Below are 57671 nucleotides of genomic sequence, written 5' to 3' on the forward strand. Positions count from 1 at the left end.
GAATCGACAGAGTCGAGTAAGAGGCTCTACCATGCCAATGAGAATCGACAGAGTCGAGCAAGAGGCTCTACCATCCCAATGAGAATCGACAGAGTTACGATAACCCCGAGCCACCCCTAGAACCCCACAAAAACCCTGCCACAAAAACCCGACCACAAAAAACTACTCCCAAAAATACAAACAAAAAAAAGCAGATCCGAAGATCCGCCCACCACTCCAAAAATTTAAAATTCTATCTAATCTCAATCCCATCCACGTGCACCAACGCTGTTTCTACGCGATCTGCATCAATAAACAACAAATCAAACATGCCATCTTCGTGCAGGCGCTTGCCTTCTTTACAGAAGTAGGCGAAGAGGTTCGCACGCGTAGCATATGGAATCTCAACCGAATCACCCGTCAGGCTATCTGTGAACACAATCACTGCGTCTTCACCAGCATTCGGTTCTGTGTATTCTAAAAACGGTGCCAAAGGAATCGCGAATGTGCCGGTTGTTAATGCTTCTTTCTTACTTTTATATTGTTTTTCAGTTTTTAAAGTGGGTGGTTTTGATGCACCTTCAATGATGGAACGATTCCATTCGCGCGCGTCATCAAATGTGATGTCTTCTGCAGATAGGTTTTCACCTGATATATCTATTTTACGATCATCAAAAATCCATGTTGATGGATCTAATGTAATTTTAAACGCTACATTTCCCTGAACTTGTATAATCATTGTTCCTTACTCCTTTGTGTCAATATGCTTTAATTGTAACAGACGGAACACTTCCATCAAATAACAATGCACCAAACTAAAGGTATGCGTCAAATCACACTTTCTTACAATTCCATTGCCCCTGAAGGCATGTCATTACTTGCATTTTAATATGGTGTAATATAAAATTTAAGAGAGTTTAGGGAGGGGTGAGGCGATGTTGAAGAGTGAATCGTTAAAAGTCCAAGCGGTTGAACAGCTAGAGAAAGATGCGAATGCCATCATCCAATTAATTAAAGTCCAAATGGACAATTTGACAGCACCCCAATGTCCGGTTTTTGAGGAAGTGTTGGATACTCAAATGTTCGGGCTTTCAAAGGAGATTTCTTTTGCAGTCAAACTTGGCCTTATCGATAAAGACCACGGACGTGCAATATTGGATGAACTCGAACAAAAGGTTTCAGAAGTTCACGAAGCATACATGGCAACGGATAGAAAACAACCCAACTATAATGTGTCACGGTTGTTGAAAAAATAAATAGTGTGAGTAGTCTGGAGTCTAAAGCGGTGAGTCTTTGGACTTTTTTAAATGGAGGTGATAGTTTGGGACGAATCAATCAGTGGTTTACACGATTTAAAACACATATAAAACAGCTCGATTTATTATTAGTATTAGTATACATAGTACTCAGTTTGATTGGTTTGGTTGTGATTTATAGTGCGAGTATGGTCCCTTCACAACGTCTGCTTGACGCAACGCCAGACCATTATTTAATACGTCAACTGATATTTGTGACGCTTGGTTTAATTATTATTGCAATCATATACAACTTCATTCGACCGAGCTTGCTACAAAGCAGTAACTTTCAAATGGTGATGGTACTCTTCAGTATATTCATTATTTTATACACGTTCTTTTTTGGTACAGAAGTGAACGGTGAAAAGAACTGGATATATTTCGGCAGTATGGGAATACAGCCATCTGAATTTGTTAAAATCGTTGTGATTTTATATTTAGCACAGGTGTTCCATTCGCGGCGAAATAATCTCAGCTCGATAGATCAATTTTACGGACCAGCAGTCGTCATCGTTATTTTAACAGCTTCGGTCGTATTCCAAGATTTCGGTACTGGGGCAATTATTATTGCGATCGTCGGAGCAATCATCATGTTCTCAGGCATACCATTTAAATATATTGCATCGATTATCGGTGCCGGTGCAGCAGCGATAGCAGCAATACTTGGTGTCAATTATTTACGGACGGGTCAACTGCTTGATACATATCAAATGGGACGAATCCAAACATTTTTAAACCCGTTTGAAGATCCACTTTTCCAAGGCTATCAAATTACGAATTCATTGATTGCGATTTCTAGAGGTGGATTTACGGGTAGTGGCATTGGTGATGGTATTATGAAACTCGGTTACTTACCAGAAGCGCATACGGACTTTATCTTTGCAGTGCTCGCTGAGGAGTTTGGACTAATCGGCGTGCTAACAGTTATCGGACTATTCATGATACTCGTCTTCAAGTTATTGTTTTACGCGCTGCGTACACAAGTCATGTTTTACCGTATCGTACTCGCAGGTGTCGCTATTTACTTTGCTGCTCAAATTTTCTTAAACCTCGGTGGTATTTCTAAAGTGATCCCATTGACAGGTGTTCCATTGCCGCTCATCAGTGCAGGTGGTTCGTCATACTTAAGTTTTTCAATCGCATTTGGAATCGCCTTGGTCATCATTAAAGAAATCCGAAAACATGAACTAAAATAAAATCCCGCATGCTAGAAAATTAGCATACGGGATTTTTATCATCTTGCTCGAGTGATTAACATGATGTAGTAACATAGCACTGCGAAAGTCAACGTGATAAAGAGCGCGTGTAACAACGCGATGATTAAGTTCACTTGAGTGAAAATCATCAGTGCACCAGTCAAGGCTTGCAGTAAAATCATTATGCCAATCGCACCCCAACCATAAATGAGTACGCGATATTGGCTGTAGTGTCGGAACACATGGATAACGATAAAAATTAACCAGATAATTAATATTCCAGCGAACAATCTGTGACTCATCTGCACCCATTCAAAGAAATTAATCGGTATAATGCGGCCGGGCTGACAATGTGGCCATACCGTACAAGCGAGTTCTGAACCAGTGTGACGCACAAGTGCGCCGGTATATATGACGAAATAGATGTAAATCGTCACGTAAAAGATCTGATTGCGTAAAAAGCTATGTATACGTAAGCGACGTGCATCGAATTTTTGGTCGATTTCGAAAACGAGCAACGTCAATAGAAATACTGACGAGAAACTGATTAATGAAATACCAAAGTGTGCAGCAAGTGCAAAGTCGTTTTGACCCCATACAACTGCAGCAGCACCGATTAATGCTTGAGCTAAAATAAATCCGATACTCATGTAAATAAGAAAACGTGTTTCTTTTTTATGCGACATTTGTTTCCAAGCCATATAACAGAAAATTAAAACCAAAATGATAGCGATGCCGCTGACACCACGATGGGCGATTTCTATTATCGTATCGATTGGCCATTCACTTGGAATGAGCTGTCCGTGACAGAGCGGCCACGAAGTTCCACAGCCTTCACCTGACTCTGTTTTTGTGACGAGTGCGCCACCAATCTGTACAAAGATCATCATGACCGTTGTAATTACTGCAATTATTTTTAAACGTTTATACAATGGGGACACCTCAATTAATGATATGAAAGATACTTTCATGTATAGGAATGTTCCTTCTACACGGATATATGGTACTATTTAGTATGTATCTATTCTAGTGTAATTATAATAGAAGATTGTTACACAAAAGAGTGAAAGTTTGAATATATTATAACATTTATTCAATGATTAACACGTCTTTACAGAATATTGTCATTGTTTTGTATCTTTTTTACTATTTTCTATACAAATAAAAATAAAAACTTTGAGAAAGAGTAGAAAAAGTTTGCTAGATACATTAGAATTAAGATAAATGACCAAATTGAAAGGGGGCGTATAGATGCGAGAGGATGTATATGAAGCAAATGTACATCATGGTAAAAAAAATATTGATATTGCCAGTATACGGGCGTTGCTCAAGGACGGTATAATCAAAGCGAATTTGATCCCTGCTTTTGCTGCTGGATTTTTAGCAGTCATGATTCACGGTCTTTCATTTTTTGAAAATATTATTACATTACTTGTCATGGTTGTCGGAACGATGCTAGTTATCGGTGGTGTGTGTGCAATCAACAATTACTACGACCGAGACATCGACAGCGTTATGAAGTCGAAGCAGAACAGACCGAGTATTGATGGCACGTTTACAGGGCAGCAGATTTTAGCAATCGGATTTAGTCTGACGATTATTGGACTTGTGTTACTGTTCTTTATCAATATTACGACAGGTATTCTTGGTTTACTTGCAGCGTTTGGCTACGTTGTGTTGTATTCCATTTATACGAAGCGTCACTATGTCAGCAATACTGTGATTGGAGCACTTCCCGGTTCGATGCCACCGCTAATCGGATGGGCAGCGATTGATCCAAGTATTCACATATTGCCAATAGCAATGTTTCTGATGATGTTTGCATGGCAGCCACCTCATTTCTATGCCTTAGCTATCAAGCGTAGCGATGAGTATAGTCTAGCAGGTGTGCCGATGTTACCATCGGTTAAAGGAAATGCTCGAACACAGAAATCAATAGTGATGTGGATTGTGATCCTTGCACTAACTCCACTTTTGATGTTTAAACTGGGCATATGGTTTGTCGTCCTAACGACAATTCTCAATATTGTTTGGTTATACATTGCACTCAATGGATTCAAAACTGTTGAGAATTATAATAAATACGCAATGAAGGTATTTATTTTTTCATTAAATTACATTATCATTTTCTTTGTAATGATGATTGTAGCGGCACTGTTAATTTAATAATAGGGCAACAAACGAAAGGTAGGTTATTAAGAGATGAGAAATAGATTTAAAAATACCAAACTGGTCGGCTTGATGACTTTTATGTTAGTTTTTCTAGCCGCATGTGGACAGCCTGAGCTGAGTACATTAATTCCAGCAGGTGAAGTTGGTCAAGAACAGTTTGACCTCATGATGTTATCAGTTGCAATCATGACTCTAGTAGTCGTAGTCGTTGTAATTATGTTTACGATTGCAGTTGTTAAAAGTCGTAGAAGTAAACTCGGAGAGGACTTCAAACCGAAGCAAGTTGCAGGAAACCATACGTTAGAAGTTATCTGGACAACGATTCCGATTATCCTCATTATTATTCTTGCGATTCCGACAGTATACTTAGTTTTTAAACAAGCAGACGTTTCATCGGCGATCAGTCAAGACGGGCAAATTGCTGAAGATGAAATCGTCATCAATGTACGTGCATATCAATATTGGTGGGAGTTTGAATATCCGAACGAAGGTGTTGTAACATCACAAGACCTAGTTGTTCCAACAGATACACAAGTGTATTTCACACTACAGGGTACAGATGTTAAACACTCATTCTGGATTCCAGCAGCTGGTGGTAAACTTGATACGAACATCGATGGTATCAACCACTTCTATCTCGTATTCGATGACGATAAAGCTCAGGAAGCTGACCGTTTATTCTACGGTAAGTGTGCGGAGTTATGTGGACCATCTCACGCGCTTATGGACTTCAAAGTTAACGCATTACCAATGGATGAATACAACCAATGGTTAGCAGATATGAAAACGATGGAAGAGCCGCTTGAAGCAAGTGCTGATGATGCAATTGAAGGTCAAGAAATCTTCAATAACTCTTGTATTGCATGTCACGCAGTATCTCAAGGTGGCAACGCTGGTGCGCCAGGACCAAACTTGACGAACTTTGGTGACAGACATCTTATTGCTGGTTATTTAGAACATAACGAAGAAAACTTAAAAGCTTGGATTAGTGATCCAGAAAGCTTAAAGCCTGGTAACTTAATGTCAGGCACATATGATCTAACAGAAGAAGAAATTGAGAAAGTTGCCGCATATTTAATGGAACTTTCTGTTAAAGAAGGTTCTGGCGATGTTTCAGAAATTGAAGCGTTGAGAGAATCTGGTTCAGAAGATGAAGACACTGAGGAAGGAGGAGAAGAATAATGGCAGCAACTGCTCAAAAAAGAAGTGCTTGGTCAGTGATTTGGGATTATTTAACGACGGTTGACCATAAGAAAATTGCGATTTTATACCTAATGGGTGGTGGATTCTTCTTCCTACTCGGTGGTTTAGAAGCAATGCTTATCCGTATTCAGTTAGCTGTACCGAACAATGATTTCCTTAGCGCTGGTATGTTTAACCAAGTCATCACGATGCACGGTACAACGATGATCTTCCTGGCGGCAATGCCACTCTTAATCGCATTTATGAACGCGGTCGTACCATTACAAATTGGTGCGCGAGATGTTGCATTCCCGTTCTTGAACGCTTTAGGTTTCTGGGTATTCTTCTTTGGTGGTGTCTTCCTTAACCTTTCTTGGTTCTTAGGTGGCGCACCAGATGCAGGTTGGACATCTTACGCTTCACTTGCAATTGATTCACCAGGACACGGTGTAGACTTCTACGCCCTCGGTTTACAGATAACAGGTGCCGGTACGTTGATGACGGGTATTAACTTCGTTACAACAATTATTACAATGCGTGCACCAGGTATGACATTTATGAGAATGCCGCTGATGACATGGACAACTTTAGTTGCTGCTGTGTTGATCGTATTCGCATTCCCACCATTAACAATTGCTTTATTCTTACTGATTTTTGACCGCATGTTCGGTTCAAACTTCTTTATAGTCGAAGCGGGTGGTAACACAATAATTTGGGAACACTTCTTCTGGATCTTCGGACACCCTGAAGTGTATATCTTGATTTTACCGGCATTCGGTATTTTCTCAGAGATCTTCTCAATATTTGCGAGAAAACGACTATTCGGTTATTCATCAATGGTATTCGCAACAGTGCTCATCGGTTTCTTCGGTTTCATGGTTTGGGCACACCACATGTTTACAACTGGTTTAGGTGCAACTGCGAACGCAATCTTCGGTGTTGCAACGATGGCGATCGCTATACCAACCGGTATTAAAATATTCAACTGGATTCTAACTATTTGGGGCGGTAGTATTAAATTCACAACCCCGATGCTTTACGCACTTGCGTTCATACCATCATTTACGATGGGTGGGGTAACGGGTATCATGCTTGCAACAGTGCCGGCTGACTACCAGTTCCACGACACATATTTCGTCGTTGCACACTTCCACTACGTTATTGTTGGTGGTACGGTATTCGCAATATTAGCCGGGTTACACCTATACTGGCCATTAATGTTTAATACAATGCTAAATGAAAGATTAGGTAAATGGACATTCTGGTTATTCTTCACTGGTTTCCATTTAACATTCTTAATCCAACACTGGTTAGGTCTATGGGGTATGCCACGTCGTGTATTCACTTACTTAGACGGTCAGGGTTACAACTTAGCCAACATGGTTTCAACCATTGGGGCAGTGCTCATGGCAGTTGCAACACTTATACTTGCGTATAACATCGTGATGACAATTGTCCGTAACGAAAGAGTTGGTAAGGATCCATGGGGTGACGGCCGTACGTTAGAATGGTCATTGCCACTACCAGTACCTTATTACAACTTTGCACAAATACCACTTATTCGTGGTCTAGACGCATACCAAATTGAGAAAGAAGAAAACAACGGTGAAATGATTCCATCTGAACCATTAGATGATTTCCATATGCCGAATAATTCATTCATTCCATTTGTTATGTCATTCGGTTTATTTGTTACAGGATTCGGTGCATTGTACTTTGCATCTGGTAAAGATTGGGCAATTAACGCAGTAAGTAACATGCCAGTTCATGATTGGGCACTTTACGTATTAATTGCTGGATTAGCAATCACATTCATTTCTATGGGTGTACGTTCATGGAAAGATGATTTAGGGTATTACGTGAAGAAAGAGGAGCTTGAACGTGACTTAGCGGCTCTAGAAGAAGAAAGGGGTGCGAACTAATGGCTGAAATGAGATATAATGTTCCAGATAATCAATGGCCGGACCATCCCGAACGCGCGACGCTAGAAGGTAAAAACAAACAGCTTGGTTTCTGGGTGTTCCTTGGCGGTGAGACAGTTTTATTCGCATCACTCTTTGCAACATACTTGGCGTTAGAAAACTCTGTGCCAAGTGATGATCACTTGTTAACATATGATTTGTTCCAACTAGAACTTGCTTTCGTTATGACGATGTTCTTATTAACATCATCACTAACGAGTGTGTACGCTGTTTATCATATGAGAAACAATAACTTTGCGAAAATGCAAATTTGGTTAATCGTTACTGTGCTACTTGGTGCTGGATTCCTTGCGTTAGAGATATATGAGTTTAGTCACTTTGTGGAGCTCGGACATACCTTTAGATCAAGCGCATTTGCAAGTGCATTCTACTTCTTACTTGGTACGCACGGTTTCCACGTTGCAGTTGGTTTAGTATGGATTACATTGTTAATCTTAAGAAATGCGCGACGCGGTCTGAGTGTTTACACAGCTGCTAAAGTTAACACAGCTGCACTTTATTGGCACTTTATCGACGTTGTTTGGGTATTTATCTTCTCAATCGTTTACTTATTGGGGGTAATTTAATATGGCAGAGTTAAATCAAAAACCATTAACAGACGTCCAGTTAAAACAACGTAAACTAGAGCGTAAAATTGAAATGAGACACCATGTAACATCGTTCTCATTAATGATTTTCTTAACATTCGCAGCATTTGCTATGGTTGCATTAGAACTTGATCCGTTGATAATTACAGCGGCAGTCATTGTCATGGCATTGGTACAGGTCATCTTGCAGTTCTACTACTTCATGCACATGAAGGATAAAGGACATGGATTCATCCGATTATTCATGCTTGTCGGTATGTACTTCGCAATTGCATTCGTACTGTGCTACGTGCTTATTGTTTGGATCGGTCTACCAATCGGTTCAGTATAAGATGTTAGAGAATTATTAAATTTAGAGTATTTAGAGGCCAGTGCTTACTGGCCTCTTTTTTGATGATTCACAAGATTGTCATGAAGAAAGATTGTATATATACCAAAAAATTCATATAATAGTATTATCTGAATTAAAGGAAGTTTTATTAATGGAAAATTTATCATCAATCCGAATTTTCGGTTTTGTTGCAAACTGGAGTCCTTTTTTACTCGCATTAATTGTATTTTTTATCGTTGTTTATTTTCTATTAACTAAATTGTGGTATAAAGATATCGAAGGCGGACGCCCGTTAAAAGTATCGGAAGGCGTGTTCTTCGTCGCAGCAATGATTATTTTATATGCGATGAAAGGATCACCAGTCAACATTTTAGCGCACATATCATTTAGTTTTCACATGGTACAGATGGCGTTTGTTTATTTGTTGATGGCACCGATGATGTATTTTGCGATACCTGACTATTTACAGAAAGCATTTGTGAAATTACCGATTGCAAAGCAAGTGTTTAAAATTGGTAAAAAACCATTGCTAGCTTTAATTTTATTTGTCGGCGTATTTTCGGTATACCATATTCCCGTTGTACTTGATTTCTTAAAGACAGAGCCAACGATGCATACAAGCTTTGAAGTTCTATTATTTATTTTAGCGTTGCTCATGTGGTACCCAATGTTTAATAAAGTTGAACCACAAGAAGTACATATGGGTGGATTGTGGAAAATACTATATATTTTCGGAATCGGAATGTTGCTCACACCAGCATGTGGACTTATCATTTTTGCAACGACTCCAATGTATGCATCATATACAGATGGCGATGCTTGGTTAAAAGCGATGGAATTATGTGTACCGGTCGGTGTCTTGAATGGACTAGAAGGGTCTAGTGCATTAAGTGGACCACAATATTTCTTAAACTCAACAACGCTCGCTGACCAACAAACAGGTGGCGTCATCATGAAGATCTTACAAGAAGTATTCTTCAGTGCAATGTTAGTTTATATCTTTGTCAGATGGTTTAGAGAAGAGCGTAGCAATCCGGAAGAAACAACACGTAAAGATTTAGAACGTGTACAAAAACAAAGAGAACTCGAGAAGTTATATCGTTAAGATTATTTTAAAATTTAGGAGAAATGATCATGCCAATTATTCCAACGATTTGTACGTCATTAATTGTACTCAGTGCAATTTTTATGACAATCGGGATTAATCATATTAGAAAAAATGATATTCCAAATCACGAAAGATTTATGAAGTACGCAGCATGGTCAGCAATTGGATTTTTTATCCTCTATGTTTCACGTACAGCACTTGCAGGAAATACTTCATTTGGTGGACCAGAAGAACTCGTACCGTATTATACGACATTTTTAATCTTCCATATTGTTTTGGCGACGACAAGTGCATTTGTCGGTGGTTACCAAATCTACTTAGGAATGAACAAGAAAGATCCAAAGAAAATCGCACGTCACCGAAAATTGGGACGCATCGTTTACATTATGTGGATGTTCACAGCATTGACAGGCGTCATTGTCTACGTACTCCTCTATGTACTTTACACAGGCGAAACCGTATCGATGTGGGATGCAATATTTAATAACTAGATTTTGATTAGAACCACCGCCGGAGCTCTGAGCCTTCGGGGTGGTTTTTTGTTGGTTTGATTATGTAGTCTGGGATGGACCTGTTTTTTCTAGTGTTTTTGGGTGAGCCTGAGGATTATGTGGGTGCTATGCTTACTCAGGCTGTAATAGTAGGGTGAGTTAGCATGGATTTTAGTTTCGTGCTTACTCAGGCTGTAATAGTAGGGTGAGTTAGCATGGATTTTAGTTTCGTGCTTACTCAGGCTGTAATAGTAGGGTGAGTTAGCATGGATTTTAGTTTCGTGCTTACTCAGGCTGTAAAATCGTTGTGAGTGAGCACGAATGGGTTCTCGAGTGCCAATTCAAACTTAAAAAGTGACTTGAATTGGCAGCATTCTTTCATTCTTGCCAATTCAGACAGAAAATATAGCGTGAATTGGCAGATGTTTCATTTTCGTGTCAGTGAGCAAGTTTCATTGAAACGCAGATCAATCTGCGCGTCAGTGAGCAAGTTTCATTGGAACGCAAATCAATCTGCGTGTCAGTGAGCAAGTTTCATTGGAACGCAGATCAATCTGCGTGTCAGTGAGCGAGTTTCATTGGAACGCAGATCAATCTGCGTGTCAGTGAGGAAGTTTCATTGGAACGCAAACCAATCTGCGAGTCAGTGAGCCAGTTCCATTGGAACGCAGATCAATCTGCGCGTCAGTGAGCTACTCTCATTGGAACGCAAATCAATCTCAAATCAACAACCCCAGGTTAACCCAGCTCTTTATCCTCAAAACAAACAAAAAACCACAACGCAACTCAATGCGTTGTGGTAGAGCCAACCTCAAATTAAATTATACACGTAGTGTAGATAGATCCGCATGGATGTCGCGGATTTTTTGTACGGCATGATCGACAATGCGGTCTGGGAAGTGCTCGTCTTCACCGTATTCAATACCTGTTGGATAGTAGTGTTTACCCATGTATGGTTCCATCAATTGTAATGTTGCAGCGCGTGCGCCAACATCACCTTCGATTGAATATGCAGGGAATCTTAAATAGTAAATACCTTCTGGCACTTCGTATTTAAAGTCGAATGTCATGCGTTCGTAGTCCCAATGACCACCAAGTACAAGGCCATGTTTGTTCATGGTGTTGTGTAAAACTGCTTGTGGTACAACAAGCAATTCAATACCTGATTTTTCAAAAATCATGTGTCTTCCTCCTTAATCAATATCAATATAATTTTATGACAAATTCGTTGCCGTTGCAATCATCATTACAACTTTGAATTGGTTTACTATACACTTCAATATTATGATACCATATTATTAAGAGGTGAATGCGATGAATACGACAGAAACTATAGAAATACTTGATCAAATTGATGTCATTATCGACAAAATCAAACAGTCAGAGCCTTACGTTAATTTTGTAAAGCAGTCCATCATTCTCGAACAAGATAAAAATGCGCAAGCACTTATAATAGCATTCAATCGTTTAAAGGAAGACTTTGAAGAGGTTTCACGTTTCGGTAAGTATCACCCAGATTTTTCTGAGAAGCGTCGCGCATTAAACAAAGCGAAAAAGACTTTAGATATGAACGAATCAGTCATAGAGTTTAGACGTGCGGAATTCCAACTTCAAACCATGCTGGATACTGTATTGTATGAAGCTGGTATTGGGATTAGTCAACACGTCAATATAGTCAGTTCAAATCCATTGTTTGCAGTTGGAACTGGCGGCGGGTGTAGCACCGGTGGAAGTTGTGGGTGTTCGACAGCAAGCTAAAATAAAAACATTTGACCAAAAATCTCTGGTCAAATGTTTTTTAGTTCTAATACTAATTAATTGTTTTTTTTACATGTTCCGCCAAGCCTGGGAAGTCGGTGACGATTGTATGTGCACCATTATTGATCAAGCGTTCTATCTCATCTAAATCATTAATTGTCCAATAACCGACAACAACATTTAAGTTCGTTAAATACTGAATGAAATGTGCGTTATCGAGTCTAAGTGGACCAAAGTTTACTGGAATTTGATATGTCGTTGTATTTGGGTGATACAAGTGACCAAGACCGAATAGATACAAGAAGTAGCCTCTTCGAACTTCTTCTACTCCAGCACCTGTCGCGACTTTATTGCGGGCATGTAATTTAAATCGCTGGATTTGATTACCATAGAAGCTCGTGACGAGGATGCGTTCTTCGGCACCAAATTCTTTAATTAAGTCACTCAATATTTTCGGAACCAATTTACCCGCAATCGTGTCAGGATCATCTTTTATGTCGATGTTTATGAGCTGATTCGGGAACGTCTCAATCAGTTCTCGCAATGTTACGATTTTAGCAGTGTCGACATCACGGAAAATATAATTCCCATTCGCATCTTTAAAGTGGTAGCCAAAGTCGAGTTCTCGTAGTTCTTCTAGCGTCAAGTCACTCACTTTTCCACTTCCATTCGATGTACGGTCTACATATAGATCATGCATCACAACGATTTCTAAATCTTTCGTTAAGCGGATGTCGATCTCGAATCCACTTACACCTGCAGCGTCCGCATTGTTAAATGCGGCCATTGTATGTTCTGGTGCTTCTCCAGCTCCACCTCGGTGTGCAAAAATATACGGTCCTCGATGTTTGAAGTAGGGACGCAGTGGCTTGATTCGCACATCACTTCTCAAGCGAGTGAATACGTTAAAAGCGGTATAAACAATTGTTAGAAACACGATAAAATTACGCAATGCTTTCATGCTGTACCTCCTATTTAATATGTTCAATCAACGCTTTAAGTGTTATCATAAATTTAATATGAATATGTAAGGTGATTGAAATGATTCAAAAAAGAATCGGGATATACATTTATTATAAACATAATAAATTCATACGGCAGTTAAAACGATTTGGTCATTTGATATACGTCAACAAAAACCAACGTTATTTACTGACGTATATCAATGAAGAGGACCTAGACCATACATTAAATCAGTTAAATCAACTGAAATATGTGACAAAAGTGCTGACGAGCGAGTACAAAAATATTGCACGTACATATGAGAAAGAGGATTACGAAGCGAAGGATTACCGCGTCATTTAATTACAGCATATTTGGAATTAAATGATTGAGTCGCAAAATCCCAGTGATATATTGATAATATTGTTCAGGTTCGTAAAATTCATCTGGATGCTTCGTATCAAATGTCACGAGCTGTATGTCAGCATCTTTGAGCCATGATTTTATAAGGCTCAATTTTTTCTGTGGTTCACTCATTGAGATACCTTTGTAAATCGTATAGACCGCTTGAAAATGGTCGCGTGCAGGTTGCATGATGAGTAAAAATGTTGCGGGTGTTTCACCATGTGTGAGTAGAATGGCTTTATCGATGCGTGGTTTATTGTATTGAATGAGTTGTTCCAATTCGAAAATCTCGGCATATCCACGGCCGATCTCGATGTACTTTGGCATGTTATCATCTCCCAGCATCCATTTTAACAAATTTTGTCGTAGGTGATGACATGAGAATCATAAGTGGTAAATATAAATCTAAAAAAATTGAAACACTAAAAAGTAATGATACACGCCCTACAACCGATAAAGTGCGCGAGAACATCTTTAACATTCTCGGAACGATTGATGGCAGTGTCCTCGATTTATTTGCGGGGAGTGGCGCGCTTGGTATCGAGGCACTCTCTCGTGGTGCAACTGAGGCGGTATTTATTGATGGTGCGAAAGATGCAGTCAAAATGCTGTACGCCAACACTGAAGAAATGGATGAGGATATTCAAATTTTCAGAAATGATTACTTGCGTGCGCTAAAAGCACTCAAGAAACGCGAGCGTCAGTTTGATTATATTTTTGTTGATCCACCATATAACAAAGGATTGATCGATAAAGTGCTCGTTGCAATTTTATCGTGTGATGTATTAAAAAATGATGGGACAGTCATTGTGGAATCATCGAAAGATGAAGATTACAATGTCGGACCTCTGGTTAGTGTGAAAGATGTTGATTATGGCACGGTGCGTGTCAATATTTTAAGGGTAGGTGAGTGATGTGAAGAGGATTGCAGTTGTACCAGGCAGTTTTGATCCGATTACATATGGCCATTTAGATATTATCGAACGCTCGAGTAAAGTGTTCGATACGCTCTATGTTTCAGTATTAAAAAACTCTTCGAAACAAGGGTTGTTTGATGTCGAAGAGCGATTGGAATTGATACGAGAAACAACGAAGAATTTAGATAATGTTGAAGTCGTCAGTTTTAATGGATTGCTGATTGATTTTTGTCAGTCCGTCAACGCGCGTGCCATCATTCGTGGTCTGCGTGCCGTCAGTGACTTTGAGTACGAGATGCAGCTCACATCGATGAACCGCAAGCTCGATAGCTCAATAGAAACGATCTATATGATGACGAATAATAATTATTCATTCATCTCATCGTCTATTGTTAAAGAAGTGGCCAAATACAACGGTAAAGTCGAAGATGTCGTACCACCAGTCGTTGAAGCCGCACTTGCTAAAAAGTTTAATCACGAATGATGACCGGTGTGTTGAAGTCATTCTTGTCAACGCCCGTTACAGTATTGTAAATATCAGTCGCCATAATTTCTGGGGCAAAATAGTGTGCGTTCTGACGATTGACATTCGTTGCAATCGTCACGTCATTTTTAATCTTTTGTAAATAGTTTTGGCCGACTTTATTCATAGCGAGCGCACGCACGGCATGCGGAATCTCATAAGCTGCGAACTTGTCTTTAGTAATATTGAACAAGATGTACATCATCAGACGATTCAACCGCGTGCGCGTGTAGCGCTTTGTCTTCACAGCGTGCAAAAATTCATCATATGATGTCGCAACGCGAATGTGAGAAAGCAGGCGATGTTCGAGTCCTCCTTCCATCGTGTAAATCTTACGGAGAGAGTCCGCGTCATGCGTGAGAATAATTATTTTCAATATCGCAAACAACGCATTGTTGTCGGTTGGGCGCGCGATGTTGTCGAGCAGCTCACCCGGCATAAACTTGCGCGCCCGCTCCGCATCTCCAGAGAGAATGGCGTTGCGAATCGAAGTCGCGCTCGAGAATTTTTTGTCGCTGAGTGCGGGATCGTTGAACGCATTCCCAGACCGCTTGATCGTGAGTGGCGTGATGTGCGGTGCATATTGCTTGATCGCCTTCATATAGGAAAGGCCCAATATATTGTTGGCAGATAAAACATCTTCGCCGAGCGCTTCACTGACTGCGCGCGCATACGTATATCCGTCTTGCATGTAACTTTTAATGCGCGCGTCCGTCTCATCTTCGTCGAGCATGTTTAAAGCGTGCGAAAGCGTAGCGATACTACCAGACTCACTGCCAAAAATAATGTGTGACGCTTGCAGTTTATCAGCAATTTGAACTGCGCCAGCCCCAAAGTCATCCGCAAAGCTGATGGCATGATATAATGGGAGTTCGACGACGAGGTCCACATGCTTGATGACTTCAGCAGCTCGGGTGAACTTATCAGTAATCGCAATTTCACCACGCTGCGTAAATTGTCCGCTCATGATTGCAATCGTGACGTCGGGATTCGTCAGTTCATTTGATGATTCAATGTGGTAAATATGGCCGTTGTGGAACGGATTGTACTCTGTGATGAGAGCGTTGATAATCATCAGCAATGCCTCCTTAATAAGGGTACTATACCAAGATTTAGAAAATAAATCATGTTAAGAAAAAAACTTGACAGTTCAATCTATTTTGAGTAGAATATTCTTTGTGCTCCTAAGAGGTGAATGTAAATGAAATGGTCTTTATCACAGCTTAAAAAGTATACAAATCATTCTTTAGAGCTTGATGAGAAAGTTCAATTTAATGAAATTTCAAATCGTAGAGATGTTGTTTCCATTGGAGTCACGTCTGTTGGCGGAACGATGCATGTCGGTTCGACACGCGTCACGTTCAATCTGGACATCGAAACTTCGATTGTCATGCTGGATAGCAGAACGACAGAAGAGATAACTGTTCCAATATCCGTGCAGTCAACCGAAATCTTTGATGAATTACAGGACCCAGACGAAGAGTCAGATGACAACATTCATTTCGTTGATCATACAATTGACCTAACAGCAATTGTGAGAGAACTAATTGTGATCAGTATTCCGACGCAGTATACAAAGAGTGAAACTCTTGTAGAAAGTAGCGGGGAAAATTGGTCAGTAATTTCTGAAGAAGATCTTGAAAAAAGTTCTGAATCTGAAGAAAAAGCGATAGACCCAAGATTATCTAAATTACAATCACTATTCGGTGATGTAGAGAAGGAAAGTAAGGAGGATTAGTAATCATGGCAGTACCTAAAAGAAGAACCTCAAAAACACGTAAAAGAAAACGTCGTACGCATTTAAACTTATCTGTACCAGGAATGGTTGAATGTAAGAGCTGTGGCGAGATGAAATTGTCTCACCGCGTATGTAAGTCATGCGGAAGCTACAAAGGCGAAGACGTAGTCGCAAACTAATATTATTGAAGAATTGATTTGGAAACTCATTATGTATGGGTTTCTTTTTTTTTTGGTTGTAAGAGGCACGGTAGTGTGCCAATGAGAGTTGCTCACTGGCGTGCAAACGGATTTACGTGTCAATGAGAATCGCTCACTGGCATGCAAACGGATTTGACGGACTATGAGATGCGCTCACTGACGTGCAAATGGATTTGACAGACTATGAGGTACGCTCACTGGCGCGCAAATGGATTTGACGGACTATGAGATGCGCTCACTGACGTGCAAATGGATTTGACAGACTATGAGGTACGCTCACTGGCGCGCAAATGGATTTGACGGACTATGAGATGAGCTCACGGGCACGCAAATGGATTTGACGGACTATGAGACTCGCTCACTGGCGCGCAAATGGATTTGACGGACTATGAGATGTGCTCACGGACACGCAAACGGATTTATGACAATGAGAGTTACTCACGGATACGCAAACAGATTTTAAACATCCAAAATAGAAACCCCAAAATAAGCATCCCCCAAAAAACACCAGTCGCCCAGTCTCACAAGTTTGAATTCTTATCAAAAGATACTTATAATTTTACTTATACATAAAATTAACTGAGGTAATGTTATGAACTACGACTGTTTACAACTGAACACGGATCCAATGCTTCAAAGTTTCATCAATCGTGAAGCATCGACTCAAAAGTTTTACCAAAATTTAGAATTCAACCAATCATCAATCGATGAAGTGGCGAATCGCCCAGCGCACGATCATACTGAAGCGCTCGCCAACATCATCGAAGAGGAGATGGCACCGTTCGGCATCTCAAAAAAACAACAGGAGAACCTCAATAAATTAAAAAATAACCACAGAGTGATTATCGGCGGTCAGCAGGCTGGGTTACTCGTAAGTCCACAATATATTCTCCACAAAGTCTACACGACTTTTATCCTGCAAAAGGAAGTGAAGGAGAAGTATAACTACGATGCGGTGCCGGTGTTTTGGATTGCTGGTGAGGATCATGATTTCGAAGAGGTCAACCACACATACGTTTATGATAAGCAGCATAAACGTGTGAAGAAGGTGGCGTACAAGCCGAATTTAAATGTACCGATGAGTGTCGGCTTTTATGAATACGATAAAAAAGCGATGCGCAACACGTTTACTGAAATCATCAAGATGACGGGTGACTCGAAAATCCACAAATCGCTCATCAATGATATTTACGACATGATTGATGACAACACGTATTGGACGGAGCTATTCCATGCGATTGTTCATGCGCTGTTTAAAGATGAAGGTCTGCTCATCGTTAATAGTCACTCAAAAGCAATTCGTGCGCTTGAACAGCCGTTCTTCGAACGTTTAATCAATGAATCTGAACAAATCGATCAAGCGTTTCGCACGGGTCAAGACGACTTCAATAAAGAAACAAACACGAATCCGACGATTGAAACGGATACGGATATGCATCTGTTTATCAATGCAACGACAAACAGGGAACTTGTCTCGTCAACTACACACGATAATCAAGAGCTCCTCAAGCTGCTAAAAGATTCACCTCATGAGTTCAGCAACAATGTTGTGACCCGACCGATCATGCAAGAGATGTTGTTCAACACGCTGATGTTTGTTGGCGGTGGGGCAGAAGTGAAATATTGGGGTGAGATATATAAAGTGTTTGAGTATCTTGATATGCCGATGCCAATCATCATGAAGCGCATGGAGTTCATGTATACGACGGAGTCGACGACGCGTTATTTACAAGATAATGACCTGACGATCGGTAATGATTTAAAGCAACGAGTCGCGTCAAAAAAACAGGCAATCATCAAAAAAGAAATCGACAACAACGTCATCAAGGCGATCGAAGATATTCGCGAGGGGATCACGTCGCTATACGTGCCGTTGCATAAATCAATCGACAAAGAAAAGGAATCACTCGTTAAATCCAACGAAGAAAACCAATTAAAGCAGCTCGATTATTTAGAGCGACGCTACAAACTGGAACAGAAGCGTAAAGTACGCAAAGAGCTCAACAAACTGGATTCTATTTGTGATCTTTTGTTCCCGCTCTCCACTTTACAGGAAAGAAAATACCATATGTTCGAAATGACGAACAAAATGTGGGAAATTCCCCCACTTTCTTATACGACAGACTTAGTTCTAATAAAAACCTTATAAAATCAACAACAGCGCCACTTATCTGACTTTCAGATAGGTGGCGCTTTTTTTATTTCCAATAAAATTTCTCTAAATTTGTGGAAATGTGTGGAGGATTGTGGGGAGTTGTGGTAAATTAGTTACTAAGAAGAGGGGGTGGCAAATATGTTTATGGGCGAATTCCAACAAAAATTGGATACGAAGGGCCGCATGATTATCCCGAGCAAGTTTCGTGAGTCGCTGACTGAACAATTTGTCATCACGCGAGGCCTTGATAAGTGTTTGTTCGGCTATACGATGGACGAATGGGCAAAGATCGAGGAAAAGATGAAAACTCTTCCGTTAACAAAAAAAGATGCGCGTAAATTTATGCGTATATTCTTCTCTGGTGCAACAGTTGTCGAAATGGACAAGACCGGAAGAATTAACATTCCAGCAAACTTAAGAGAATATGCAACGTTATTAAAAGATTGTGTCGTTATCGGTGTATCAAGCCGCATTGAAATTTGGGCAGAAGAAGAATGGCAATCATTCTATTCGGATTCTGAAGATAACTTTGAGGATATTGCAGAAGACTTAATCGATTTTGAATTATAGGAGGTCAGCGATGTTTAAGCATGAGACAGTTTTGTTAGATGAATCAGTTGAAGGCTTAAATATTAAGCCTGACGGTATATATGTCGATGCGACGCTCGGTGGTGGCGGGCATTCTAAAGCAATACTCGATAAACTCACGACTGGCCGTTTGATCAGCTTCGACCAAGACGATATAGCTATTGAAAATGCGAAAGAGAAACTTGGGGATTACGAAAACCTTACACTCGTGCATGACAACTTTGAATTCCTCGGACATGCACTCGACAAACTCGGTATCGATAAAGTAGATGGCGTACTGTATGACCTCGGTGTATCGAGTCCTCAACTCGATATGACGGAGCGTGGTTTTAGTCACTCTAAAGAAGCGCGTCTTGATATGCGTATGGATCGTAGGCAGCACCTTGACGCATATGAGGTCGTCAACAATTACAGCTATGAAGAACTTGTATCCATCTTTTTCCGTTACGGAGAAGAGAAATTTTCTAAACAAATTGCACGTGAAATTGAACGTGTCAGACAGATAAAACCCATCGAAACAACAACAGAATTAACAGAGATTATCAAATCAAAAATTCCACAAAAATTTAGACGCACGGGTGGCCACCCAGCCAAGCGTGTTTACCAGGCGATTCGAATTGCGGTGAATGATGAGCTCGGTGTATTTGAACGTTCACTAGAAGATGCCATCGACCGACTGAACAAGCATGGTCGCGTGGCAGTGATCACATTCCATTCATTAGAAGATCGCATATGTAAACAAATGTTTATGGAATATGAAAAAGGTCCGGATTTACCAAAGAACTTACCGTTCATACCCGATGATTATCAAATTACATTAAAACGCGTGAATCGCAAACCAATCACTGCATCTGAATATGATCTAGAACATAACCCGAGAGCACGGAGTGCACGGCTAAGAATTGCAGAAAAACAAATTTAACGAGAGATAGAAAAGAGTGATATTATGGCAATGAGAGAACCGCATCAAGCGTATCAACAATGGAATACTGCACCCCAAACAGCACCCGATCGTAGACAACAACCAAGACCTGCGACGAAAACTGTAAAGATTCAAAGAAATGTCGGTTTATCCATGATGGAATTGTTCGTTTACGCAGCGCTTGTTGTAACGATTGCGATATCATTACTTTTTGTGCTATCTTTAAAATCGGAAAGCTTCACGATGCAAGCAGAGAAGACAGCGCTAGAGAATGAAATTTATATGACGCAAGGTGAAATTACAGAACTTGAAACGGAAGTGAATCACCTAGCAAGTCATGAACGTATTTATGATAAGGCGAATGAACTCGGACTGACAATGAATAACAGTAATATAAGGGTTGTTGAGAAAAATGAGTAAATCGAATTTAAAACAACGCAAAAAGAAACTAAATGTTGGAGCGCTCCTCGTAACCTTGGGTATCGGAGCGTTTTTTTTAGTTCTTATCGTTCAATACACAATCCTCATGACGACACAATCGCTCAATGATGAGGATTTAATCGCGCACGGGGAAGCGAAGTATTTGCGTGTCGCAATTAATGAGGCGGACCGTGGTAATATCGTCGATCGCAACGGTAACGTGCTTGCCAGCGACATGGTGACTTACAACGCTGCGGTCATTACGGATGAAGCTTATTTAGACGAGCCGTTAGACATAGACACAGTTTCTCGTCAACTGTCTGACATCATCGAGCTGGATTACGAAGAAGTGAGAGAGACAATTGAATATGGTGTAGAAAATTCACGCTTCCAAGTAGAGTTCGGTACGGCCGGTAGAAATCTTACATATAATGAAAAGCGCGCTCTTGAAGATGCGAACATCCAAGGGCTTGTATTAGAACAGGATAAACGCCGCTTTTATCCGAATGGTGACTTCGCTTCAAACTTGATTGGGCTTGCTGAAAAGAATAGTCAGACGAATCATCTCGTTGGTCAGATGGGCATTGAAGCAGCGTTTGATGATTATTTAATCGGTACAGATGGCCGCATCGACTTTACTCAAGATCTTTGGAACTATGTCGTGCCAAATTCGGACACGGCGAGTGAAGCACATGATGGACATACGGTAAAATTGACGATTGATTCAAACATTCAGTTATTTTTAGAAGATTCACTCGATGAAATGGATGAGCACTTCGAACCAGAAGCAGTGTTTGCGACGGTGATGGATGCAAAGACAGGTGAGATACTAGCGACGGGGCAGCGCCCTTCATTTAATCCGGATACACGCGAAGGATTGGACCAGTCATGGTCGAATGTGTTGTATCAAACTGCATTTGAGCCGGGTAGTACATTTAAAATATTTGGACTCGCTGCAGCGATCGATGCCGGTGAGTATGACCCAGATGACACGGTACGAACAGGATCGTTTGCCGTTGGAGACACTGTTATCAATGACTGGGATCCCGATGGTTGGGGTACTTTATCGTATAACGAAGCGATGCAATATTCATCGAACGCACTGATGATGACGCTGCAAGATCGAGTTGGTACTGACGAGATGCTCGAGTACTATCAAGACTTCGGGTTCGGACAAACGACAGACTCTGAATTTTTAAACGAAGCTGCTGGTATTATTAACTGGCAATACGAACTCGATAAAAAATCCGTATCATTCGGACAAAGTATTACGGTTACTCCAATCCAAATGATGCAAGGCGCGACTGCGATTTTTAACGATGGTATGATGAAAAAACCATATGTTGTGAAATCAGTAACAGATTCAGACAGTGGGGAAGTTGTCTATGAAGGTCAGGAGACTGAAGTAAGACAGGTGATTTCAGAGGAAGCGGCAGCGGAGACGATTAAAGAGTTAAACACGATGGTGGATGGTTCCACGAATCGTAACCGTGCATTTATGATTGATGATTATACAGTGAGTGGGAAAACAGGAACTGCACAAATCATCGATGAGGAGAATGGTGGTTACCTGTTTGGTGACTATCAATATCTCACGTCGTTTATGGGTTACGCACCCGTTGAAGATCCAGAAATTGTCGTCTATTATGTGCTGCGTCTACCGACAGAAAATCAATCCGATGCCTGGGATTACGGTGTGTCTCTTGGATTTACTTCTGTAACAGAACGCACGCTTAAATATTTAGATGCCAATGAAGCGTCGGATACGAACTTCGTCAATGTCGATGATGTGCGTGATTTCACCGGATTAAATGTTGAAAATCTTAAAAGTGAATTTTCACACAGAGAAGAGAAAAATGTTATTATTGGTGATGGTACAGAAGTCGTTGATCAGTATCCGAAATCCGGTAAATTATACGGGTTTGAGCATTTCTTTATTCTGACGGATGGTGCAAAGACCATGCCGGACTTTACCGGTGTATCAAAGCGTGATATGTATGCACTAGCTGAAATGTTAAACATCGACCTATCGATGAATGGAGAAGGGTACGTGTCGAGTCAATCGATCGAAGCTGGAACTGTCATTGATGAAGATACAACGCTCGAAGTTACTTTACAATCTGATTATCAAAACTAGGAGGATGTCATGAATCTACAAATATTCCTGACTTATTTAATTGGTCCATTAATTTTAACGGCAATATTAGTGCCATTGACCATACCATTATTAAAACGATTGAAATTCGGACAATCGATTCGACTGGAAGGACCGCAGTCACACATGGCGAAAACCGGGACACCAACGATGGGTGGCTTGACGTTTTTAATCCCGATTATTCTCACGTCTATCATCTTATTATTCATCGTTGAAGAAAAGTCAACGATACTCGTCATGCTCATCGTTACACTTGGATTCGGCTTGATTGGATTTATTGATGATTACATCATCGTTGTCAAAAAACAAAATGAAGGACTTTCAAGCAAGCAGAAGTTTTTAGCGCAGATTGTCATTTCAGTCATCGTGTACTTTTTTATCATCAACATCGATGGTATCAGTACGACATTAAATATTCCTGGAACGGGCATTGATATTCCATTAGGATTTTTGTTTGTCTTATGGATTATTTTCTGGCAAGTTGGATTTTCTAATGCAGTGAATTTAACGGATGGTCTTGATGGGTTGGCAACTGGGTTATCAATTATCGCTTTCGGTTCATTTTTAGCGATTGCAATTATGACGGATGCGTTTGAACTTTCACTATTTTTACTCGTTGTCATCGGGAGTTTAATCGGTTTCCTCATCTACAATAAAAATAAAGCGAAGCTATTTATGGGTGATACAGGTTCACTCGCACTCGGTGGGATGCTTGCGACTGTGTCAATCATGCTCAACGAAAGTGTGCTGCTCTTGATCATCGGTATCGTTTTCGTTATCGAAACAGCGTCAGTGATGTTACAAGTCGCATCATTTAAGTTAACAGGTAAGCGCATATTTAAAATGACACCGATCCATCATCATTTTGAACTAGTCGGCTGGAGCGAGTGGAAAATCGTCATCGTCTTCTGGTCTGTTGGACTTGTGTTCGGGGCAATCGGTGTATGGCTAGGAGTGATGTAAATGGAAACTTCAGAACTTCGTGGTAAAAATGTTTGTGTGCTAGGGTTTGGACGCAGTGGTAAAAGTGCGATTGATGCATTGATTTCACTCGGAGCGAATATTACGTTAACGACAAACGAGGTTATCGTCGATGAAGATACACGTAGACGCTTAAATAATGAAGATGTGGACATTATCGATGGCCATCATCCACTCAGCATCTTAAATGATACAGAGTTAATCGTGAAGAATCCTGGTGTGCCATTTACAATTCCGTTTTTACAAGAAGCGATAAAACGCAATATTCCGATTATTACGGAAGTCGATTTGGCTGGGTTGATTGCCAAATGTCCAATCATCGGTATTACAGGTACGAATGGTAAAACGACGGTCACGCACTTAATCGGTGAATTTTTACTTGCGGCAGGCAAGCGTCCGATACTATGTGGTAACATCGGTTACCCAGCGAGTCAAGCAGCCCTTGAAGCAACAGAAGATGACATTATGGTTATCGAACTATCGAGCTTTCAACTGATGAGCTTGCGTAACTTATCGGTTGACGTCGCGGTGTTTACGAATATATATGAAGCACATATCGATTACCATCAAACAGTTGAAAATTACCAAAGCGCAAAATTGAACTTGTTGAATCATCTAAAAGATGAGCATTTAGTCGTCTTCTATGAAGGACAAAAATCAATGCTCGTGCCTAACGTTACAAATCAAACAGTTAAGTACTTCTCTGTTGAATCACAAGAAGGCGATGTGTATTTAGAAAACGATACGATTATGTACAAAGGTGATACTGTCATCAAACTCGATGATGTGTTGTTACAAGGCGTACATAATTTAGAAAATATTTTTTCAAGTATACTTGCCGCAAAATATTTTGATGTATCTACGGGTGTCATTCGTGAAGTATTGTCAACGTTCAGTGGTATTTCACATCGCATGGAGCGTGTTGCTCAAATCGGTGGCGTCAGTTATTTCAACGACTCTAAAGCAACTAATAATCTCGCAACATCATTTGCATTGCGCAGTTTTAACACACCGATCGTGTGGATTGCAGGTGGCATGGATCGCGGGCAATCATTCGATGAGCTCGCAGAGTATGTCGAACATGTCAAACAGCTGTTTGCGTATGGCGAAGTTAAAGATAAATTAATGGCATTTGCTCATGAACAAAACATTCCCTGTGAAATTGTAGAAAATCCATTTGATGCAGTGGAAGCAGCGCATCGCGTGTCAGACAGTGGTGATACTGTTCTGTTTTCACCCGCTTGTGCGAGTTGGGATCAATATAAAGATTACGAAGTGCGCGGCAACCATTTTAAAGATGCGGTCAATCAGTTAAACAAATAAGTATTGGGAGGTGACACTATGCGGCCAGGTAAAGAAACACGTGACTTACGCAACAAATTAAAAAGCAATCGCAGTTCCCATAGTGTCATACCAACCCGACCGAAAAAAGAGAAGAAAACGCGGCAGTTTGTATTGATTGAAGAGGAGCATGTGCTCTATTCGACAAATCCAAAAGTGGATGAGAAAACATCTAAAGTAGATGAACAACCAACGAAGCACAAGAAAATCATCGATCTAGATAAGTTTAGAATTGGTTCAAACGGGGAGACGAAAGAATACTCAGAAGATAAAAACAATAACAAAGTGGCGCTGCGTGTGATGATATACTGCGCCTTTCTAGCGGCAATTGTGTTGCTTTTTTATTTGATTACACCGCTGAGTACACTTGATCAAGTCAACGTCGGGGGTAACAGTCAGTTAGATGCGCGCGAAGTCTATGAATTGTCGGGCGTAAGAACAGGGGATAAGATGTACTTTATCCAGCCGGAACGCGTCGTAGAGCAGCTCGAAGAAATACCATTAATCGAGTCAGTAATCGTGACCAAAGAAGGATTCGGCACGATTAATATACATATTTTAGAAGAGAGAACGGTTGCATACTTACCCAGTGATGAAGGGTTTTATCCGTTGCAAGAAAGTGGTTATATGGTTCCGAATGCAGTAGAGTCACCGACATTAGGACCACTGCTCTATCATTTCGATCAAGATAATATACGGCCTATGCTCGGATCACTCGGTGCGCTGGACGAAGAAATCGTTGCAAATATTTCAGAGATTTACGCACGACCGGTTGGAGATAATAAGTCTCGTATCCAGCTCTATATGAACGATGGACAAGTGGTCATTGCAGACATCGAGACATTCAGTGACAAGTTCGGCTATTACATGAACTTGCGTGGAGAGATAGAAGATAGCTCAGCCGGTGTGATTGATCTTGAAGTCGGGAACAGTTTTTTACCATACTCTAGCAGTGAGGCACGTGAGTTAATGGCATCGATTTATGGTGAGTCATTGTCACAAGCTGAGCAAGAACGACGAGACGCGGTTGTTGCACCGCTTGAAGCGGTTTTTGAGAGCTTCAGTGTGCAATGATTTTTTATCTTGTTTAGAATATAAATAGCGTTACACTGACATTGCTGATGTCAAACGCTTGTTTTGGGGGAATAACTTTGATATAACGTTACAGTTGTATTAAAATTGTTAGAGTGGGTAATAATGTAGTACACATTCAAATGCGTATAATGTAAACTAAAGAATAGATTAAAAAGTCACCAACTAGGAGGTCAACTTGTGGATAAACATTATTATGTTGCCCTTGATATTGGGTCATCGAGTGTTAAAGCAGTCGTCGGTGAAAAGTTCCATGAAGGTGTGAATATCATCGGAACAGGACAGACATACACAGATGGTGTAATTAAAGGGAATATCAGTAATTTCGAAGCCGTTCGAAGTGCGATTACTGATACAGTTAAAAAAGCGAAAATTTCATCCGATGTCGATTTGGATGAAGTATTTCTCAAAATACCAACAACCGACTCTCTGTTGGTGTTCGAAGAAAATCAATTGAATTTCAATGGTGAACCAACAGAAATTAACGGTACACATATCGAAGATTTACTCGAGAATATTCGAGAAAAAATTAACGACCCAGACCATGAGGTTGTCAATGTTTTTCCGATATATTTCAAAGTCGATAATCTACATGAAGTTGTAGATCCAAAAGAGATGATTGCAACGGAGTCATTATCGATACATGCAGGTGCGGTACTTAAAAACCGCTCACAACTCATCAATATCGTAAAATGTGTTGAAGATGCTGGTCTTGAAGTACTCGAACTCTTCTCAGATGCGACCAATTTTGAGCATATTTTAAGTGAATCAGAAATCGAACTTGGGTCGGTTATCATCGATGTTGGCCACGAAATTACACAATATGCATACTATGAACGCGGATCACTTCGTGCACTCGGCGCCGTTCCGTACGGTGGTATGGCAATCACATCCGACTTATCCGAAGCATTCAATACGAACTATGAACAAGCAGAGCGTTTAAAACATCAATATGGTCACGCATTTTACGATCATGCAAACGATGAAGATATTATTAAAATCCCTCAGCGTGATAACTCAGAAGACTTGGAAGTTACTGCAAAAGATCTTGCAGATATCATTGAACTCAGACTTGAAGAAACGTTGACCGAAGTGTTTAAAGCGCTAGAAGCGAACAAAATCAATCGCGTGAGCGGCGGTTTCGTCCTCACAGGTGGTACAGTCAATCTATCAGGTGTGAAAGAACTTGTTCAAGATTTAGTCGCAGAAAAAGTACGAATTCATATTCCGAATCAAATGGGTGCTAGAAAACCCGAATTTTCAAGTGTTATTTCGACTATTTCGTCTGCTATACTATTTGATGAACTACTTGATTATGTTACAATTGATAATCATGAAGGTATTGAAGAAACACAAGAAGAACAAACGCATGAGGAAGGCAATTTCTTCTCGAACATTTTCAAAATGAGGCGTGAAGAAAATGATTCTAGACTTGGCAAAAAAGAACCGAAAAAAGTAGAATCAGCACCACCGTCAGAACGTGAAGAAAGTTCGGATCCAGTCGATGATACACCATCATTTATTGAACCTGAGAAAGATGTTGTAACTGAAGATAAAGAACCAGTGCAAGAATCGGAACCAGAGACTTTTAAACAAGAGGACTATGGTTATGACGGAAACGAATTTAAAACTGACGATGGCGAAGAATCTCAAGTTGAAACACCTCATGAACCAGAAGAACAACACTCGGGTGAAGAACAAAAAGAAACTAAAGGCGAATATTTCAAAAAACTATTTAGAAATCTATTTGAGTAATTAAGATAATGGGGGAAATGAATAATGTTAGAATTTGAACAGGGGTTTAATCATATGGCATCATTAAAAGTTGTTGGTGTAGGCGGCGGCGGTAACAATGCGGTAAACCGTATGATTGACGATGGCATGCAAAATGTTGAATTCATCGCAATTAACACAGACGGACAAGCATTGAATTTATCTAAAGCTGAGAGCAAGATTCAAATCGGAGAAAAATTAACACGCGGACTTGGCGCGGGTGCTAATCCTGAAATCGGTAAGAAAGCCGGAGAAGAGTCTCGTGAACAAATTGAAGATGCAATCCAAGGCGCGGATATGGTATTCGTTACTGCTGGTATGGGTGGCGGTACTGGTACTGGTGCAGCACCAGTTGTCGCTAAGATTGCAAAAGAGATGGGCGCATTAACTGTCGGTGTTGTCACACGTCCATTTTCATTCGAAGGCAGAAAGCGTCAACAACAAGCATCAGCTGGTGTTGAAGCAATGAAAGCTGCTGTTGATACATTAATCGTTATCCCTAACGACCGTTTACTTGATATCGTCGACAAATCTACGCCGATGATGGAAGCATTCAAAGAGGCAGACAATGTATTGCGTCAAGGTGTTCAAGGTATTTCAGACTTAATCGCTGTTTCTGGTGAAGTTAACTTAGACTTTGCTGACGTTAAAACGATCATGTCAAATCAAGGTTCAGCGCTTATGGGTATCGGTGTATCAAGTGGAGAAAACCGTGCGATTGAAGCTGCTAAAAAAGCAATTTCATCACCATTACTTGAAACATCAATCGTTGGTGCACAAGGCGTGTTAATGAATATTACTGGTGGCGAGAACCTTTCATTATTCGAAGCACAAGAAGCCGCTGACGTTGTACAAGATGCAGCAGATGAAGATGTAAACATGATCTTTGGTACAGTAATTAATCCTGAACTTGAAGATGAAATCATCGTGACTGTAATCGCTACAGGATTTAACGATAAACCAATCAAGCGTGCAACGGATAACGAAATGAGAGATTCATTTGGCTCAGCACCACAACGCGAAAGATCACCTGAACGTGAAGAAGCGCCGACGCGCGAACGCGACTATGGTGGAGAACAAGAAACAGACGAAGATGATGGCGATGTACCAACGTTCTTAAGAAACAGAAACAGACGTCGTCGATAAGATATTATGAGCCAGAAAGGTACACATACCTTTCTGGCTATTTTTATGAGGTGAGCAGATGTTTAAAGATAACGATCATTACGTTGGTGGAATTGTAGATGGTGTGACATTCGGTTATTCAAAACGTTTGAATGGTGTCAGTCAATTTCCAGAAAATAGTTTGAACTTGGCATTGTATATCGATGATGCATTAGAAAATGTACATGAAAATCAGTTACGTCTCGGCAACACGATCAACTTCCAACCCGCTGACTGGGTCAGTCCAATTCAAACGCATGGTAACGAAGTACGTGAAGTGACGATTGCAGACAGAGGAAAAAACATCGCTGCATTAGGCGACTCTTTAGAAGGTGTCGATGGAGTATTTACACATGATGAAAATGTACTCCTTACAATGAATTATGCAGACTGTGTGCCGGTTTATGTATATAGTCGGAAGAACAACTTCATCGGACTTGCACATGCCGGATGGAAAGGCACGAGTGGGCGCATAACACAGCGATTGATTGAATCGTATGACGGTGAGTTAGTAGATCTTGCTGTATTAATCGGGCCAGCCATCAATCATGATGCTTATGAAGTGGATGATCGTGTAATCGATAAATTGCGTGATGTAGGATTGGATGACACGTGTTTCACACAAACAGAGTCTGGCTATCAACTTGATTTAAAGCAACTCAATAAATTACAAGCGATGAATATCGGTATCGATGAATCTCAAATTTTTGTGAGCGATTTAGGAACAGAAGATACATCTCAGTTTTTCTCATATCGTGTTGAAGGTGGAAAGACTGGACGTGCGGTCGCATTTATCGGGAGGAAATCTAATTGACAATAAAAGAAAATTACGAGGCTATTTTATCAGAAATACCTGAGAGTACAAATGTTGTCGTCGTGACAAAATATCATACTGTGGAAGAGACGCTGGAAGCATATGAGGCTGGGGTGAGACACTTTGGCGAAAATCGCGTCGAAGGATTTTTAGAAAAACGAGCGGCTTTGCCTGCTGATGCGCATGTGCACTTTATCGGCACATTGCAGTCGCGTAAAGTAAAAGACATTAGTGAACATTTGGAATACTTACACTCGTTGGAACGTTTATCCGTTGCGAAGAAAATCGAAAATGAATGTGCGGGTCCGGTCAAATGTTTTATACAAGTGAATGTATCTGGTGAAGAATCAAAGCATGGGCTCCATGTGGATGATGTCGCAGACTTTTTGGAATCGTTAAAACCGTATAAAAAAGTGCAAGTCGTCGGATTGATGACGATGGCACCACATGTTGATGATGAAGGAGAAATTGAGTCTGTATTCGTAAAACTAAAAGAATTAAGTAATCGGCTTGCATTATCGAACGCCGACAATATACAATTAAAGGAACTAAGTATGGGTATGAGTAACGACTACCATATCGCAGTTCGACATGGTGCTTCGTTTATTCGCATCGGTAGTAAAATCATGAGTAAGGAGTGAATGTGATGGCCATCGGCAAGTTTTTTAAAAATTTCTTTTCAATCGAAATTGAAGAAGAGGTAGAGCCAGAGTTTTACGAAAGTGAAGAAGCACCTTCACAAGAAAACAAAGCGGCCAAACCAACTCCAAAAACTGAAGAAAAACCCGTACAACGTGTGAAACAAGAGACAGAAGTAAAATCGAGCACTAATCGTTCAGTATCACAACATCGTAATAATCAAGTGACCGATAAAAAACCAGCGCGAGATGAACGCGAGTCTAAAAAATCATTGATGCCTTTCTCATTAAAAGGAAAAGAAACAAGTCAATCAAAAGTTGCTGAAATTAGACGAGATAATCGAAGTTTATCTGCAAGAAATGGTGAAAGTAAGGAGTACAATGTGATGAATAATCTTAATAATGATACGAAAGTTCATTTGGTTGAACCACGTGTGTTTTCAGAATCACAAGATATTGCAGATGAATTGAAACGCAACAAAGCGACACTTGTCAATTTAACACGTGTAGACAATGCGACGAAAAAACGAATTATCGACTTTTTAAGCGGAACAGTCTATGCACTTGATGGTGACATACAAAAAGTCGGTCAAGATATTTTCTTATGCTCACCAAATAACTTCGGTGTGTCTGGAGAAATTAGCGATCAATATGAACAATATGAAGATTAAGGGGCAATTAATTTGGATTTAATGTGGGCAGTACAAGCAATACAATTTTTAAAAGATTTTTTAAGTGCAGTGTTTCCATTCTACTTTTTTGGCTGTATTATATATATTTTTAGTTCATGGGTACCTGGACTTAGAGAATCGTCATTTATGCAAGCAGTCGGTATGCTATATGAGCCATTGATGGCACCGTTCAGAAAAATCATTCCACCAATCGGCGGCATGATTGATATCACACCAATCATCTTCCTATTTGTTGTACGCTTTTTCTTCATGGGTTTAATGATGATCTTGACATGGTTCCAGAACTTGATGATTTAATTTTGATGAGATTTTATGAAAAGAGTTTAGTAGAGGCGCGCAAGCGTCTTTTTTATTTGTGACTAAGCATGAGTATGAAATGAATGTTAGTTTCGAGTTGGGAGGAATATTGGTATGAAAGATATTTATCAGCATTTTAGACCAGAAGAAAAAGATACGATAGATATGTTTAAATCGAAGTTGGAGATTGCGAGTAGAGACTACTTTCCATTGCAACTCGACTTTTTAGATCCACGCGAGCGTTTGATCTTAGAAAGTGTAAGCGGTGCGTTTGACGATATCGAAATCCATTATTATGGTGGCGGTAAAGTTGGCGAAGAACGCGAACGGATGCGTGCGCTGCTCGTGCCTGAATTGTTGACGTATGAGTTGGAAGATTTCGAGATTACTGTATTTGATATGCAGTATCCGGATAAGTTCGTGGCTCTGGAGCACCGAAATGTATTGGGTGCGATTATGAACGTCGGTGTTGATCGCAGTAAAATCGGAGATGTTGTCATTGGTGATGACATTCAATTTGCCGTTGCAACACCTTACGTGGACTTGTTTTACGAAGAGTTAGAGCGCATTAAGCGAGCACCGGTGAATTTGAAAGAAATAGATGTCCGGGATTTTATTAGCAGTGTTGACGACGGCATGTCTAAAAGCGTGCTGAGTTCATCGATGCGACTGGACACTGTGTTATCCAATGTCATTGGAGAAGGCCGTGCAAAATCACGAGATCGTGTGGAGAAGGGCAAAATTAAGGTGAACCATACACTGATTGAGGACCCGGCGTTTACGGTTGAGGTTGGCGACGTGATCTCGGTGAGACATTTCGGAAGAATTGCAGTGAGTGAGCATTTGGGTGAGACGAAGAAGGATAAACACCGGTTGGTGGTGAAGGTTTATAGTAGTAAGTAGTGGATGTATATAATGGTAAGTCGAGGTAAAGTGAGACCTTTGCGAAGTCCTAAGACGCGTTTCGAAATCGCCTGGACTTCATAATTTATTATTAATCAGATAAAAATCCTCAATACTATGCCTTTTCTTCCTGATTCAACTGGTTGATATACGTGACATACTCAGAATTCAACATGTTCGAGAGCAGGCGTGTCTCCATACCGAACAACTTCATAACAATCATATGCACGCGGGCCTGTGTGAGCGAGTATATGAACCACGACAACGTCGGTTTGTATTCATGTAATGCAATCAGTATTTCATCGGTATCTAAAATCCTTCTGAACTCGAGGAGCGCGCGTCCTTCTTCTCTGACAAAGGCGAATGTCCCACCCTTAATGTAGTAGAGAATTCTGTCATCATACGAGCGGGTTTCTGAATGTTCAAGTATGAGGATGGGATCTTTGAATAGTGGTAGTGTTATCTCGGCCACTTCACCATCAATAATACTTGTATTCAGCAATCTCCCGCCGATTCGTGATAACCAGTTCACATAGTAATCTGCAACATTATCGACTGTACAGTACGCTGGGACTTTAATTCTTTGAATGGATTTCACATCGTTCGTTTCAATTTCTTTCTTAATATTGAATCCTTTTTCTTTTTTGACGACTGCTCTATTGTCTCGTCAAACGCAATTCTCACAGCTTCTTTAAATGAAGTTGGCGCATCGGAAATACCTTCTACAAAATGCTCTTCACGCATCGTCATATTATGCGTCAAACTCTCGAGCAGTGGATACACCATTTCTTTTGGCATTTGTGCAATCAAACGCACCCAAAGTTTTGATAAAAATACAGGGATGATCGGTACATCAATCATCGGCATTTTTTTATCCATCACTTCTGCCGTTTCTTCAAACATTGCGCGGTAAGTCATTTCATCAGGGCCGCCGATGTCAATCGCTTCATTGTTATCATTTTTACGTTTGACCGCTTTTTTAAAGACATCGACCACATCCTTCAAAGCGACAGGATGTGTTTTGTTGTATGCCCATGCCGGCAGCAACAGTCCCGGGAGCCGTTTAACTAAACTGTGCAGTATTGGGAAAGATGATCCGTTTGGTCCGACAATTAATCCGGCACGGAGTGTTGTGACGGGAACGCCGTATGACCCAAGTATCTTTTCACATTCCAGACGGCTTTCCAGATGGTTGGACAAAGGTCTTTCAGCCGGAATAATCCCGCTCAAATATATAATTTTTTTGACGTTTGCGCCACGGGCTGCCCGTGCAAAGTTATCTGCTAAGATTGCATCCATGTCTCCGAATGTGCCCTGCGTTAATTTAGATGAAGGCTGCATGGAATGGACTAAATAAATTGCAGTGTGGACACCTTCCATTGCTGACTCAATATCGAGTTGAGAATACAGGTCTGCCTTGCGCCACTCAACATTCTCTTCATCTTCCTTATTATCTATATTTCTTGAAACCGCAATAATTTCATAGTCTTTTTTCAACTGCGCCATCACATTCCGTCCGATATAGCCTGATGCGCCGGTCAATAATACTTTCATGATTAATCGCCTCAATTCGAATAAGAATACTCAACCTATACCCTTAGAAAGAAGCAATGAACCTTAAAATGGGAGGGTCATCAAATCCTCGTCCAGAAAACGATTTTCATGTAAAAGCGCCATCGGTTCTGTACCGTAATGTTTAAACCCGAAAGACGCATAAAATCTTTTTGCACGTTCGTTCTCTGAAACAACTGTTAAATCAATTTTACGTAAACCGTCGAGCGCGCGTGCTTTTTCAACTAGATATGCCATAACAACTTTGGCAATACCTGTCCCTCTGTAATCTTCATGACAGTACATTGCGACGACCATCCCTTTATGTGACTCTTTCTTTCCTTGACCTCTTAGAAACGATGCATTACACACCAGGTCTCCACCGATAAAACCCCCGACGACGAAATTATCATTATCAGTCTTTAAACGCATCAAAAATCTATCTAATGGAAAATCTTTTTCTCTCTCATATGTGGAGCCAAAAGCTTCCGGGTTTGTTTTGAGTGCAAGGAGCCTTAGTGTTCTAAATTCTTCTACATCATGCGCAAATAAAATGCGAACCTCCATTTTTTCACCTCTGTTGTTATTTTATCTCCATTATACGTATTTTAATCTCACGCGTTTAGGGTAGAATTTAAATAATTAATATTTTAAGGTGTGAGTGATATGAAAAACTTCTTCATGAAGGTGTATCAGAAAATAATGGCTGTGGCCGTTTATTTTTTACCGTGGCGAGAACCGACGGTCTACAAAGGTGTGGGCATGATTCGAATGCTCCCCGCTGTCATGCGTCAGGCAAATATTAAACGTGTGCTCATTGTCACAGATCAGGGGATTAGGGCAAGTGGTATTTTACATAAAGTGTTGGCTGAGCTCAATGTGACATACGTTGTGTTTGATCATGTTGAACCCAATCCGGATGAGGAGACTGTTAAAAAAATTCGAACACAATATGTATCATTTGGTGCAGAGGGTCTGATTGGTCTTGGCGGTGGTTCTGTTATCGATGCAACGAAAGTTGTTGCAGCACTTGTCAATCAGCCACAGAAAGAAGCGGAAGATTTAAAAGGGCTGCTCAAGGTCAGGGGCAGGACTGCATATACTGTCATGATACCGACAACTGCCGGTACCGGTTCTGAAGTGACGTTGGCAGCAGTCATTTCAAGTAAGAGAAAGCGAAAAAAATACACGATCATGGATACAAAACTCATACCGGATGCAGCGATATTAGCACCGGAATTACTGGCGTCTCTGCCAAAACGTTTAACAGCAGAAACTGGAATGGATGCACTAACTCATGCTGTTGAGTCCTTTATCAGTGGGACACGAACGAAGCAGACAAAGAAAGATGGTGTGCGTGCTGTAAAGTTGATTCATGAGTATTTGAATCGGTCCTATGATATTCCTGATGATTTGAAGGCGCGCTTTGGAATGCTTGAGGCTTCATATTACGCTGGCCGAGCATTCACGCGCGCCTATGTTGGGAATATCCATGCGATGTCGCATGCGTTGACTGCCTTTTATGGTAGTCCACACGGGCGGACGAATGCGTTGATTTTACCGATTGTGCTCAGGATTTATGGGGAATCTGTACACCCGGAGCTTGCTGAACTTGCAGATGCGATTGATTTGACTGATGTGAGTGCTTCAAATGAAGAGAAGGCGCTTGCTTTTACTCGGTGGGTTGAGGGAATGAACGACAGGTTTGAAATTCCGCGTTCCGTTCCTGAGATTGCTGATCAGGATTTAGACGCTTTGATCAGCCACGCGTATAAGGAAGCGAACCCAATGTATCCTGTGCCTGTTATTTTTAGTAAAGAGGATTTTCGTGAGGCATTTTTGAAAGTGAAGGGATGAATATAAGAAGAGTGACTATGAGGGGAGCTCAAGAACACTTTGTGTCGTCAACTGTTCTTCCCGAAGCAAAAATGGGGTGTTGAGAAAGATCTTGATCAGTCAAATATTCAACTCGAGGCTGAAATCGTTTGCCGCAGTTCAGTTTGAGAGAATAAATGTGTTTCAAGTTCAAAAGTCCTGTCATGCCTCATACTTAATTCTGTTCTGCCGCACACTTCAATTAAATACATTTTACATTTCTAGTAAAACTGATTATAATTATATTAGTAAATTAGACGTGCTGTGTGCATCGAATGGATAAGCGACCAGAGGTGGGTGAAAGCTCTGGCATCTCGGACACAATCAGACATCACTAATTTAAAATGGTTTCAACAGAGCAGCAACTGAAACCAATCAAAATCATAAACACAAACTTAATAATAATGAAGTGGACTCTGTATGTGGGTCAATTTGGGTGGTACCGCGGTTACTCAACAATCGCCCCAATTGATGCATGTATAGAGTTTTTAATTGTATAAAGGGGAGAAAAAAATGGACGAGAACAAAATGCACTACAAAGACACATTATTAATGCCGAAAACGGATTTTAAAATGCGCGGTGGACTTATTAACAAAGAGCCTGCGTATCAAAAAAAATGGGAAGAGATGAATCTCTACGACAAGAAGTTGAAGATGAATGAAGGGAACACGCCTTACGTGCTGCATGATGGTCCACCATATGCGAATGGTGACCTGCACATGGGTCACGCATTAAACAAAGTAATCAAAGATATTATTGTGCGTAACAAACAAATGCAGGGTTACTATGCGCCATATGTGCCAGGATGGGATACACACGGTCTACCGATTGAGCAGGCACTCACAAACAAGGGTGTGGACCGTAAGTCTATGACAACAGAAGAGTTCAGAAAGAAATGTTTAGAGTTTGCATACTCTCAAGTTGATTTACAGCGAGCGGGTTTCAAGCGCATGGGCATCGATGGTCATTGGGATACACCATACCTTACATCTGACTATGAAGTTGAAGCAGCGCAGGTGCGTGTGTTAAAAGATATGGTTGAAAAAGGATTAATTTACCGCGGGAAGAAGCCGATTTACTGGTCGCCTGTCAGTGAGTCATCACTTGCCGAAGCGGAACTTGAATACCAGGATAAAGTTTCACCCTCAATCTACGTGACGTTTAAAGTAGATGATGGTAAAGGCGTACTCGATTCAGGCGTTAATTTTGTCATCTGGACGACGACACCATGGACAATTCCTTCAAACCTAGGATTAGCTGTGCATCCGAATCTGAACTATGTGCAATTTAATTATGAAAGTGAAGAATACATTGTCGCTGAAGATTTACTTGATTTCTTCTGTGAAGAAGTTGAATTCGACAAAGATAAAGTAACACGTACGAAAGAATTCCAAGGGCAGCAATTAGAATATATTACGGCACGTCATCCATTGTATGACCGTCCAAGTTTAGTCGTTCTCGGCAATCATGTAACGACTGAACAAGGTACGGGGGTTGTTCACACAGCACCGGGTCACGGGGATGATGACTATCAGATGGGACTTCTATACGATTTAGAAATTCTCAGTCCAATTGATGACAAAGGTGTATTTACATCTGAAGGCGGTAAATACGAAGGATTATTTTACGATGATGCGAACAAAGTGATCACTGCAGATTTGGAGCAAAAAGATGCTTTGCTTAAGTTAAAGTTCTTCAAACACTCATATCCACATGACTGGCGTTCAAAAACACCGGTTATCTTCAGAGCAACACCGCAGTGGTTTGCTTCTGTTAAAAATGTGCGCGCAGACGTGTTGGAACAATTAACCAACACTAAATTCCAAATTGAATGGAACCGCGAACGCATGATGAACATGATTAAAAACCGCGGTGACTGGGTCATTTCTCGTCAGCGTGTATGGGGTGTACCATTGCCATTCTTCTTTGCTGAAGATGACACACCAATCATTGATGTCGATGTCATCGAACATGTCGCACAATTAATTGAAACACATGGTACTGATGTGTGGTTTGAAAGAGAAGCGAAGGATCTATTACCTGAAGGTTTCACACATGAAGGTTCTCCAAACGGCGAGTTCAGAAAAGAAATGGACATCATGGATGTATGGTTTGATTCCGGTTCGACACACCGCGGTGTGTTAGAAACGCGTGACTACTTATCATATCCGGGAGACTTATACTTTGAAGGATCCGATCAATACCGCGGCTGGTTCAACTCATCACTAATTACAAGTGTCGCAACACGCGGCGTTGCACCGTACAAAGAACTTCTTTCGCACGGTTTTGTTATGGACGGGGAAGGTAAGAAGATGAGTAAGTCTCTCGGTAACGTGATTTTACCGACAAAAGTAATGCAGCAGATGGGTGCAGATATCATTCGTCTGTGGGTTATGTCTTCAGATTTTGAAGAAGATGTACGTATCTCTGATGACATTTTAAAACAGGTGTCGGAAGTATACCGTAAAGTCCGTAACACATTTAGATTCCTGCTTGGTAACGTGAACGACTTTAACCCGGATAAAAATACAGTCGCATACGCTGACTTACTTGAAGTCGATAAGTTTATGTACAATCGTTTTGCAGAGCTTAAAAACTTCTTATTAGATGCGTATGAACGCTATGATTACGTATCGATGTACCAGACATTGCAGAACTTTATCAATGTGGAGTTATCAAACTTCTACTTGGATTACGGTAAGGATATTCTGTATATTGAAGCGGAAGACAGTCACATCCGTCGCAGCATGCAGACGGTGCTCTATAAGATTTTAACAGAGCTGAATACATTGCTCGCACCTGTGCTTGTGCATACGGCTGAAGAGATTTATGAATTCACGCCGCACACAGAGAAGGAAAGTGTGCACCTTGAGTTATATCCAGAAAAAGAAGATGTAGATAATGCATTGCTTGAAAAATGGAAGTATTTCATGGATGTACGTGATGATGTATTAAAAGCGTTGGAAGTTGCGCGTAGTGAGAAGACGATTGGTAAGTCACTCGAAGCCAAAGTGACTGTGACTCAGCCGGAGAACCTAAACTATAGTGACTTAAACAGTCCGCTTGAACAGCTGTTTATTGTTTCTCATGTTGAAATTGTTGATCAGCTTGATGATGCGCCAAAGTATAAGCACATTCATGTCGATGTGCAGCATGCCGATGGCGTGCGATGTGAACGTTGCTGGAACTATAGCTCAGATGCATCAATTGTAGAAGGCGACTCTGATATCTGTTCAAGATGTCAAGACGTGCTACAAAAATAGGAGGTTATATTATATGAAGAAAAAATCGTATCGACTCTTGCCGATCGGCCTTATGACGCTCGGTATTATCGGACTCGATCAACTGACAAAACAGCTTGTAAAACGCAACATGGAAATCGGTGAATCCATTGAAGTTTTTGGAGAATATTTAAAGATTACTTCTCATCGAAACGAAGGTGCAGCATGGGGAATTATGCAGGGACAGATGGTGTTTTTCTATATTGTCACTGCAGTTGTACTCGCTGCGATGACTTATATTTACTATAAAGAAGCGAAGGGTAAGCCGATGTTACAAATCGGTATCGGCTTCCTTGTCGCTGGTGCGATTGGTAATTTAATTGATCGTGTCATCTATCAGCGCGTCATTGATTTTGTGGATGTGTTGATTATCAACTATAGCTTTCCAATCTTTAACGTTGCAGATGCTGCACTGACAGTCGGTGTGGCGACGTTGATCATCTACTTCTTATTCTTTGATAAAGAAGAGAAAAAAGGTGAGTTAAATGCAGACAATTAATGTAATAGAGGAATACGTTGGTGAGCGTCTGGATAAGTTTTTGTCTGAAGTATTAGAAGATACATCGAGAAGTGATATTCAAACGCGCATCAAGTCTGGCAATGTGCAAGTGAACGACAATATTGTAAAGCCGAACTATAAGCTGAAGGCCGATGACATCATCGAAATTAGCGAACGCGAAGTCATCGACTCTGACATCGTGCCTGAAGACTTAAATCTAAATATTATTTATGAAGATAATGATGTTGCCGTCGTGGAAAAACCGCGAAGCATGGTCGTCCATCCGTCAGCTGGCCATCATACCGGAACGCTCGTCAATGGGCTGATGCATCAGCTCGATTCACTCTCTGGTATTAATGGAGAGTTGCGTCCGGGCATCGTGCACCGAATTGACAAAGACACGAGTGGTTTGCTCATGGTTGCAAAGCATGATGTTGCGCACCGCGACCTCGTTGATCAACTCGTTGAAAAGTCTGTAACACGAAAGTACATCGCGCTTGTGCACGGTGTTATTACACACGATAAAGGCACGGTTGATGCGCCGATTGGACGCAATCCGAAGAGCCGTCAAGACATGGCGGTTGTGGACGATGGTAAGGAAGCGGTGACGCATTTTAATGTGCTTGAACGCTTTGAAGAACACACATTGATTGAATGTTTCTTAGAAACAGGTCGAACGCACCAAATTCGTGTCCACATGCAATATATCGGATTTCCACTCGTCGGTGATCCGAAATATGGTCGACGAAAGACGATGGATACGGATGGTCAGCTACTGCACGCTGCAATGATTGGATTTGTTCATCCGACGTCAAAAGAAGCGATTCAATTTGAAACGCCATTACCGACGATGTTCAGTGATATATTAGACGATTTAAGAAAGCGCATGAGCTAATTTTTAAATATATACATTGACATTCAAGCGTAGAAGGGATATCTTTATTAAGAATTAAATAACCGATATATGAATACGTCTTTAAATACGGTCCCGTGAGGCCGTAAAGACATGAATATAAACCGTATCACTGGCACCAGTAGGACCAGTGTGTGTTTTCGGGTACTTACATACTCATGTCAATAGACATGGGTATTTTTTTATCGGCAAAATAGGAGGCACACATGAAAAAACGCACGATTTTAGACGAAGCACAGATTGGTCGAACGCTGACACGAATCTCTCATGAAATACTTGAGCGTAACAAGGGCAGTAAAGATTTGGTGTTGCTCGGTGTAAAAACACGAGGTGAGTATTTAGCACGTCGCTTAAAGGAAAAAATCGAATCGATTGATAATTCTACGGTGCAGATGGGTACGATAGACATTACCAATTACCGAGACGATAAAGAACCAACGCACGCAGAAGCAGATAACGCACTAGACGTCACAGCCTCACTCGTCAATCAACATGTTGTCATCGTCGATGATGTACTCTACACAGGGCGTACAATTCGCGCAGCTTTGGATGCTATTTTATCGCGTACGAGACCGGATAAAATTTCACTTGCAGTATTGATTGATCGCGGTCATCGGGAGTTACCGATTCGCGCGGATTACATCGGGAAAAACATTCCAACATCTAAATCAGAAAAAGTTGTCGTACACATGCAAGAAATAGATCAAGAAGATATTGTATATATAAGTGAGGGTGAGTGAGTATGACAGAGAGAAATTTTGATGTTGAAGAGGATTACACAGTAGCGGTTGAACCAAAGCTTGATGTACATGAAAAACCGAAGCCACTCGAATGGATGATGTTATCGTCACAGCACTTATTCGCAATGTTTGGTGCGACAGTACTCGTACCATTTTTAACAGGGTTACCCGTATCAGCAGCTCTGATCGCTAGTGGTATCGGTACGCTATTATACATACTGCTGACAAAGGGAATGATACCTGCTTACTTAGGGTCAAGTTTCGCATTTATCCTGCCGATTACAATCGCACTTTCAGCGAATTCACTTGGCGAAGTGTTGACGGCACTCTTCTTTACAGGGGTGGTCTATGTCATCATAGGCACCATCATTAAATTTGTCGGTGTCGATTGGTTAATGAAACTTTTGCCGACTGTCGTTATCGGCCCGGTTATTATGGTTATCGGACTCGGGCTTGCACCGGTTGCAATCAACATGGCGATGTATACGGATCCTGACAATCAGCTCGGATATGATACGACATACATACTTGTCGCAGTCATTACACTGACAATTACGATTATCGCTTCAGTGTTTTTTAAAGGAATTCTATCATTGATACCAATATTGATTGGGATTGTCGGTGGTTACATTACCGCCATACTATTCGGTATTGTTGATTTTACAAATATTATTGAGACAGGCTGGTTTGTTCTACCTGATGTGTATATGCCATTTGTTGACTACACACCTGCAATCAACATCGGATTGCTAATCGTCATGCTGCCGATCGTGTTCGTCACAATCAGTGAGCACATCGGTCACCAAGCAGTCATCAACAAAATTATCGGACGAAACTTCTTCAAGAAACCTGGCCTACACAGAACACTTGCAGGTGATGGTGTTGCCACAATGTTTGCTAGTGTCATCGGTGGTCCACCGACGACAACATACGGTGAGAACATTGGTGTACTCGCAATCACACGTGTATTTAGTGTGTGGGTCATCGGTGGTGCGGCAGTGTTTGCGATCATTTTAGGGTTCGTCGGGAAGTTTACAGCAGTCGTACAAAGCATTCCGTCACCGGTCATGGGTGGTGTGTCGATACTACTCTTCGGTATTATCGCAGCGAGCGGTTTACGCATGCTGATCGATGGGCGAGTGAACCTAGACCATAAGCGCAACTTAATTATCGTTTCCGTCATCTTAGTTATCGGTATCGGTAAAGCACATTTAGACTTCATGCTCGGTGAGATTCCATTTAACCTTGAAGGTATGGCACTTGCGGCACTCGCAGGTATCGTGCTCAATCTCATCTTGCCAAAGGAGAAGACGACCAATGCGTAATCTACTATCTATGAATGAACTATCAACAACTGAAATTAAAAATATTATCAAACGTGCGATAGAGATAAAAAACGGTGACTATAAGCCTTTTCAAGAGAAAAAATTTGTTGCCAATCTGTTTTTAGAAAATTCAACACGCACGAAGTTGAGTTTTGAAATGGCAGAAAGAAAACTCGGTATCGAGTCCATTCCATTCGACGCGATGGGCAGCTCGTTAAGTAAAGGAGAGTCACTCTATGATACATGTAAGACACTGGAATCTATCGGTTGTGATGCACTTGTCATTCGACACCCAGATGATGCGTATTATGAATCATTAGAAGGACTTAATATACCGATAATTAACGGTGGAGACGGTAGTGGCTCACATCCGACGCAATCACTGCTTGACTTGATGACGATTTATGAGACATTTGGCACATTTGATCTCGACATTGTTATCTGTGGTGACATCCGTCACTCACGTGTTGCCAAAAGCAATTTTCAAGCATTGACGAAACTCGGTAGCCGGGTGAAATTTGTAGCACCGGAAGTTTATCAGTATGAACATGAAGATTATAGCTATGTGAATTTTGATGATGTGATTTCAAGTGTGGATGTTGTCATGTTGCTGCGCGTCCAACATGAGCGTCATGACAATGTGATGAGCGATGTCATAGATGAGTACAACAGTCGCTATGGTTTGAATGAAACGCGTTACAATAAACTGAAAGACAATGCGATTATCATGCATCCAGCACCTGTCAATCGCGATGTAGAAATTAGCAGTGAACTTGTTGAGAGAGACAAGTCAGTTATTTTTAAGCAGATGGAAAACGGCGTATACACACGAATGAGTGTGTTGGAACTAATTCTAGGGAGAGAATAATATGAGACGTGTCATTAAAAATGGTTTTGTGTTAGAAAACAACGAACAGGTCCAAAAAGATATTGCAGTTGAAGATGGTAAGATCGTTGAAATTAGCGATATGATTGATAATTACGATGAAGTCATCGATGCAAAAGGCATGCTGGTTACACCAGGATTTGTCGATGTCCATGTACATTTACGTGAGCCTGGCGGCGAACATAAAGAGACGATTGAGACGGGTACAAGAGCAGCGGCGCGCGGTGGATTTACTGCAGTGATGCCAATGCCAAATACACGTCCAGTGCCGGATAATGCTGAGACTCTAACAAATATTTTAGACCGCATTAAAGAGACTGCACACGTTAAAGTTTTGCCATATGCTTCGATTACGACGCGCCAACTCGGTAAAGAATTAACGGACTTTAAAGCACTAAAAGAAGCTGGAGCATTTGCATTTACAGATGATGGTGTTGGTGTACAAAGTGCAGACATGATGTATCAAGCGATGAAACAAGCAGCTGCACTTGATATGGCAGTTGTTGCACACACAGAAGAAAACACACTCATTCATGGCGGGGCAATCCATGAAGGGAAGACAAGTGAAACGCTTGGTATTCCTGGCATCCCGTCAGTTTGTGAATCGACACAAATTGCGCGCGATGTGCTGTTAGCAGAAGCAGCAAATTGTCATTATCACGTATGTCACGTCAGCACGAAAGAAAGCGTGCGTGTAATCCGTGATGCGAAACGCGCGGGTATCCGTGTGACAGCGGAAGTGACGCCACACCACCTTGTACTTGATGAAAATGATATTACATCAGCAGATACAAACTTTAAGATGAATCCACCATTACGTGGTAGCGATGACCGTGAAGCATTGATCGAAGGCCTACTTGACGGTACGATTGACTTTATTGCGACGGATCATGCACCACATGCAGAAGACGAGAAAAATGTGGAAATTACTTCAGCACCGTTCGGTATCGTCGGTAGTGAAAATGCATTCCAATTGTTATATACGAAGCTAGTGAAGACAGGCGTGTTCACACTACAACAACTTGTCGACTGGTTGACAGTAAAACCATCTGAGACATTTAACTTACCGATGGGTGAGCTAAAAGTAGATCGAGATGCTGACATTACACTGATTGACTTAGATAAAAAATATACATTAGATAAGACAGAATTTTTATCGAAATCACAAAATACACCGTTTGATGGTGAAGCATTAATTTCTGATATTTATATGACACTTGTCAATGGCAACGTTGTATATAAGGGGGCATAAGCGTGTTAAAGGATAAGCGATATTTAGTACTAGAAGACGGTACAGTTTACGAAGGTTACCAGTTTGGTGGAAAAGCAGATCGTGCGGGTGAACTCGTATTTAACACATCGATGTTCGGTTTCCAAGAGATGATTACAGACTCTGCGTATGCGAATCAAATCGTAACGTTTAGCTATCCACTCGTTGGCAATACTGGATTCAACAGTGAAGACTCTGAAACGATGAAACCAACAATCGCTGGAATCGTCGTGCGTGAAGCGGCATTATTACCATCGAACTTCCGTACGAATGAAACGTTGCATGACTATTTAGAACGTCATAACATCCCTGGTATTTCAGGCATTGATACGCGCAGCATCGTTAGAAAAATTCGCGATGGTGGTACGTTAAGAGCGGTGCTGAGTGACTCGGATGATGTGGATGCTGTCATTGAAACGCTTAAATCAACGGATGAAACTGTACATTCAGTGCGTGATGTATCGACAAGCAGTCCTTACATTTCAACCGGTGTCGGTAGTCGTGTCGTACTCATCGATCTCGGTAAGCAAGAAAGTCTCGTTAGAAGTTTAAACAGTGCCGGTTGTGAAGTGACGGTCGTACCACACGATACACCGACCTATGATATTTTACGCATGAAGCCTGATGGTGTCATTATATCAAGCGGTCCGGGTTCACCGGAAGATATTCCGTCAATTGTCGATAACGTACGTACGATTGCGGAACAGGTACCAGTATTCGGTGTTGGTCTCGGTCATCAAGCGATTGCTTTAGCATTTGGCGCTAAGATCGAAGCATTGCCATTTGGACACCGTGGTTCAAATATACCTGTACGTAACATTGAGAGAAAAACTGTAGAAATCACATCACAAAATCATGGTTTTGCTGTCAGTCGTGAATCATTGGAACAGACGGACTTAGTGATTACACACGAAGCAATCAATGACGACTCAGTCGAAGGTATTCGTCATAAATCATTGCCGATCATGAGCGTTCAGTACTATCCTGGTGCAATTGATGGACCAGATGATTCAAGCTATATTTTAGAAGAATTTATAAACCGTATGAATAAGGAGAATAACCATGCCTAAACGAACGGATATTAAATCAATATTAGTAATCGGTAGTGGACCAATCATCATCGGTCAAGCAGCAGAGTTTGATTATGCAGGAACACAGGCGTGTTTGTCACTCCGTGAGGAAGGCTACCGTGTCATCTTAGTAAACTCAAACCCTGCGACAATTATGACAGATAAAGAAATCGCAGACGTTGTGTACATCGAACCGTTAACACCGGATTTCATCGCACGTATTATCCGTAAGGAACAACCGGATGCACTGTTGCCAACGCTCGGTGGACAAGTCGGTTTAAACATGGCGGTTGAGCTCGATCGTCTCGGCGTACTTGAAGAAAATAATGTGGAGCTGCTTGGTACGAAGCTTGATTCAATCAAACAAGCTGAAGACCGCGATTTATTTAGAAACTTAATGAATGACATGAATATTCCCGTGCCTGAGTCAGATATTATTACGACGCTTGAAGGTGCTTACCGATTCAAGGAGCAGGTCGGCTATCCGTTCATCGTGCGACCAGCATATACGATGGGTGGTACCGGCGGTGGTATTTGTTATAACGATGATGACTTAAAAGAAATCGTTACAAATGGACTCAAATATTCACCGGTGAACCAGTGTTTACTTGAAAAATCTATCGCTGGATATAAAGAAATTGAATACGAAGTGATGCGTGACTCAAACGATACAGCAATCGTCGTTTGTAATATGGAAAACATCGATCCAGTCGGTATCCATACAGGAGATTCAAACGTTGTGGCACCGACGCAAACATTGACGTTAAAAGAAACGAACATGCTGCGTGACGTGTCATTATCTGTTGTCCGTGCACTTGGCATTGAAGGTGGCTGTAACGTGCAGCTAGCACTCGATCCACACTCGTTTAATTATTACATCATCGAAGTGAACCCGCGTGTCTCACGTTCGTCAGCGCTCGCTTCTAAAGCTACAGGTTTCCCGATTGCGAAACTTGCAGCGAAAATTGCTGTTGGTATGAACTTAGATGAAATGAAAAATCCTGTAACAGGTACGAGCTACGCAAGTTTTGAACCGTCTATCGACTATGTCGTGACGAAAGTTGCACGCTTCCCATTTGATAAGTTTGAAAAAGGTGAACGTAAACTTGGCACACAGATGAAGGCGACAGGTGAAGTCATGGCAATCGGTCGTACGTTTGAAGAATCGATTCTAAAAGCTATTCGTTCATTAGAATACGGTGTGCACCATTTAGGATTACCGAATGGCGATGACTTTACTTTAGAGCAAATAGAGAAGAAGATAAAAGAACAGAGTGATGAACGCTTATTCTATATCGGTGAAGCGTTGCGCCGCGGTATTTCTGTCGATGAGATTCATACGTGGACTGAAATTGACTATTTCTTTATCAATAAGTTTAAGCATATCATCGATATCGAGCATGAATTAAAAGAAAATGTCGATTCAATCGACCATTTAAAATGGGCGAAAACGTATGGTTTTAGCGACCGTGTTATCGGTCACCGATGGGGTAAAGATACGGATGAAATTTATCAGATGAGAAAAGATCATGGTATATTCCCAGTGTATAAAATGGTCGACACGTGTGCGGCTGAGTTTTCTTCAGATACACCGTATTTCTACGGGACTTATGAAAAAGAAAACGAAGCTGTTGCGAGTGATCGAGAAAAGATTTTAGTACTCGGTTCTGGTCCGATTCGTATCGGTCAAGGTGTCGAGTTTGATTACGCGACAGTGCATGCAGTGTTTGCGATTCAAGAAGCAGGATACGAAGCAATCGTCGTCAACAACAACCCAGAGACTGTGTCGACAGACTTTACGATTTCTGACAAGTTATACTTTGAACCACTCACTGAAGAAGATGTCATGAACATTATCGAGAACGAAAAACCGATGGGTGTTGTCGTTCAGTTCGGTGGACAAACGGCAATCAATTTAGCAGAGAAGTTAGAGCGACACGGCGTGAAAATTTTAGGTACGACGTTAGACGATCTAGACCGTGCAGAAGATAGAAAGCGTTTTGAAGCATTGCTGAGAGAAATCGATGTGCCACAACCACTTGGTAAAACAGCAACAAACGCTGCTGAAGCTGTAGAAAATGCTGAAGCGATTGGTTATCCAGTACTCGTGCGTCCGAGCTATGTACTCGGTGGTCGTGCGATGGAAATCGTTCATAGTAAAGCAGAGTTAGAAAACTACATGACACAAGCGGTTAAAGCATCGCCTGAACATCCGGTACTAATCGACCGCTATTTAATGGGTAAAGAGATTGAAATCGATGCGATCTGTGATGGAGAGAACGTCATTATTCCAGGTATTATGGAACACATCGAACGCGCTGGTGTACACTCGGGTGACTCGATGGCTGTTTATCCGCCGATTACATTGACAGAAAGTGAAATTGAAACACTTGTGGCTTATACAGAAAAATTAGCACTCGGACTAAACACAGTTGGACTCATCAATATCCAGTATGTGTTATCAGACGGTGAAGTCTATGTACTTGAAGTGAACCCACGCTCAAGTCGTACTGTACCATTCTTAAGTAAAATTACAGACATTCCGATGGCAAGACTTGCGATGAAAGGTATTTTAGGACAGAAATTTACGGATTTAGATTATGAGTTAGGCTTACAAAAAGTTCAAGACGGTCACTATGTTAAAGCACCGGTGTTCAGCTTTAATAAGTTGAAAAACGTTGACATCACACTCGGTCCTGAAATGAAATCAACTGGGGAAGTTATGGGTAAAGATTCATCACTTAACAAGGCATTGTATAAAGCACTTGTCGCAAGTGGTCTTGAAGTGAAAGATAACGGAACAGCACTCTTCACAGTTGCAGACAAAGATAAAAAAGAAGCAACGGAACTCGCCCAGCGCTTGAGCAAAATCGGATATAGAATTATGGCAACGTCAGGTACGGCTGATGTTTTATCAGAAGCGGGCATCTCAGTCGTTAAAGTAGAAAAAATTGATGCGGTAGAAAATAGCCTACTTGATATGATTAACAACGGTAAGGTACAAATTGTCATCAACACGATGACGAAAGGTAAGACGGTAGAACGTGACGGATTTAGAATTAGACGTGAATCTGTGTACAATGGTATTCCTTGTTTAACATCCCTTGATACTGCGCGCACATTGATTGAAGTCATTGAGAGTATGACATTTAGCATGGACAGAATGTAGGTGATTGTATGAAACATTTAATGAGAATTTTATCGGTTGAGGAAATTGCAGACAATATTTTTGAGATGGTCCTTTCTGGTGAAATTACGAAAGAAATGAAAGTTTCCGGTCAGTTCGTGCACATCCGTGTCAGTCCATACACAGAAAACGTGCTGCGCCGACCGATATCGATTGCGAATGTTGATGCTGATAAAGAAACACTCACGATTATTTTTAGAGCAGAGGGCGACGGCACGACGAAGATGAGCAAGATGCAAGTCGGAGACGATTTAGACGTGCTGACGCCACTGGGTAATGGTTATCCTCTAGAAGATTTTAATCACGTATTACTCGTCGGTGGTGGAATTGGTGTTCCGCCACTGCACGAGTTATCAAAACAGTTAAACGCACGCGGTGTGAAAACGACGCATGTGCTCGGCTTTAACTCGAAAAAAGATGTGTTCTATGAAGACGAGTTTAATGCACTCGGTGACACGTATATTACGACGGCAGATGGAACGTATGGAAAAGAGGGTTTTGTGACGGATCAAATCGAGTTGCTTGAAACGGAATTTGATCAGTTTTATGCGTGTGGACCGAAAGTCATGTTAAAAGTATTGAATGATTCGATGGACATTGACGGGTACATTTCTTTAGAAGAACGAATGGGTTGCGGCATCGGCGTATGTTACGCATGTGTCGTGCCAAAACCTGACGGCAGTTATGCAAAAATCTGTTCAGATGGACCTGTATTTAAGAAAGGGGAGATACTACTATGAGTAAATTAGCGGTAAATATCCCTGGACTTTCGCTCAAAAATCCGATCATGCCTGCATCCGGCTGTTTTAGTTTCGGCCAAGAGTTTTCGGAACTTTACGACTTGAGTCGTCTCGGTGCAATTATGATTAAAGCAGCGACGCATCAACCGCGTCTCGGTAACCCAACGCCGCGTGTTGCGGAAACGGCAAGTGGTATGTTGAACGCCATTGGATTACAAAATCCTGGTGTGGATCATATTATTGAACATGAACTGAAGTTTTTAGAGAAGTTTGATGTGCCAATTATCGCAAATGTAGCTGGCACTGCAATTGAAGACTACACAGAAGTGGCTGAGAAAATTTCACAAGCACCGAACGTGCATGCACTTGAGTTGAATATCTCGTGCCCGAACGTAAAAGAGGGCGGCATTCAGTTCGGCACAAATGTGGAAAGTGCCGTGCGTTTAACGGAAAGCGTCAAGCGTGTTTCTAAAGTGCCTGTATATGTGAAGTTGTCACCGAATGTGACAAACATCGTTGAGATTGCACAAGGCGTTGGAGAAATTGCAGATGGACTTACGATGATCAATACGCTCGTCGGCATGCGTTTGGATAAAAACGGTAAACCGTTGATCGCAAACAAAACCGGTGGACTAAGTGGTCCAGCAATTAAACCCGTCGCACTAAACATGATCTATCAAGTGCGCCAAGCGATGCCTGATATTCCAATCATCGGTATGGGTGGTATTTCAACCGTGGATGACGTGCTCGATTATATTTCTGTCGGTTGTGATGCAGTTGCTGTTGGTACTGCGAATTTCACGGATCCATACGTTTGTCCAACACTAATAGATGCGCTCGATGCTCGAGTGGCAACGATGGGTTTATCACATATACATGACATCAAAGGCCGTGCGTATCAATAAACATTAAGGAGTGCTTGAATGAACCGTCCAATAATCGCTTTAGATTTCGAAAACCGTGAGCAAGTGGAACAATTTCTTAATCGCTTTGATGAGTCACTATTTGTAAAAGTTGGCATGGAGTTGTTCTATGCTGAAGGACCACAAATTGTCCAAGAAATTCATGCACGTGGCCACGACATATTTTTAGATTTAAAATTGTATGATATACCAAATACCGTCGGCCGAGCGATGTCCGTGCTTGGTGGATTGAATGTCGCGATGACGAATGTCCATGCCCATGGCGGCGTCGCAATGATGAAGCGCGCTGCTGAATCATTCAAAGATAAAAATCCAGATGGCAAGTTGATTGCAGTGACGCAGCTGACGTCGATGAACGAATTGAATGTGAGTGATGAACAACAATCAAAGTTGTCTTTGGATGATAGCGTCGAACATTTGGCACGACTCACTTTATCAGCAGGACTGGATGGTGTTGTATCATCACCTCTAGAATCGAAACGCATCCATGAAACGTGCGGAGATGACTTTTTAACAGTCACACCAGGCATCCGCTTAAGTGAAGATTCGGTGGATGACCAAGTGCGCGTTGTTACACCAGACGAATCACGCGCACTGGGCACAGATTACATCGTCGTCGGTCGTTCGATTACGACGAGTGAAGACCCGGTTGGTAAATATAAAGTTGTGAAATCGTTGTGGCAAGGTTAATTTTTGGAATTTAAAATTCGTGGAGGTAACGTATGAGAGAAGAAAGTATAGCGGGTATTTTACTCGACATCAATGCAGTGATGATTCGTCCGAATGATAAGTTTACGTGGGCGAGTGGCATACAGTCACCGATCTATTGTGACAACCGTAAAATCATTGGTGACGTGGCAGCACGTCGAGCCGTTTCGAAGCGCTTCGTTGAGTTGATCGAAGGTAAAAATGTGGATGTGATTGCAGGTACTTCTACTGCGGGTATTCCACATGCGGCTTTTATTGCTGAAGAAATGTCACTGCCGATGAGCTATGTGCGTGGTAGTAAGAAAGCGCACGGAACAGGTGCACAAATAGAAGGTGCCGACGTTAAAGGAAAACGCGTCGTGTTGATTGAAGATTTAGTGTCAACAGGCGGATCGAGCTTAGAAGCAGTGAGCGCGTTAAAAGAAGCCGGTGCTGAAGTTGTCAACGTGACTGCGATATTTACGTATGAGTTGGACCGTGCGCGAGAAAACTTTGAAGCAAGTGGGGTAGAGTTGCTGACGTTGAGTAACGTTTCAACTTTGTTAAGTGTGAGCGTCGATCGCGGTGACTTATCTGAAGCAGATGTAGAAGAAGTACGTGAGTTTTTGAGTAATTTGTAGAGTTTTTGGATTGTTTATAGAGTTTGGTGTGTTTTTCTCCCTTTGAGTTGGTATTGTTGCCGGCTTGAGGGGAGTTTTTTTGGATTTTGGGAGTTTATCTGGACAATGAGTGAGGCTCACGGGCTTGCAAATGGATTTGACGGACTATGAGATGAGCTCACGGTCTCGCAAATGGATTTGACGGACAATGAGGTTCGCTCACGGTCACGCAAACTGATTTGCGTTCCAATGAAGCTCGCTCACAGCCACGCAGATTGATTTGCATTCCAATGAGACTGGCTCACAGACACGCAGATTGGTTTGCGTTCCAATGAAGCTCGCTCACAGACACGCAGATTGGTTTGCGTTACGATGAAGCTCGCTCACAGACACGCAGATTGATTTGCGTTCCAATGAAGTTCGCTCACAGACACGCAGATTGATTTGCGTTCCAATGAAGCTCGCTCACAGCCACGCAGATTGGTTTAAACACACAAAAAAACGTACCCCCACTAAACAGAGGGGCACGCACTCACTAAAATCACTCACCAAACACTAAATCATTGATGATCTGTGCTTCGGTCATTAAATCGTCGGTGTCGATTGAGATGTACAATTTAATTTTTGCTTCTGTACCTGACGGGCGGAGTGCAATCCAGCCATCTTTGAAATGCAATTTAATGACGTTCGCTGCAGGCAAGTCTATATCAATATGCTCCCCAGTTTCTACATCAAATCTTGATTGCTCTAAATAGTCTTCGATTGCAACGACGTCTCGACCATCGATTGTCAGTGGGGTTTGCTCTCTAAAGTCACGCATGATCTTATCAATTTTCGCTCTACCTTCTGACCCTTCAAATGTGTGGCTCCACAAATGTTCTTGGCGATGTCCGAACTTTTTATAAATATCGTTCAGCTCATCAATTAACGTACGTCCTTCATTTTTCAATTCCGACGCATATTTCACAACATACGGTACGACCTGTATTGCATCTTTGTCACGGACAAATGGTCGGAGTAAATAGCCATAGCTTTCTTCGTATCCAAGCACGAATTGTCTATCCGCATCATCTTCCATCGCCAGCAACTGTTCTCCGATATATTTGAATCCTGTCAACACTTCTATCATTTCTCCACCAGCTCCCTCAATAATCTTCTTACCGAGGTCACTCGTGACGATTGATTTTATGGCAACTGGTGTTTTATCAGCTGCGATGCCTTTCACCGCACGGTTCAACAACAAAATACCAATTTGGTTGCCTGTTAAATGTTCGTAACTATCTTCGTGCTTCACGACAATTCCCATACGGTCTGCATCGGGATCTGTTGCGATTAATACATCTGCACCGATTTCTTTACCGAGTTCCACAGATAAAGTAAATGCCTCCGGACTTTCCGGGTTCGGTGATGGTGTTGTCGGGAAGTCGCCATCGGGTACACATTGCGACTCAACCAATGAATATTGATTAAAGTTGAGTGCCTCAAGTAACTCTGGCACGATTGGCACACTCGTGCCATGCAAACTGCTAAACACGATGCTCAAATCAGATTTGGGAATTTCACCGATGAAATCCATCACTTCTTTTCGATATGCCTGCTTGACTTCATCTGATACATATTCAACATCGCCATCTTTAACAGCCGTTTCAAAATCTTTGTTCTCTATCGAAAATACATCTTCAATTGCATTGATATATTTGCTCAGTGCTTCTGATGGTTCATCAATCAGCTGTGAACCGTCTTCACCGTACACCTTAATCCCGTTGTATTCCGGCGGGTTGTGACTTGCTGTAATCATGATCCCAAGGTCACTCTTATACGTGCGCACGAAATATGATAACTCTGGTGTTGACGTATAGTCCGGTGTGACGATGACTTTTACACCAGTCGCACTCAACACTTCGGCAATAATTTGCATGAATTCTAATGAAAAGTGTCGCGTATCAAAGCCGATTACAATACGTGGTGAGTCGGTTTTATCGTGTAAAAATTGACCGATACCTGCTGCTACTTTTTGCACGGTATACTTGTTTAATCGATTCGGGCCGAGTCCAATCTTACCCCGTATGCCAGCAGTACCGAACGACAGCGTATCAATAAAGCCTTCTTCTTTTTCCTTATCGGTTAACAATGCGTATGATTCTTTCGTAATGAGACTACCCTCAATGTTTTTCTCCCATAATTCTCTCATGTCAAAACTCCTTATTAAATATGATTATTTCACACGTAAAATAATAACTTCAAACGGTTTTAACAGGATGCTATGTTCATAAGTTGCTTCGTCTTTCACTCTAACATTCGATAAAACGACTTCAAACGTTTCACCGTCAGCAATGAAGAAGTAATGATCTTCAGTACGTGGATTTGCAAGGATGATATGCGTTTCATCGTTGTGTGTCACACGTAATGCGAAAAATTCTTCCTGCTCATCACGCATAATATAGCTCACGCACGGATGAATTTCTTCAGCTGTTTTAAATTGGAACACTTCATGATCTTTTCTGAACTGAATCAAGTCACGCACAAATTGAATGTTGTCTTGATAATGTGCAGCGCGGTCCCAGTCCATCTTGTTGATGTCATCCATCGCGTTGTAAGAATTTTCATGTCCATCTTTCGTGCGCATGAACTCTTGACCCGCATGTATGAATGGTGTACCAAACGCTAATATACCAAGCGCTGTCGCCATCTGGTGTTGACGCTCAATGACAATTGGATGCCAATCATCACCATTCAAACGGTCAAACAATGTATGGTTATCATGCGCTTCAACATAGTTAATCGACATCGATGGATCAAACGGTTCCATATTGCCGATAAAGACCTCGCGTAGCTCATGTGAATATTCTCCAGAGCCATGTACGTAACCACCAATTTCCATTTTAAATGTATCGCCTTTAAGCGCGTCGCGCAGACGATCGTTAAAGAAGTGGACGCCTGGTACTTGTGATTTATTTTCAGGTACGGTCTTTTTATCTTCCGGTAGATTTGTGTTTAAATGCCAACCTTCACCGAGTAAAAATACGTCGCGATCTAAATTGTATGAAGCTTCTCTTAACGCATGAATCGTATCCGTGTCCATCGCACCCATCAAGTCAAAGCGGTAACCGTCAATGTTGTAAGCTTCTAACCAATACATAATCGTTTCAACGACAAACCGACTCAACATTTTACGTTCTGTTGCTAAATCATTTCCTACACCAGTGCCATCGCTTAACGTAAAGCTGTCCGAATTGAATCGGAAGTAGTAGTTTGGTGCAAGCTTATGAAAGCTGTTGTCTTCGACTGCAAATACATGGTTTAAAACGACATCAAAGATTACTTTTAAGCCGTTCGCGTGGAAGCGATTAATCAATGTTTTTAATTCTTTAACACGACTGATCGGATCGTTCGGATTTGTCGAGTAACTGCCTTCAGGTGCCATAAAATACGCCGGGTCATATCCCCAGTTATAGCTTTCATGCTGATTCAATTCATCGACAGTTTGAAAGTCGTTGACTGGCAGGAGTTGTACATGCGTGACACCGAGTGACTTGATGTAATCGATGCCTGTCGGCAAACCATATGATGAGGATTGACCGCTATTAATTCCGGTAAACTTCCATCGTAAATCTTCATCGACACCTGAATTGATATGACTTGTCATATCGCGCACATGTGCTTCGTATATAATGACATCACCATTCTCAGGTGAAATTGTTGATTCGAGTGTTTCGTCTGGCACAATGCGGTCGATGTCAATAATCATCCCACGGGCACCGTTTGCTGTCAGTGTTTTAACGTATGGATCATTGACAATATGCGTTACATTATTGTGCGATACTTCGTAGTGAAACAGCTGTTCATGCAAGTCACCATCCACAGTCACTTCGAAATATCCATCGATTTTATTCATTTTAATGCGTTCATTTTCAAGTCGTAAATTCATTTCGAATGCCGTCGGTGCAAACACACGGAATGTCGTCGATTCTTGTGTATATATAGGACCCATTGGTAAATCAGTCGCATACGTTTGATCGAATTGGGGCGTTGTTGGATATTTACCAATCTCAAGTGGTAATTTATAGCCATTAAATTGAATCATTGTTTGTCGTGATAAGTTGATATCTTCTGCTAACACAATCGTTGTATGTGTATCATTGTCAGTGATCGATTCCACTGGTATTTCATCATCATCTTGCTTAACGCTAATTTTCACATCTTTTTCTGTATCTTTTTCTTCGTCGTAAACAAGAGCGATGACATTTCTGTCATCTAAATATGCGATAGGCATATATGGTCCTCCTAATAAATGTTAAGATTGTTAAAATATAGAATTCTATTCATACTATTTCATAATCATAGTATAATTAAATTATACAATAAATAGAGCAATATATACTGAACAGAGGTGATTCTATGAAAAAACATGAGGATCGTTTGGAGATGGATCAATACTTGTTTCACCAGGGTACACACTACAATGCGTATGAGTTCCTTGGCGCACATGTACTCGATGATAATCGCATGCGGTTTATCACGTGGGCACCGAATGCACACCATGTCCAACTGATGTGTAATTATAACCATTTTAGCGGAGATGGATTTGATTTTGAACGGTTGAACGATCAAGGCTTATGGGTGTTATACACAGATAAAGTACATGTTGGTGATGTTTATAAATATAAAATACATCATGCAGATGGTTACAATGTAAAGTCTGACCCATACGCGCAATACTCCGAAGTACGACCGAATAATGCAAGCATCGTTTATAAGAGTGATTTTAAGTTTACTGACGATGATTGGATGGCGCGTCGAAGAAATTCAAACATTTACGAATCTCCAATTAACATCTATGAAATTCATCTCGGCTCTTGGAAACGCCACTTTACGGATGACCAAAATCCGAACGGCACATATTTTTACACTTATCAGCAATTCATTGACACCTTGATTCCATACTTACAAGAAATGAACTACACACACGTTGAGTTTTTGCCACTCGGTGAACACCCGTTTGACGCATCATGGGGATATCAAATGACCGGTTATTTTTCAGCAACGAGTCGCTACGGGACACCCGATGAATTAAAACAATTGATCAATGCGCTACATCGCGCTGGAATCGGCGTCATTATGGACGTCGTACTCGCTCACTTTAATAAGGATGATCATGGATTAAGACGCTTTGACGGCACGCCGACGTTCGAACATCCAGATGAATATATTGCGAACAAGCGTGCATGGGGGACATTAACATTTGATTTCGGTCGCAATGAAGTTCAATCATTTTTAGTTTCGAGTTGCCTCTTCTGGATAAAAGAATTTCATATCGATGGACTGCGTGTCGACGCGGTGCATAGCATGATTGACTTAAACT

At 41.3% G+C, this 57671-nt stretch carries 56 protein-coding genes (1 of these 56 only partly in view); 45 read left to right on the forward strand and 11 right to left on the reverse strand.

Translation table 11 applies throughout. The features are described from left to right. Positions 1 to 232 precede the first annotated feature (232 nt). Positions 233 to 718, reverse strand: a complete 486-nt coding sequence (locus BMW30_RS00360) for a hypothetical protein (RefSeq protein ID WP_091472651.1) — start codon at positions 716 to 718, stop codon at positions 233 to 235. Between the two features lie 196 nt (positions 719 to 914). Between BMW30_RS00360 and BMW30_RS00365 the strand changes: the two genes are divergently transcribed. Together BMW30_RS00365 and BMW30_RS00370 are read left to right on the forward strand one after the other, a co-directional pair. Next, positions 915 to 1235 (forward strand): Fpa/YlaN family protein, encoded by a 321-nt coding sequence (locus tag BMW30_RS00365; protein WP_091472654.1) that lies wholly within the window; start codon positions 915 to 917, stop codon positions 1233 to 1235. Between the two features lie 65 nt (positions 1236 to 1300). Continuing rightward, positions 1301 to 2470 carry an FtsW/RodA/SpoVE family cell cycle protein gene (locus BMW30_RS00370; protein WP_180366164.1) on the forward strand — a complete coding sequence of 390 codons (1170 nt, stop codon included), beginning with the start codon at positions 1301 to 1303 and terminating at the stop codon, positions 2468 to 2470. 38 nt (positions 2471 to 2508) lie between these two features. Here BMW30_RS00370 and BMW30_RS00375 read toward each other — a convergent pair whose 3' ends face one another. Further along, positions 2509 to 3411: a COX15/CtaA family protein gene (locus tag BMW30_RS00375; RefSeq protein WP_281242134.1), complete on the reverse strand. Its 903-nt coding sequence runs from the start codon at positions 3409 to 3411 to the stop codon at positions 2509 to 2511. Between the two features lie 310 nt (positions 3412 to 3721). Here BMW30_RS00375 and cyoE point away from each other — a divergent pair, with 310 nt between their 5' ends. The 7 genes from cyoE (at position 3722) to BMW30_RS00410 (ending at position 10323) form a co-directional block, all read left to right on the forward strand. Further along, complete coding sequence (cyoE, locus tag BMW30_RS00380) at positions 3722 to 4636, forward strand: heme o synthase (protein WP_091472667.1); 915 nt, start codon at positions 3722 to 3724, stop codon at positions 4634 to 4636. Between the two features lie 36 nt (positions 4637 to 4672). Beyond that, on the forward strand, positions 4673 to 5824 hold the full coding sequence (gene coxB / locus BMW30_RS00385; RefSeq protein ID WP_091472670.1) for a cytochrome c oxidase subunit II: 1152 nt from the start codon (positions 4673 to 4675) through the stop codon (positions 5822 to 5824). Beyond that, a complete protein-coding gene (locus BMW30_RS00390) occupies positions 5824 to 7746 on the forward strand; it encodes a cytochrome c oxidase subunit I (protein ID WP_091472673.1) in 1923 nt (640 codons plus the stop codon). The genes coxB and BMW30_RS00390 overlap by 1 nt, the downstream gene beginning before the upstream one ends. Then, positions 7746 to 8372: a cytochrome (ubi)quinol oxidase subunit III gene (locus BMW30_RS00395; RefSeq protein ID WP_091472674.1), complete on the forward strand. Its 627-nt coding sequence runs from the start codon at positions 7746 to 7748 to the stop codon at positions 8370 to 8372. Before BMW30_RS00390 ends, BMW30_RS00395 begins: the two co-directional genes overlap by 1 nt. A gap of 1 nt (position 8373) precedes the next feature. Beyond that, complete coding sequence (locus tag BMW30_RS00400; RefSeq protein ID WP_091472676.1) at positions 8374 to 8724, forward strand: cytochrome C oxidase subunit IV family protein; 351 nt, start codon at positions 8374 to 8376, stop codon at positions 8722 to 8724. Between the two features lie 151 nt (positions 8725 to 8875). Beyond that, positions 8876 to 9829, forward strand: coding sequence for a cytochrome c oxidase assembly factor CtaG (gene ctaG / locus BMW30_RS00405; RefSeq protein WP_091472678.1), 954 nt, complete (start codon positions 8876 to 8878; stop codon positions 9827 to 9829). A 29-nt stretch (positions 9830 to 9858) separates the two neighbouring features. Further along, positions 9859 to 10323, forward strand: a complete 465-nt coding sequence (locus BMW30_RS00410) for a DUF420 domain-containing protein (protein WP_091472681.1) — start codon at positions 9859 to 9861, stop codon at positions 10321 to 10323. Positions 10324 to 11144: 821 nt separating this feature from the next. Here BMW30_RS00410 and BMW30_RS00415 read toward each other — a convergent pair. Next, positions 11145 to 11504, reverse strand: coding sequence for a YugN family protein (locus BMW30_RS00415; protein ID WP_091472682.1), 360 nt, complete (start codon positions 11502 to 11504; stop codon positions 11145 to 11147). A gap of 133 nt (positions 11505 to 11637) precedes the next feature. Between BMW30_RS00415 and BMW30_RS00420 the strand changes: the two genes are divergently transcribed. Beyond that, positions 11638 to 12081, forward strand: a complete 444-nt coding sequence (locus BMW30_RS00420; RefSeq protein ID WP_091472684.1) for a YlbF/YmcA family competence regulator — start codon at positions 11638 to 11640, stop codon at positions 12079 to 12081. Between the two features lie 52 nt (positions 12082 to 12133). Here the strand turns inward: BMW30_RS00420 and BMW30_RS00425 are convergent, their stop codons facing one another. Beyond that, a complete protein-coding gene (locus BMW30_RS00425; protein ID WP_091472686.1) occupies positions 12134 to 13042 on the reverse strand; it encodes a glycerophosphodiester phosphodiesterase family protein in 909 nt (302 codons plus the stop codon). An 80-nt stretch (positions 13043 to 13122) separates the two neighbouring features. Here BMW30_RS00425 and BMW30_RS00430 point away from each other — a divergent pair, with 80 nt between their 5' ends. Further along, positions 13123 to 13386: a DUF2129 domain-containing protein gene (locus BMW30_RS00430; protein ID WP_091472688.1), complete on the forward strand. Its 264-nt coding sequence runs from the start codon at positions 13123 to 13125 to the stop codon at positions 13384 to 13386. Here BMW30_RS00430 and BMW30_RS00435 read toward each other — a convergent pair whose 3' ends face one another. Continuing rightward, a complete protein-coding gene (locus tag BMW30_RS00435; protein WP_091472690.1) occupies positions 13387 to 13755 on the reverse strand; it encodes a DUF7147 family protein in 369 nt (122 codons plus the stop codon). Positions 13756 to 13805: 50 nt separating this feature from the next. Here BMW30_RS00435 and rsmD point away from each other — a divergent pair, with 50 nt between their 5' ends. After that, the gene (gene rsmD, locus BMW30_RS00440) at positions 13806 to 14342 is read left to right on the forward strand and encodes a 16S rRNA (guanine(966)-N(2))-methyltransferase RsmD (RefSeq protein ID WP_091472691.1); all 537 of its coding nucleotides are present in this window, start codon (positions 13806 to 13808) and stop codon (positions 14340 to 14342) included. Between the two features lies 1 nt (position 14343). Beyond that, a complete protein-coding gene (gene coaD, locus BMW30_RS00445; RefSeq protein WP_091472693.1) occupies positions 14344 to 14829 on the forward strand; it encodes a pantetheine-phosphate adenylyltransferase in 486 nt (161 codons plus the stop codon). Here coaD and BMW30_RS00450 read toward each other — a convergent pair. Further along, positions 14816 to 15943: a nucleotidyltransferase gene (locus BMW30_RS00450; protein WP_091472695.1), complete on the reverse strand. Its 1128-nt coding sequence runs from the start codon at positions 15941 to 15943 to the stop codon at positions 14816 to 14818. The two genes, coaD and BMW30_RS00450, sit on opposite strands and share 14 nt — an antisense overlap. A gap of 126 nt (positions 15944 to 16069) precedes the next feature. On the opposite strand from BMW30_RS00450, the gene BMW30_RS00455 reads away from it, so the two are divergent. From BMW30_RS00455 to BMW30_RS00535, 17 genes are all read left to right on the forward strand, one after another. Further along, positions 16070 to 16606 carry a YceD family protein gene (locus BMW30_RS00455; protein WP_091472697.1) on the forward strand — a complete coding sequence of 179 codons (537 nt, stop codon included), beginning with the start codon at positions 16070 to 16072 and terminating at the stop codon, positions 16604 to 16606. 5 nt (positions 16607 to 16611) lie between these two features. Further along, entirely contained in the window at positions 16612 to 16785 is a 174-nt protein-coding gene (gene rpmF / locus BMW30_RS00460) for a 50S ribosomal protein L32 (protein ID WP_091472698.1), read from the forward strand. Positions 16786 to 17398: 613 nt separating this feature from the next. Continuing rightward, positions 17399 to 18955 (forward strand): bacillithiol biosynthesis cysteine-adding enzyme BshC, encoded by a 1557-nt coding sequence (bshC, locus tag BMW30_RS00465; protein ID WP_091472699.1) that lies wholly within the window; start codon positions 17399 to 17401, stop codon positions 18953 to 18955. 144 nt (positions 18956 to 19099) lie between these two features. Continuing rightward, positions 19100 to 19531 carry a division/cell wall cluster transcriptional repressor MraZ gene (gene mraZ, locus BMW30_RS00470; protein WP_091472701.1) on the forward strand — a complete coding sequence of 144 codons (432 nt, stop codon included), beginning with the start codon at positions 19100 to 19102 and terminating at the stop codon, positions 19529 to 19531. A 10-nt stretch (positions 19532 to 19541) separates the two neighbouring features. Beyond that, on the forward strand, positions 19542 to 20471 hold the full coding sequence (gene rsmH / locus BMW30_RS00475; RefSeq protein WP_091472704.1) for a 16S rRNA (cytosine(1402)-N(4))-methyltransferase RsmH: 930 nt from the start codon (positions 19542 to 19544) through the stop codon (positions 20469 to 20471). 24 nt (positions 20472 to 20495) lie between these two features. After that, positions 20496 to 20891 carry a cell division protein FtsL gene (ftsL, locus tag BMW30_RS00480; RefSeq protein ID WP_245705597.1) on the forward strand — a complete coding sequence of 132 codons (396 nt, stop codon included), beginning with the start codon at positions 20496 to 20498 and terminating at the stop codon, positions 20889 to 20891. Continuing rightward, entirely contained in the window at positions 20884 to 23028 is a 2145-nt protein-coding gene (locus tag BMW30_RS00485; RefSeq protein ID WP_091472706.1) for a penicillin-binding transpeptidase domain-containing protein, read from the forward strand. Before ftsL ends, BMW30_RS00485 begins: the two co-directional genes overlap by 8 nt. A 9-nt stretch (positions 23029 to 23037) precedes the next feature. Then, the gene (gene mraY, locus BMW30_RS00490) at positions 23038 to 24009 is read left to right on the forward strand and encodes a phospho-N-acetylmuramoyl-pentapeptide-transferase (RefSeq protein ID WP_091472707.1); all 972 of its coding nucleotides are present in this window, start codon (positions 23038 to 23040) and stop codon (positions 24007 to 24009) included. After that, positions 24010 to 25350 (forward strand): UDP-N-acetylmuramoyl-L-alanine--D-glutamate ligase, encoded by a 1341-nt coding sequence (gene murD / locus BMW30_RS00495; RefSeq protein ID WP_091472709.1) that lies wholly within the window; start codon positions 24010 to 24012, stop codon positions 25348 to 25350. It abuts the gene before it with no gap. An 18-nt stretch (positions 25351 to 25368) separates the two neighbouring features. Further along, positions 25369 to 26442, forward strand: a complete 1074-nt coding sequence (locus BMW30_RS00500; RefSeq protein WP_091472711.1) for a cell division protein FtsQ/DivIB — start codon at positions 25369 to 25371, stop codon at positions 26440 to 26442. Positions 26443 to 26640: 198 nt separating this feature from the next. After that, entirely contained in the window at positions 26641 to 28215 is a 1575-nt protein-coding gene (ftsA, locus tag BMW30_RS00505; protein ID WP_091472713.1) for a cell division protein FtsA, read from the forward strand. Between the two features lie 24 nt (positions 28216 to 28239). Further along, the gene (gene ftsZ, locus BMW30_RS00510) at positions 28240 to 29379 is read left to right on the forward strand and encodes a cell division protein FtsZ (RefSeq protein ID WP_091472715.1); all 1140 of its coding nucleotides are present in this window, start codon (positions 28240 to 28242) and stop codon (positions 29377 to 29379) included. A 58-nt stretch (positions 29380 to 29437) separates the two neighbouring features. Beyond that, positions 29438 to 30211 (forward strand): peptidoglycan editing factor PgeF, encoded by a 774-nt coding sequence (gene pgeF / locus BMW30_RS00515; protein ID WP_091472717.1) that lies wholly within the window; start codon positions 29438 to 29440, stop codon positions 30209 to 30211. Next, a complete protein-coding gene (locus BMW30_RS00520; protein WP_091472719.1) occupies positions 30208 to 30852 on the forward strand; it encodes a YggS family pyridoxal phosphate-dependent enzyme in 645 nt (214 codons plus the stop codon). The genes pgeF and BMW30_RS00520 overlap by 4 nt, the downstream gene beginning before the upstream one ends. A gap of 5 nt (positions 30853 to 30857) precedes the next feature. Then, the gene (locus tag BMW30_RS00525) at positions 30858 to 31520 is read left to right on the forward strand and encodes a cell division protein SepF (protein WP_091472722.1); all 663 of its coding nucleotides are present in this window, start codon (positions 30858 to 30860) and stop codon (positions 31518 to 31520) included. Positions 31521 to 31541: 21 nt separating this feature from the next. Next, the gene (locus tag BMW30_RS00530; RefSeq protein ID WP_091473980.1) at positions 31542 to 31838 is read left to right on the forward strand and encodes a YggT family protein; all 297 of its coding nucleotides are present in this window, start codon (positions 31542 to 31544) and stop codon (positions 31836 to 31838) included. A gap of 114 nt (positions 31839 to 31952) precedes the next feature. After that, a complete protein-coding gene (locus BMW30_RS00535) occupies positions 31953 to 32741 on the forward strand; it encodes a YlmH family RNA-binding protein (RefSeq protein ID WP_091472726.1) in 789 nt (262 codons plus the stop codon). Between the two features lie 115 nt (positions 32742 to 32856). On the opposite strand, the gene BMW30_RS10700 is transcribed toward BMW30_RS00535, so the two are convergent. The 3 genes from BMW30_RS10700 to BMW30_RS00545 all read right to left on the reverse strand — a co-directional run bounded on the left by BMW30_RS10700 (position 32857) and on the right by BMW30_RS00545 (position 34859). Next, the gene (locus tag BMW30_RS10700) at positions 32857 to 33339 is read right to left on the reverse strand and encodes a hypothetical protein (RefSeq protein ID WP_245705598.1); all 483 of its coding nucleotides are present in this window, start codon (positions 33337 to 33339) and stop codon (positions 32857 to 32859) included. Continuing rightward, entirely contained in the window at positions 33336 to 34295 is a 960-nt protein-coding gene (locus tag BMW30_RS00540; RefSeq protein WP_245705599.1) for an NAD(P)H-binding protein, read from the reverse strand. The genes BMW30_RS10700 and BMW30_RS00540 overlap by 4 nt, the downstream gene beginning before the upstream one ends. 63 nt (positions 34296 to 34358) lie before the next feature. Continuing rightward, positions 34359 to 34859, reverse strand: coding sequence for a GNAT family N-acetyltransferase (locus BMW30_RS00545; protein ID WP_091472732.1), 501 nt, complete (start codon positions 34857 to 34859; stop codon positions 34359 to 34361). Positions 34860 to 34958: 99 nt separating this feature from the next. Here BMW30_RS00545 and BMW30_RS00550 point away from each other — a divergent pair, with 99 nt between their 5' ends. From BMW30_RS00550 to pyrE, 14 genes are all read left to right on the forward strand, one after another. Further along, complete coding sequence (locus BMW30_RS00550; RefSeq protein WP_091472735.1) at positions 34959 to 36149, forward strand: iron-containing alcohol dehydrogenase; 1191 nt, start codon at positions 34959 to 34961, stop codon at positions 36147 to 36149. Between the two features lie 546 nt (positions 36150 to 36695). After that, positions 36696 to 39431, forward strand: coding sequence for an isoleucine--tRNA ligase (gene ileS, locus BMW30_RS00555; protein ID WP_091473981.1), 2736 nt, complete (start codon positions 36696 to 36698; stop codon positions 39429 to 39431). A gap of 13 nt (positions 39432 to 39444) precedes the next feature. Beyond that, on the forward strand, positions 39445 to 39948 hold the full coding sequence (gene lspA, locus BMW30_RS00560; protein ID WP_091472738.1) for a signal peptidase II: 504 nt from the start codon (positions 39445 to 39447) through the stop codon (positions 39946 to 39948). Continuing rightward, positions 39935 to 40843: an RluA family pseudouridine synthase gene (locus BMW30_RS00565; protein ID WP_091472739.1), complete on the forward strand. Its 909-nt coding sequence runs from the start codon at positions 39935 to 39937 to the stop codon at positions 40841 to 40843. The genes lspA and BMW30_RS00565 overlap by 14 nt, the downstream gene beginning before the upstream one ends. A gap of 224 nt (positions 40844 to 41067) precedes the next feature. Then, entirely contained in the window at positions 41068 to 41601 is a 534-nt protein-coding gene (gene pyrR, locus BMW30_RS00570; RefSeq protein ID WP_091472742.1) for a bifunctional pyr operon transcriptional regulator/uracil phosphoribosyltransferase PyrR, read from the forward strand. Between the two features lie 2 nt (positions 41602 to 41603). Beyond that, complete coding sequence (locus tag BMW30_RS00575; RefSeq protein ID WP_091472746.1) at positions 41604 to 42926, forward strand: uracil-xanthine permease family protein; 1323 nt, start codon at positions 41604 to 41606, stop codon at positions 42924 to 42926. Further along, entirely contained in the window at positions 42919 to 43794 is an 876-nt protein-coding gene (locus BMW30_RS00580) for an aspartate carbamoyltransferase catalytic subunit (protein ID WP_091472749.1), read from the forward strand. The genes BMW30_RS00575 and BMW30_RS00580 overlap by 8 nt, the downstream gene beginning before the upstream one ends. A gap of 1 nt (position 43795) precedes the next feature. After that, the gene (locus tag BMW30_RS00585; RefSeq protein ID WP_091472751.1) at positions 43796 to 45064 is read left to right on the forward strand and encodes a dihydroorotase; all 1269 of its coding nucleotides are present in this window, start codon (positions 43796 to 43798) and stop codon (positions 45062 to 45064) included. A 2-nt stretch (positions 45065 to 45066) separates the two neighbouring features. Further along, positions 45067 to 46152, forward strand: a complete 1086-nt coding sequence (locus BMW30_RS00590; RefSeq protein ID WP_091472754.1) for a carbamoyl phosphate synthase small subunit — start codon at positions 45067 to 45069, stop codon at positions 46150 to 46152. Continuing rightward, entirely contained in the window at positions 46145 to 49321 is a 3177-nt protein-coding gene (gene carB / locus BMW30_RS00595) for a carbamoyl-phosphate synthase large subunit (RefSeq protein ID WP_091472756.1), read from the forward strand. The genes BMW30_RS00590 and carB overlap by 8 nt, the downstream gene beginning before the upstream one ends. Positions 49322 to 49329: 8 nt before the next feature. Beyond that, on the forward strand, positions 49330 to 50079 hold the full coding sequence (locus BMW30_RS00600; RefSeq protein WP_091472759.1) for a dihydroorotate dehydrogenase electron transfer subunit: 750 nt from the start codon (positions 49330 to 49332) through the stop codon (positions 50077 to 50079). Further along, positions 50076 to 50984 (forward strand): dihydroorotate dehydrogenase, encoded by a 909-nt coding sequence (locus tag BMW30_RS00605; protein ID WP_091472762.1) that lies wholly within the window; start codon positions 50076 to 50078, stop codon positions 50982 to 50984. Before BMW30_RS00600 ends, BMW30_RS00605 begins: the two co-directional genes overlap by 4 nt. Positions 50985 to 51002: 18 nt before the next feature. Further along, the gene (gene pyrF, locus BMW30_RS00610; protein ID WP_091472768.1) at positions 51003 to 51692 is read left to right on the forward strand and encodes an orotidine-5'-phosphate decarboxylase; all 690 of its coding nucleotides are present in this window, start codon (positions 51003 to 51005) and stop codon (positions 51690 to 51692) included. 32 nt (positions 51693 to 51724) lie between these two features. Further along, a complete protein-coding gene (gene pyrE / locus BMW30_RS00615) occupies positions 51725 to 52330 on the forward strand; it encodes an orotate phosphoribosyltransferase (protein ID WP_091472771.1) in 606 nt (201 codons plus the stop codon). Between the two features lie 520 nt (positions 52331 to 52850). Here the strand turns inward: pyrE and BMW30_RS00620 are convergent. Both BMW30_RS00620 and pulA read right to left on the reverse strand, forming a co-directional pair. Then, on the reverse strand, positions 52851 to 54500 hold the full coding sequence (locus BMW30_RS00620; RefSeq protein WP_091472774.1) for a phospho-sugar mutase: 1650 nt from the start codon (positions 54498 to 54500) through the stop codon (positions 52851 to 52853). 24 nt (positions 54501 to 54524) lie between these two features. Continuing rightward, entirely contained in the window at positions 54525 to 56582 is a 2058-nt protein-coding gene (gene pulA / locus BMW30_RS00625) for a type I pullulanase (RefSeq protein ID WP_091472777.1), read from the reverse strand. Between the two features lie 125 nt (positions 56583 to 56707). On the opposite strand from pulA, the gene glgB reads away from it, so the two are divergent. Further along, positions 56708 to 57671, forward strand: the 5' portion of a protein-coding gene (glgB, locus tag BMW30_RS00630; protein ID WP_091472778.1) for a 1,4-alpha-glucan branching protein GlgB. Its footprint extends 932 nt past the window's final position; the window shows 964 of its 1896 coding nt (coding positions 1-964); the start codon lies at positions 56708 to 56710; its stop codon lies beyond the right edge, outside the window.

Origin of the sequence: Aliicoccus persicus (genome assembly GCF_900110815.1) — a bacterium.
Lineage (GTDB): Bacteria > Bacillota > Bacilli > Staphylococcales > Salinicoccaceae > Aliicoccus > Aliicoccus persicus.

Excerpts from the sequence above, each read along its gene's own strand:
- murD (WP_091472709.1), top strand. The coding sequence starts at position 24,010 with ATGGAAACTTCAGAACTTCGTGGTAAAAATGTTTGTGTGCTAGGGTTT.
- BMW30_RS00420 (WP_091472684.1), top strand. The coding sequence starts at position 11,638 with ATGAATACGACAGAAACTATAGAAATACTTGATCAAATTGATGTCATT.
- BMW30_RS00485 (WP_091472706.1), top strand. The coding sequence starts at position 20,884 with ATGAGTAAATCGAATTTAAAACAACGCAAAAAGAAACTAAATGTTGGA.
- ftsZ (WP_091472715.1), top strand. The coding sequence starts at position 28,240 with ATGTTAGAATTTGAACAGGGGTTTAATCATATGGCATCATTAAAAGTT.
- BMW30_RS00545 (WP_091472732.1), bottom strand. The coding sequence starts at position 34,859 with ATGGAGGTTCGCATTTTATTTGCGCATGATGTAGAAGAATTTAGAACA.
- ctaG (WP_091472678.1), top strand. The coding sequence starts at position 8,876 with ATGGAAAATTTATCATCAATCCGAATTTTCGGTTTTGTTGCAAACTGG.
- BMW30_RS00605 (WP_091472762.1), top strand. The coding sequence starts at position 50,076 with ATGAGTAAATTAGCGGTAAATATCCCTGGACTTTCGCTCAAAAATCCG.
- coxB (WP_091472670.1), top strand. The coding sequence starts at position 4,673 with ATGAGAAATAGATTTAAAAATACCAAACTGGTCGGCTTGATGACTTTT.
- BMW30_RS00530 (WP_091473980.1), top strand. The coding sequence starts at position 31,542 with ATGTGGGCAGTACAAGCAATACAATTTTTAAAAGATTTTTTAAGTGCA.
- BMW30_RS00450 (WP_091472695.1), bottom strand. The coding sequence starts at position 15,943 with ATGATTATCAACGCTCTCATCACAGAGTACAATCCGTTCCACAACGGC.
- pyrF (WP_091472768.1), top strand. The coding sequence starts at position 51,003 with ATGAACCGTCCAATAATCGCTTTAGATTTCGAAAACCGTGAGCAAGTG.
- BMW30_RS00400 (WP_091472676.1), top strand. The coding sequence starts at position 8,374 with ATGGCAGAGTTAAATCAAAAACCATTAACAGACGTCCAGTTAAAACAA.
- BMW30_RS00435 (WP_091472690.1), bottom strand. The coding sequence starts at position 13,755 with ATGCCAAAGTACATCGAGATCGGCCGTGGATATGCCGAGATTTTCGAA.
- BMW30_RS00500 (WP_091472711.1), top strand. The coding sequence starts at position 25,369 with ATGCGGCCAGGTAAAGAAACACGTGACTTACGCAACAAATTAAAAAGC.
- pulA (WP_091472777.1), bottom strand. The coding sequence starts at position 56,582 with ATGCCTATCGCATATTTAGATGACAGAAATGTCATCGCTCTTGTTTAC.
- bshC (WP_091472699.1), top strand. The coding sequence starts at position 17,399 with ATGAACTACGACTGTTTACAACTGAACACGGATCCAATGCTTCAAAGT.
- BMW30_RS00585 (WP_091472751.1), top strand. The coding sequence starts at position 43,796 with ATGAGACGTGTCATTAAAAATGGTTTTGTGTTAGAAAACAACGAACAG.
- mraY (WP_091472707.1), top strand. The coding sequence starts at position 23,038 with ATGAATCTACAAATATTCCTGACTTATTTAATTGGTCCATTAATTTTA.
- carB (WP_091472756.1), top strand. The coding sequence starts at position 46,145 with ATGCCTAAACGAACGGATATTAAATCAATATTAGTAATCGGTAGTGGA.
- BMW30_RS00620 (WP_091472774.1), bottom strand. The coding sequence starts at position 54,500 with ATGAGAGAATTATGGGAGAAAAACATTGAGGGTAGTCTCATTACGAAA.
- pyrR (WP_091472742.1), top strand. The coding sequence starts at position 41,068 with ATGAAAAAACGCACGATTTTAGACGAAGCACAGATTGGTCGAACGCTG.
- BMW30_RS00365 (WP_091472654.1), top strand. The coding sequence starts at position 915 with ATGTTGAAGAGTGAATCGTTAAAAGTCCAAGCGGTTGAACAGCTAGAG.
- cyoE (WP_091472667.1), top strand. The coding sequence starts at position 3,722 with ATGCGAGAGGATGTATATGAAGCAAATGTACATCATGGTAAAAAAAAT.
- BMW30_RS00575 (WP_091472746.1), top strand. The coding sequence starts at position 41,604 with ATGACAGAGAGAAATTTTGATGTTGAAGAGGATTACACAGTAGCGGTT.
- BMW30_RS00550 (WP_091472735.1), top strand. The coding sequence starts at position 34,959 with ATGAAAAACTTCTTCATGAAGGTGTATCAGAAAATAATGGCTGTGGCC.
- BMW30_RS00525 (WP_091472722.1), top strand. The coding sequence starts at position 30,858 with ATGGCCATCGGCAAGTTTTTTAAAAATTTCTTTTCAATCGAAATTGAA.
- ileS (WP_091473981.1), top strand. The coding sequence starts at position 36,696 with ATGCACTACAAAGACACATTATTAATGCCGAAAACGGATTTTAAAATG.
- BMW30_RS00390 (WP_091472673.1), top strand. The coding sequence starts at position 5,824 with ATGGCAGCAACTGCTCAAAAAAGAAGTGCTTGGTCAGTGATTTGGGAT.
- BMW30_RS00455 (WP_091472697.1), top strand. The coding sequence starts at position 16,070 with ATGAAATGGTCTTTATCACAGCTTAAAAAGTATACAAATCATTCTTTA.
- pgeF (WP_091472717.1), top strand. The coding sequence starts at position 29,438 with ATGTTTAAAGATAACGATCATTACGTTGGTGGAATTGTAGATGGTGTG.
- BMW30_RS00410 (WP_091472681.1), top strand. The coding sequence starts at position 9,859 with ATGCCAATTATTCCAACGATTTGTACGTCATTAATTGTACTCAGTGCA.
- BMW30_RS00565 (WP_091472739.1), top strand. The coding sequence starts at position 39,935 with ATGCAGACAATTAATGTAATAGAGGAATACGTTGGTGAGCGTCTGGAT.
- mraZ (WP_091472701.1), top strand. The coding sequence starts at position 19,100 with ATGTTTATGGGCGAATTCCAACAAAAATTGGATACGAAGGGCCGCATG.
- BMW30_RS00360 (WP_091472651.1), bottom strand. The coding sequence starts at position 718 with ATGATTATACAAGTTCAGGGAAATGTAGCGTTTAAAATTACATTAGAT.
- BMW30_RS00425 (WP_091472686.1), bottom strand. The coding sequence starts at position 13,042 with ATGAAAGCATTGCGTAATTTTATCGTGTTTCTAACAATTGTTTATACC.
- BMW30_RS00430 (WP_091472688.1), top strand. The coding sequence starts at position 13,123 with ATGATTCAAAAAAGAATCGGGATATACATTTATTATAAACATAATAAA.
- ftsL (WP_245705597.1), top strand. The coding sequence starts at position 20,496 with ATGGCAATGAGAGAACCGCATCAAGCGTATCAACAATGGAATACTGCA.
- rsmH (WP_091472704.1), top strand. The coding sequence starts at position 19,542 with ATGTTTAAGCATGAGACAGTTTTGTTAGATGAATCAGTTGAAGGCTTA.
- BMW30_RS00580 (WP_091472749.1), top strand. The coding sequence starts at position 42,919 with ATGCGTAATCTACTATCTATGAATGAACTATCAACAACTGAAATTAAA.
- rpmF (WP_091472698.1), top strand. The coding sequence starts at position 16,612 with ATGGCAGTACCTAAAAGAAGAACCTCAAAAACACGTAAAAGAAAACGT.
- BMW30_RS00415 (WP_091472682.1), bottom strand. The coding sequence starts at position 11,504 with ATGATTTTTGAAAAATCAGGTATTGAATTGCTTGTTGTACCACAAGCA.
- pyrE (WP_091472771.1), top strand. The coding sequence starts at position 51,725 with ATGAGAGAAGAAAGTATAGCGGGTATTTTACTCGACATCAATGCAGTG.
- BMW30_RS00540 (WP_245705599.1), bottom strand. The coding sequence starts at position 34,295 with ATGAAAGTATTATTGACCGGCGCATCAGGCTATATCGGACGGAATGTG.
- lspA (WP_091472738.1), top strand. The coding sequence starts at position 39,445 with ATGAAGAAAAAATCGTATCGACTCTTGCCGATCGGCCTTATGACGCTC.
- BMW30_RS00535 (WP_091472726.1), top strand. The coding sequence starts at position 31,953 with ATGAAAGATATTTATCAGCATTTTAGACCAGAAGAAAAAGATACGATA.
- BMW30_RS00600 (WP_091472759.1), top strand. The coding sequence starts at position 49,330 with ATGAAACATTTAATGAGAATTTTATCGGTTGAGGAAATTGCAGACAAT.
- rsmD (WP_091472691.1), top strand. The coding sequence starts at position 13,806 with ATGAGAATCATAAGTGGTAAATATAAATCTAAAAAAATTGAAACACTA.
- BMW30_RS00395 (WP_091472674.1), top strand. The coding sequence starts at position 7,746 with ATGGCTGAAATGAGATATAATGTTCCAGATAATCAATGGCCGGACCAT.